This is a genomic window from Kribbella albertanoniae (assembly GCF_004348455.1).
GTDB lineage: Bacteria > Actinomycetota > Actinomycetes > Propionibacteriales > Kribbellaceae > Kribbella > Kribbella albertanoniae.
On record NZ_SMKA01000004.1, the window covers coordinates 56,471 to 113,185 of the forward strand.

Annotated in this window: 50 protein-coding genes and 2 tRNA genes (1 of these 52 running past the window's edge); 30 read left to right on the top strand and 22 right to left on the bottom strand. The window is 67.5% G+C overall.

What is annotated here, in order from left to right; translation table 11 throughout:
- A protein-coding gene (locus tag E1261_RS02275) for a PLP-dependent cysteine synthase family protein (RefSeq protein WP_132400973.1) crosses the window boundary here: on the bottom strand, window positions 1-1,111 show its 5' portion. It extends 71 nt beyond the left edge of the window; only the first 1,111 of its 1,182 coding nucleotides appear in the window; it begins with the start codon at window positions 1,109-1,111; its stop codon lies off the left edge, out of view.
- A 697-nt stretch (window positions 1,112-1,808) separates the two neighbouring features.
- On the opposite strand from E1261_RS02275, the gene E1261_RS02280 reads away from it, so the two are divergent.
- The 3 genes from E1261_RS02280 (at window position 1,809) to E1261_RS02290 (ending at window position 5,659) form a co-directional block, all read left to right on the top strand.
- On the top strand, window positions 1,809-3,320 hold the full coding sequence (locus E1261_RS02280; RefSeq protein WP_132400976.1) for a multicopper oxidase family protein: 1,512 nt from the start codon (window positions 1,809-1,811) through the stop codon (window positions 3,318-3,320).
- A gap of 546 nt (window positions 3,321-3,866) precedes the next feature.
- Window positions 3,867-4,484 carry a DUF305 domain-containing protein gene (locus E1261_RS02285; protein WP_132400979.1) on the top strand — a complete coding sequence of 206 codons (618 nt, stop codon included), beginning with the start codon at window positions 3,867-3,869 and terminating at the stop codon, window positions 4,482-4,484.
- Between the two features lie 137 nt (window positions 4,485-4,621).
- On the top strand, window positions 4,622-5,659 hold the full coding sequence (locus E1261_RS02290; protein ID WP_132400982.1) for a C40 family peptidase: 1,038 nt from the start codon (window positions 4,622-4,624) through the stop codon (window positions 5,657-5,659).
- Between the two features lie 65 nt (window positions 5,660-5,724).
- On the opposite strand, the gene E1261_RS02295 is transcribed toward E1261_RS02290, so the two are convergent.
- From E1261_RS02295 to E1261_RS46795, 3 genes are read right to left on the bottom strand one after another with little or no spacing between them, the layout of a single operon-like run.
- Window positions 5,725-8,025, bottom strand: coding sequence for a heavy metal translocating P-type ATPase (locus E1261_RS02295; protein ID WP_132400985.1), 2,301 nt, complete (start codon window positions 8,023-8,025; stop codon window positions 5,725-5,727).
- Between the two features lie 56 nt (window positions 8,026-8,081).
- The gene (locus tag E1261_RS02300) at window positions 8,082-9,044 is read right to left on the bottom strand and encodes a hypothetical protein (protein ID WP_132400987.1); all 963 of its coding nucleotides are present in this window, start codon (window positions 9,042-9,044) and stop codon (window positions 8,082-8,084) included.
- A gap of 47 nt (window positions 9,045-9,091) precedes the next feature.
- A complete protein-coding gene (locus E1261_RS46795; RefSeq protein ID WP_132400990.1) occupies window positions 9,092-9,385 on the bottom strand; it encodes a heavy-metal-associated domain-containing protein in 294 nt (97 codons plus the stop codon).
- A 267-nt stretch (window positions 9,386-9,652) separates the two neighbouring features.
- Between E1261_RS46795 and E1261_RS02310 the strand changes: the two genes are divergently transcribed.
- Window positions 9,653-11,092 carry an MFS transporter gene (locus E1261_RS02310; protein ID WP_132400993.1) on the top strand — a complete coding sequence of 480 codons (1,440 nt, stop codon included), beginning with the start codon at window positions 9,653-9,655 and terminating at the stop codon, window positions 11,090-11,092.
- Between the two features lie 294 nt (window positions 11,093-11,386).
- On the opposite strand, the gene E1261_RS02315 is transcribed toward E1261_RS02310, so the two are convergent.
- The 7 genes from E1261_RS02315 to tenA all read right to left on the bottom strand — a co-directional run bounded on the left by E1261_RS02315 (window position 11,387) and on the right by tenA (window position 18,550).
- On the bottom strand, window positions 11,387-12,697 hold the full coding sequence (locus tag E1261_RS02315; RefSeq protein ID WP_132400996.1) for a GNAT family N-acetyltransferase: 1,311 nt from the start codon (window positions 12,695-12,697) through the stop codon (window positions 11,387-11,389).
- A gap of 38 nt (window positions 12,698-12,735) precedes the next feature.
- Window positions 12,736-13,125, bottom strand: a complete 390-nt coding sequence (locus E1261_RS02320) for a hypothetical protein (protein ID WP_132400999.1) — start codon at window positions 13,123-13,125, stop codon at window positions 12,736-12,738.
- Entirely contained in the window at window positions 13,122-13,610 is a 489-nt protein-coding gene (locus E1261_RS02325; RefSeq protein WP_132401002.1) for a MarR family winged helix-turn-helix transcriptional regulator, read from the bottom strand. The genes E1261_RS02320 and E1261_RS02325 overlap by 4 nt, the downstream gene beginning before the upstream one ends.
- 941 nt (window positions 13,611-14,551) lie before the next feature.
- Window positions 14,552-15,982 carry a helix-turn-helix domain-containing protein gene (locus E1261_RS46800; RefSeq protein WP_132401005.1) on the bottom strand — a complete coding sequence of 477 codons (1,431 nt, stop codon included), beginning with the start codon at window positions 15,980-15,982 and terminating at the stop codon, window positions 14,552-14,554.
- A 217-nt stretch (window positions 15,983-16,199) separates the two neighbouring features.
- Window positions 16,200-16,272 (bottom strand) — tRNA-Lys (locus E1261_RS02335).
- 70 nt (window positions 16,273-16,342) lie between these two features.
- A complete protein-coding gene (locus E1261_RS02340) occupies window positions 16,343-17,887 on the bottom strand; it encodes a phytoene desaturase family protein (protein ID WP_132401008.1) in 1,545 nt (514 codons plus the stop codon).
- 3 nt (window positions 17,888-17,890) lie between these two features.
- On the bottom strand, window positions 17,891-18,550 hold the full coding sequence (tenA, locus tag E1261_RS02345) for a thiaminase II (protein ID WP_132401011.1): 660 nt from the start codon (window positions 18,548-18,550) through the stop codon (window positions 17,891-17,893).
- 222 nt (window positions 18,551-18,772) lie between these two features.
- On the opposite strand from tenA, the gene E1261_RS02350 reads away from it, so the two are divergent.
- From E1261_RS02350 to E1261_RS02385, 8 genes are all read left to right on the top strand, one after another.
- Complete coding sequence (locus E1261_RS02350; protein ID WP_132401014.1) at window positions 18,773-20,488, top strand: aminotransferase class V-fold PLP-dependent enzyme; 1,716 nt, start codon at window positions 18,773-18,775, stop codon at window positions 20,486-20,488.
- 201 nt (window positions 20,489-20,689) lie between these two features.
- A complete protein-coding gene (locus E1261_RS02355; RefSeq protein WP_132401017.1) occupies window positions 20,690-21,178 on the top strand; it encodes a SigE family RNA polymerase sigma factor in 489 nt (162 codons plus the stop codon).
- A 12-nt stretch (window positions 21,179-21,190) separates the two neighbouring features.
- The gene (locus E1261_RS02360) at window positions 21,191-22,012 is read left to right on the top strand and encodes a hypothetical protein (RefSeq protein ID WP_132401020.1); all 822 of its coding nucleotides are present in this window, start codon (window positions 21,191-21,193) and stop codon (window positions 22,010-22,012) included.
- 32 nt (window positions 22,013-22,044) lie between these two features.
- Window positions 22,045-22,425, top strand: coding sequence for an ArsR/SmtB family transcription factor (locus tag E1261_RS02365; RefSeq protein ID WP_132401023.1), 381 nt, complete (start codon window positions 22,045-22,047; stop codon window positions 22,423-22,425).
- Window positions 22,422-23,141 carry a cation diffusion facilitator family transporter gene (locus E1261_RS02370; protein WP_132401027.1) on the top strand — a complete coding sequence of 240 codons (720 nt, stop codon included), beginning with the start codon at window positions 22,422-22,424 and terminating at the stop codon, window positions 23,139-23,141. The genes E1261_RS02365 and E1261_RS02370 overlap by 4 nt, the downstream gene beginning before the upstream one ends.
- Window positions 23,142-23,222: 81 nt before the next feature.
- The gene (locus E1261_RS02375) at window positions 23,223-23,918 is read left to right on the top strand and encodes a PIG-L deacetylase family protein (protein WP_132401031.1); all 696 of its coding nucleotides are present in this window, start codon (window positions 23,223-23,225) and stop codon (window positions 23,916-23,918) included.
- Entirely contained in the window at window positions 23,915-25,063 is a 1,149-nt protein-coding gene (locus E1261_RS02380; protein WP_132401035.1) for an MGDG synthase family glycosyltransferase, read from the top strand. The genes E1261_RS02375 and E1261_RS02380 overlap by 4 nt, the downstream gene beginning before the upstream one ends.
- Window positions 25,060-26,325, top strand: a complete 1,266-nt coding sequence (locus E1261_RS02385) for a glycoside hydrolase 5 family protein (RefSeq protein ID WP_132401038.1) — start codon at window positions 25,060-25,062, stop codon at window positions 26,323-26,325. The genes E1261_RS02380 and E1261_RS02385 overlap by 4 nt, the downstream gene beginning before the upstream one ends.
- Here E1261_RS02385 and E1261_RS02390 read toward each other — a convergent pair.
- Complete coding sequence (locus E1261_RS02390; protein ID WP_132401041.1) at window positions 26,207-26,827, bottom strand: cupin domain-containing protein; 621 nt, start codon at window positions 26,825-26,827, stop codon at window positions 26,207-26,209. The two genes, E1261_RS02385 and E1261_RS02390, sit on opposite strands and share 119 nt — an antisense overlap.
- Window positions 26,828-26,923: 96 nt before the next feature.
- Between E1261_RS02390 and E1261_RS02395 the strand changes: the two genes are divergently transcribed.
- Genes E1261_RS02395 through E1261_RS02410 form a run of 4 tightly spaced genes read left to right on the top strand, consistent with a single transcriptional unit; the run spans window position 26,924 to window position 30,603 of the window.
- Window positions 26,924-28,120: a sensor histidine kinase gene (locus tag E1261_RS02395; RefSeq protein ID WP_165952324.1), complete on the top strand. Its 1,197-nt coding sequence runs from the start codon at window positions 26,924-26,926 to the stop codon at window positions 28,118-28,120.
- On the top strand, window positions 28,117-28,827 hold the full coding sequence (locus E1261_RS02400; RefSeq protein ID WP_132401047.1) for a response regulator transcription factor: 711 nt from the start codon (window positions 28,117-28,119) through the stop codon (window positions 28,825-28,827). Before E1261_RS02395 ends, E1261_RS02400 begins: the two co-directional genes overlap by 4 nt.
- A 34-nt stretch (window positions 28,828-28,861) precedes the next feature.
- Window positions 28,862-29,764 (top strand): ABC transporter ATP-binding protein, encoded by a 903-nt coding sequence (locus tag E1261_RS02405; protein ID WP_132401050.1) that lies wholly within the window; start codon window positions 28,862-28,864, stop codon window positions 29,762-29,764.
- Window positions 29,761-30,603: an ABC transporter permease subunit gene (locus tag E1261_RS02410; RefSeq protein WP_132401053.1), complete on the top strand. Its 843-nt coding sequence runs from the start codon at window positions 29,761-29,763 to the stop codon at window positions 30,601-30,603. Before E1261_RS02405 ends, E1261_RS02410 begins: the two co-directional genes overlap by 4 nt.
- A gap of 63 nt (window positions 30,604-30,666) precedes the next feature.
- Here E1261_RS02410 and E1261_RS02415 read toward each other — a convergent pair whose 3' ends face one another.
- The 5 genes from E1261_RS02415 to orn all read right to left on the bottom strand — a co-directional run bounded on the left by E1261_RS02415 (window position 30,667) and on the right by orn (window position 34,071).
- Window positions 30,667-31,164, bottom strand: a complete 498-nt coding sequence (locus E1261_RS02415; protein WP_132401056.1) for a DoxX family protein — start codon at window positions 31,162-31,164, stop codon at window positions 30,667-30,669.
- Window positions 31,165-31,279: 115 nt separating this feature from the next.
- Window positions 31,280-31,807, bottom strand: coding sequence for a YceI family protein (locus tag E1261_RS02420; RefSeq protein ID WP_132401059.1), 528 nt, complete (start codon window positions 31,805-31,807; stop codon window positions 31,280-31,282).
- 155 nt (window positions 31,808-31,962) lie between these two features.
- Window positions 31,963-32,862, bottom strand: a complete 900-nt coding sequence (locus E1261_RS02425; RefSeq protein WP_132401062.1) for an arginase family protein — start codon at window positions 32,860-32,862, stop codon at window positions 31,963-31,965.
- Between the two features lie 470 nt (window positions 32,863-33,332).
- Window positions 33,333-33,405: transfer RNA gene (locus E1261_RS02430), tRNA-His, on the bottom strand.
- A gap of 69 nt (window positions 33,406-33,474) precedes the next feature.
- Window positions 33,475-34,071 carry an oligoribonuclease gene (orn, locus tag E1261_RS02435; protein ID WP_132401065.1) on the bottom strand — a complete coding sequence of 199 codons (597 nt, stop codon included), beginning with the start codon at window positions 34,069-34,071 and terminating at the stop codon, window positions 33,475-33,477.
- Between the two features lie 181 nt (window positions 34,072-34,252).
- On the opposite strand from orn, the gene E1261_RS02440 reads away from it, so the two are divergent.
- Genes E1261_RS02440 through E1261_RS02450 form a run of 3 tightly spaced genes read left to right on the top strand, consistent with a single transcriptional unit; the run spans window position 34,253 to window position 38,373 of the window.
- Entirely contained in the window at window positions 34,253-37,456 is a 3,204-nt protein-coding gene (locus E1261_RS02440) for an AfsR/SARP family transcriptional regulator (protein ID WP_238175962.1), read from the top strand.
- Window positions 37,457-37,489: 33 nt separating this feature from the next.
- Window positions 37,490-37,903 carry a M23 family metallopeptidase gene (locus tag E1261_RS02445; RefSeq protein ID WP_132401068.1) on the top strand — a complete coding sequence of 138 codons (414 nt, stop codon included), beginning with the start codon at window positions 37,490-37,492 and terminating at the stop codon, window positions 37,901-37,903.
- Window positions 37,900-38,373, top strand: coding sequence for a GNAT family N-acetyltransferase (locus tag E1261_RS02450; RefSeq protein WP_132401070.1), 474 nt, complete (start codon window positions 37,900-37,902; stop codon window positions 38,371-38,373). Before E1261_RS02445 ends, E1261_RS02450 begins: the two co-directional genes overlap by 4 nt.
- 46 nt (window positions 38,374-38,419) lie before the next feature.
- Here the strand turns inward: E1261_RS02450 and E1261_RS02455 are convergent, their stop codons facing one another.
- Complete coding sequence (locus tag E1261_RS02455) at window positions 38,420-38,623, bottom strand: cold-shock protein (protein ID WP_132164162.1); 204 nt, start codon at window positions 38,621-38,623, stop codon at window positions 38,420-38,422.
- A 267-nt stretch (window positions 38,624-38,890) separates the two neighbouring features.
- Here E1261_RS02455 and E1261_RS02460 point away from each other — a divergent pair, with 267 nt between their 5' ends.
- The 4 genes from E1261_RS02460 (at window position 38,891) to E1261_RS02475 (ending at window position 43,847) form a co-directional block, all read left to right on the top strand.
- Window positions 38,891-39,682 (top strand): hydroxypyruvate isomerase family protein, encoded by a 792-nt coding sequence (locus E1261_RS02460; RefSeq protein WP_132401073.1) that lies wholly within the window; start codon window positions 38,891-38,893, stop codon window positions 39,680-39,682.
- A 39-nt stretch (window positions 39,683-39,721) separates the two neighbouring features.
- Complete coding sequence (gcl, locus tag E1261_RS02465; protein ID WP_132401076.1) at window positions 39,722-41,488, top strand: glyoxylate carboligase; 1,767 nt, start codon at window positions 39,722-39,724, stop codon at window positions 41,486-41,488.
- Window positions 41,489-41,493: 5 nt separating this feature from the next.
- Entirely contained in the window at window positions 41,494-42,510 is a 1,017-nt protein-coding gene (locus E1261_RS02470) for a 2-dehydropantoate 2-reductase (RefSeq protein ID WP_132401079.1), read from the top strand.
- A gap of 359 nt (window positions 42,511-42,869) precedes the next feature.
- Window positions 42,870-43,847, top strand: coding sequence for a LacI family DNA-binding transcriptional regulator (locus tag E1261_RS02475; protein WP_132401082.1), 978 nt, complete (start codon window positions 42,870-42,872; stop codon window positions 43,845-43,847).
- A 124-nt stretch (window positions 43,848-43,971) separates the two neighbouring features.
- On the opposite strand, the gene E1261_RS02480 is transcribed toward E1261_RS02475, so the two are convergent.
- Genes E1261_RS02480 through sucC form a run of 3 tightly spaced genes read right to left on the bottom strand, consistent with a single transcriptional unit; the run spans window position 43,972 to window position 46,893 of the window.
- Entirely contained in the window at window positions 43,972-44,847 is an 876-nt protein-coding gene (locus E1261_RS02480; RefSeq protein ID WP_132401085.1) for a 2-hydroxy-3-oxopropionate reductase, read from the bottom strand.
- A complete protein-coding gene (gene sucD / locus E1261_RS02485; RefSeq protein ID WP_132401088.1) occupies window positions 44,844-45,725 on the bottom strand; it encodes a succinate--CoA ligase subunit alpha in 882 nt (293 codons plus the stop codon). The genes E1261_RS02480 and sucD overlap by 4 nt, the downstream gene beginning before the upstream one ends.
- Before the next feature lie 13 nt (window positions 45,726-45,738).
- The gene (sucC, locus tag E1261_RS02490; protein WP_132401091.1) at window positions 45,739-46,893 is read right to left on the bottom strand and encodes an ADP-forming succinate--CoA ligase subunit beta; all 1,155 of its coding nucleotides are present in this window, start codon (window positions 46,891-46,893) and stop codon (window positions 45,739-45,741) included.
- 155 nt (window positions 46,894-47,048) lie between these two features.
- Here sucC and E1261_RS02495 point away from each other — a divergent pair, with 155 nt between their 5' ends.
- Entirely contained in the window at window positions 47,049-48,422 is a 1,374-nt protein-coding gene (locus tag E1261_RS02495; protein ID WP_132401094.1) for an OFA family MFS transporter, read from the top strand.
- Entirely contained in the window at window positions 48,419-48,982 is a 564-nt protein-coding gene (locus tag E1261_RS02500) for a hypothetical protein (RefSeq protein WP_132401097.1), read from the top strand. The genes E1261_RS02495 and E1261_RS02500 overlap by 4 nt, the downstream gene beginning before the upstream one ends.
- On the opposite strand, the gene E1261_RS02505 is transcribed toward E1261_RS02500, so the two are convergent.
- Window positions 48,943-49,227, bottom strand: coding sequence for a hypothetical protein (locus E1261_RS02505; RefSeq protein ID WP_132401100.1), 285 nt, complete (start codon window positions 49,225-49,227; stop codon window positions 48,943-48,945). The genes E1261_RS02500 and E1261_RS02505 overlap by 40 nt on opposite strands.
- A gap of 121 nt (window positions 49,228-49,348) precedes the next feature.
- Here E1261_RS02505 and E1261_RS02510 point away from each other — a divergent pair, with 121 nt between their 5' ends.
- The 5 genes from E1261_RS02510 (at window position 49,349) to E1261_RS02530 (ending at window position 56,610) form a co-directional block, all read left to right on the top strand.
- Window positions 49,349-51,058 (top strand): thiamine pyrophosphate-binding protein, encoded by a 1,710-nt coding sequence (locus tag E1261_RS02510; RefSeq protein WP_132401103.1) that lies wholly within the window; start codon window positions 49,349-49,351, stop codon window positions 51,056-51,058.
- Between the two features lie 11 nt (window positions 51,059-51,069).
- Window positions 51,070-52,296 carry a formyl-CoA transferase gene (gene frc, locus E1261_RS02515; RefSeq protein WP_132401106.1) on the top strand — a complete coding sequence of 409 codons (1,227 nt, stop codon included), beginning with the start codon at window positions 51,070-51,072 and terminating at the stop codon, window positions 52,294-52,296.
- A gap of 43 nt (window positions 52,297-52,339) precedes the next feature.
- Window positions 52,340-54,484, top strand: a complete 2,145-nt coding sequence (locus tag E1261_RS02520; protein ID WP_132401109.1) for an acetate--CoA ligase family protein — start codon at window positions 52,340-52,342, stop codon at window positions 54,482-54,484.
- Between the two features lie 88 nt (window positions 54,485-54,572).
- Window positions 54,573-56,075, top strand: coding sequence for an Nramp family divalent metal transporter (locus tag E1261_RS02525; protein ID WP_132401112.1), 1,503 nt, complete (start codon window positions 54,573-54,575; stop codon window positions 56,073-56,075).
- A 1-nt stretch (window position 56,076) separates the two neighbouring features.
- Complete coding sequence (locus E1261_RS02530) at window positions 56,077-56,610, top strand: hypothetical protein (protein ID WP_132401115.1); 534 nt, start codon at window positions 56,077-56,079, stop codon at window positions 56,608-56,610.
- Window positions 56,611-56,715 lie beyond the last annotated feature (105 nt).

A 56,715-nucleotide genomic window follows, 5' to 3' on the forward strand; every position in this document is an offset into this window, starting at 1 on the left:
CGACGACCGTGGCGCACCGGGTCCACCGGTGCGGCACCGCGGATGTGGGATGGGCGAGCTCATCGGGATGGAGCGCTGGTACGGCGCCGGTCAGGCTGTGCCGGGTGCAGTAGTCGTCGCTGAAGATGGTGTCCCAGTAGCGTTGTGGCCCGTCGGGGAACACCGCGGCGATCCGGGTCCCGGCCGGTGAGGTGCGGGCGATCCAGTCGGCGACCAGACCGACCGCACCGACGCTCCAGCCGCCGGTGGTGCCGGCGTTCGCCGCGAGCCGGCGGCATGCCCAGACCGCCTCGCTGGGGGCGACCCAATGGATCTCGCTGAAGGTGGAGTAGTCGACGTTGCCGGGGTAGATGCTGCTGCCCAGTCCTCGCATCAATCGGGTGCCCGCGGGCTGCCCGAAGATGGTGGACCGGATCGAGTCGACCCCGATGACCGTCAGGTCCGGGCAGTGGTCGCGCAGGACACGCGACACTCCGGCGGAGTGGCCACCGGTGCCGACGCTGGCGACCAGCACATCGACGCGGCCGACCTGTGCGAGCAGTTCGGTGGCCAGTCCTGCGTAGGCGTCGACGTTGTCGAGGTTGTGGTACTGGTCGGGGCACCACGCTGAGGGGTCGATGGCGAGGAGTTGCTGGACCCGGTCGCGGCGGGCTTGCTGCCAGCCACCTACCGGATCCGGGGCCGCGACCATGTCGACGGTGGCTCCGTGGGCGCGCAGCATGTGGACCACCAGGGGTTCCATGCCGGGATCGGTGACAACGGTGACGGGATGCCCGTAGACGATGCCGGCCAGGGCCAGGCCGAGCCCCAAGGTTCCGCTACTGGACTCGATGATGCGGCCTCCGGGCCGTAGATCACCGCGATCGCGGGCGCAGCGGACCATGTGGAGCGCGGCGCGATCCTTCATCCCGCCGGGATTGTGGCCTTCCAGCTTGGCCCAGTAGCCGTGCTCCCTCCCTGTGTCGTGAAGGACGTCGCCGATCCACAGCGTGGGGGTGTTTCCGACGATCCCGGCCGGGGTACGCCAAGCGATACCGGCTGACACCGCCGCCGTACCGGTGGCTGGTTCTGGGTTTTGGGCGCGCCGAGGCGCCATCGTAGTGCTGTTCATGTCGTGCTGTCCCTTCGAGGCCCCTCGCGTCTGGCGCGGCAGGGGGAAAACACTGACAAAGGTCTCGGTCCGGCAGTAGGGCCGGCGAAGGAACCGCTATATGCGCAGCAGCGAGAACTGTGCGACTGGCGACCGTGGCGGTCGGGAAGCAGACCTGTCACAGGAGATGGGAGATTGTGCGGCGCGGACAGCCAGCCACGGCCGCGGTGTCGATGTGGCCGGCAGCGGTCCGGGAGAATCACCGGACTGGGCGAGGAATGCGTCGTCCGGTCCGGTAGCGGCGCAGTGAGTGCCGGACTCGCCCGATGTGTGGTCGAGGGCCGGCTCTGCCGGCTCGTGGTCCGCCGCGACCGAGTGCGAATGATGGCTGTGATGGTCTGCTTCTGCGTAACACCACAGGCCGCCTCCCAGCATCAGGGCCAGCGCCGCGACAAGGGAGACCGCAAGCCAGTGCCGGATACAGCTCCCCAGGTCGGTCACACGATGCATCCTAGCGAGTTCTTTGAGTAATCAAAGGCTGATGATCAGGACACCAAGGCCGGGGCCGCGAGAATCACCACCTATCTACTATGTTGATTAGTAGTTGGGTGGTGATCTGCGTCAGATCGGGGAGCTCAATCGCGGATGGGAGGGAGGCGGTCGCGTTGCGCCTCCCAGGCCTGTCGCCGCTCTCCACGCCTCTAGAAAGGGTTCGTACGTGAGCAGCATCACCCGCCGGTCCGTTCTGTTTGCCGGACTTGGCATCACCGGGGCCGGCGTACTGGGCGGCTGCAGCCAGCCCAGCAACAACACCTCCACCGCTGCTCCTTCGCTGCTCAGCCCGTCCGGTCCAGAGGTGGAAACGGTCGACGGCGCTCGGGCCAGCTCCGGCAAAGAAAACCACCTCATTCTGACCGCAGCCGCTACCACTGTGGACCTAGGCGCCGGCGTCATCGCCAAGACGTGGGCCTTCGACGGTCGCACGCCGGGCGAGGCGATCCGGATCTCGGCAGGAGACACGCTCGTCGCGGGGTTGTCGAACCGGCTTCCTGACCAAACCGCAACGTCGATCCACTGGCACGGTGTTGCCCTGCGCAACGACATGGATGGTGTCCCGCCGGCCACACAGGCAACGGTGGCAGCCGGTGACTCGTTCACCTATCGATTCATCGCACCAGATCCAGGGACATACTTCTTCCATCCGCACGTCGGTGCGCAACTGGACCGCGGCCTGTACGCACCCCTCGTCATCGAGGATCCGAAAGAGCCCATGTCCTACGACGACGAGTGGATCGTCATCCTGGACGACTGGATCGACGGGGTCACCGGGACACCCGATGAGGTGTTCGCCGAACTCAAGCAAGGCATGGCCGGGATGAGCGGTATGGCGATGCGTTTCATGCTCGGTCGCGCAGACAGTGAACTACTCGGTGGCGATGCCGGCGACGTGAAGTACCCGCACCACCTGGTCAACGGGCGCGTCGCCGCCGATCCGGCCGTCTTCAACGGCAAGCCCGGATCGAGGATCCGGCTGAGAATCATCAACGCGGGCTCGGACACCGCCTACCGGGTCGCGCTGGCAGCACACAAACTGACCATCACACACACCGACGGCTATCCAGTCCAGCACCAGCAGGTCGACGCACTACTGATCGGCATGGGCGAACGCTACGACGTACTGGTCACCCTCGGCGACGGCGTCTTCCCGCTGGTCGCCCTGGCCGAAGGAAAGAACCAGACGGGCCGGGCGTTGGTGCGCACCAGTGCAGGTCGTGCTCCAGTTGCAGGCTTTCGCCCAGCCGAGCTGAACGGCCTGATTCTGACCGCCTCCCGGCTCAACGCCGCCGACCAGGCCCGCCTCGCACCGTCCAGCGTTGACGTCACGCATCAGGTCAAGATCACCGGCGGTATGGACGCCTACGACTGGTCGATCAACGGCAGCCGGTTCGACATGGCCAATCCCACCGCTGCGCCCCTGCTGGTCCGCCACGGACAGCGGGTGCGGCTCGACTTCGTCAACGACACCACCATGTGGCACCCCATGCACCTGCACGGCCATACCTATCAGCTCGGCGATACCGGACCCCGCAAAGACACCGCGATCGTGCTGCCGAAAACGACTCTGACGGTCTTCTTCGACGCAGACAATCCGGGCCAATGGTTGCTGCACTGCCACAACGCCTACCACGCGGAGGCTGGAATGATGGCGCTGGTGGGCTACCAGCAATGACCGGCACCGCCTGCGATGCCATCCGGTCGATCTCGTCGGGGCACTGGACACGATGATTTAGGATTGCGCGCATGTCGAAGGACGTCACACAACCGCCACGGTGCGGCGCCCGCTGGGGCGTTGCCGGTGTGTTGTGTGCCCTGATTCTCGGCATCGTCGGGCTTCTCGGCCTTGAGACGCACTGCTCCGAGCCCGCTGCAGAGAGCGGTTCTCATGCCGTCGCGCACGTGCCTTCCCACGCCGGCATCGATGCACATGCTGCCGCATTCCGAACCGGAAACTGGATCGAGCCGGCAAGTCCCACGAGTGGCGGCGACCTGATCGCCTGTGCGTTGTTCGTGGGCTTGGTCGCGCTGCTCTTCGCGGCGGTCCGTGCCCGGCGGCCGAGTGCTAGTTGGCTGGTACCTGCGGTCCGCGGTCGGCTGGTCCAGCCGTGGCGAGTGTGCTTGTTGTCAATCTCTGTGAGGACGGTTTCGCCGCTGAGGTGCTGAGCGACAGGGCACGTTTCGACGCCCTGCACGCTCAATACACCACTCAGGAGTTTCCATGCGCACCTCGTGCGCGCTGCGCTGTTTCGTTGTTGCCACGACAGCTGCGCTGGCTGTCGTCCTGGCAGGTTGCGCGGACATCGGAGCTGATTCCGGTGAGACTTCACACCTGCCCGTCAACGCTGTCGATATCGCCTTCGCGCAGCGAATGATGGCCCAGCACCGCCAGGCGGTGGACATGTCTGCGCTCGCTACGACCCGCAGCAAGAACAGCGCAGTGATCCAGCTGGCAAGCACAATTGGCCGCACACACGCGGACGCCATCGGCGAACTTGACGGGCTCCTCAAGGCTTGGGGCCCAACAGAACAGCCGACATCACCACCGGCTTCGGATCCTGGCCCGGCCGGCGCTACTCCGCCAGTTGCTGTGTCCGGCGTGATCGTTGAAACCGATCTCGCGCGCCTGCGGGCGTCGTCCGGTGTGGTGTTCGACCAGCTGTTGTTGGGCCTCTTGATCGATCACCACCGCGAAGACGTCTCGACCGCCCGGCTGGAGCAGGAGGCGGGGCAAAACCGCCGGGCCCGTGGCATCGCCGACCGTATCGAAGCTGATCACACTGCGGAGCTCAGCGAAATGCGGAAGCTGCTCAGCTCTCTCGGCACCGTGTCACGCTGAACCACTACTCGCAAAAATCCTCACTTGTACTTGCCCCTGCCTGCGTCTGCGGAAGATCACGCGACCACGGCAGACGTGAACTTTGAGAAGGGACCTGCCAGACCATGTTGAACGGTTGGAGGCGCCGCCCGGTACGGGTGGCATTGCCTCTCATTACTGCTGTCGTCGTCGCGGCTGCTCTGGGGCTTGCCGGGGGTTCGGCCGCGGCAGAACCGAAGCCGACCCTCGCCGAGGCCAGGAAATCAGTCGCGACCCTGCAGCATCAGGCCGAGGAAGCCGGCGAGGCAGCCAACGACCTGACCGGTCAAATCACCGCTGCTCGTCGCAAGGTTGCTGCACTCAACGAAGGCGTCGGCCGCCAGCAACGTGAGGTCCAGCAGATCGGTCGCCGGATCGGCCTCCTGGCGGTGGCGAACTACCAGCGGTCGCAGATGACGACGACCGCCCAGCTCCTCCTTTCGAGCGATCCCGACCAGTTCCTGAAACAGGCTTCGACGGCTCAGGCCTACGCGGGCCAGCAGACGGCAGTCTTGCGCCGGTATCAGAACGCCAGCGGCAAACTTGCCGATCTACAGAGCATCGAGCGGTCGGAGCTGCAAGCTTTGGCGGCGGTGCAGGCCAAGCAGAACGAGCTCAAGGCGAAGATCACCTCGAACCTGGCGGCAGCTGACAAAGTGCTGGCCAAACTGACGGACGCCGAACGTGATCGGCTCGCGGCCGAGGACGCCGCCGAAGTGCAGCGAGAAAAAGACGAGGCCGAGACGGAGCGACGCCGTACCAGCCGCGACGGTGAGCGCACTGCCGGACCCGACGTGCCTGCATCGGGACGGGCGAAGGCCGCGGTCGTCTATGCCTTGGATCAGATCGGTGACCCGTACTTGTGGGCTGCCGCGGGTCCGGACTCGTTCGACTGTTCCGGGTTGACGATGTCGGCCTGGGCCAAGGCAGGGGTCGCGTTGTCGCACTCGTCGAAGGCCCAGTACAACGAAGGACGCCGCGTGAGCCGGGCCGACCTGATGCCCGGGGACTTGTTGTTCTATTTCACTCCCATCTCCCACGTGAGCATGTACATCGGTAACGGGAAGGCGGTCCACGCGAGCCGTCCTGGCAAGCCTGTCCAGATTGACCCGGCATTTGGGCAGATGCCGTACGTCGGCGCTGTGCGCCCTGGCTGAAGCCGCAACCGAGCGTTCCCTCATGGAGGAGGTCCAGGAGGGAACGCGGCGAGCTGATGAGAACCTCAGCGGCGTGGTGCGGCGTGGTCGGTGAGGGGCCGGAACCGACGCAGTCGCAGGCTGTTGCTCACGACGAAGACAGAACTGAACGCCATTGCGGCACCGGCAAGCATGGGGTTCAGCAAGCCGGCTGCAGCTAGCGGTAGAGCGGCGACGTTGTAGGCAAAGGCCCAGAACAGATTGCCCTTGATCGTGCCCAGGGTGCGACGCGACAGCCGGATGGCGTCCGGTGCGGCGCGCAGGTCTCCGCTGACCAGCGTGAGGTCGGCGGCTTCGATGGCGACATCGGTTCCGGTGCCCATGGCCAGGCCGAGATCGGCCTGGGCCAATGCCGGTGCGTCGTTCACGCCGTCGCCGACCATGGCGACGGTTCGCCCTTCATCTTGCAGCCTGCGGACGACATCGACCTTGTCCTTCGGGAGCACCTCCGCGATGACCTCGTCAATGCCCACCTCGGCTGCGACGGTGTGGGCCACTGCAGCGTTGTCGCCCGTGAGCAGCACGGGCGTCAAGCCCAAGGCGCGCAACTGCCGGATTGCCTGCGCTGAGGTCGGTTTCACGGTATCGGCGACGACGATGATGCCGCGCGCGGCGCCGTCCCAACCGACCGCGACTGCGGTGCCCCCGGCTGCTTCTGCCTTCGCCTTCGCGTCCGCCAGTTCGGTAGGAAGGTACTGCGACCATTCCTCCAGCAGCCGCGGGCGCCCGACCAGTACGGCGTGCGAGTTGCCGTCGACCAGGACAACGCCTTGTACGCCGAGGCCCTCGAGGTTGGAGAACCCTTCAACGGCGGGTAATTCGCCGGTCCTCTCAACGGCGGCGGTGGCAATAGCCTGGGCGATCGGGTGCTCGGAAGCGTGCTCCAGAGCTCCTGCCAAACGCAGTACCTGGTCGGCGTCCTCGCCGGTGGCAGGAATGACCTCGGTGAGGGCCATCTTTCCGGTGGTTACCGTGCCGGTCTTGTCCAGTACGACGGTGTCGATCCGGCGGGTGGATTCGAGCACCTCCGGACCTTTGATCAAGATGCCGAGCTGCGCGCCACGGCCGGTACCGACCATGAGGGCTGTCGGGGTCGCCAGTCCGAGGGCGCAGGGGCAGGCGATGATCAGGACCGCGACGGCCGCGGTGAAGGCGGCCGCAAGTCCTGAGCCCGTTCCGATCCAGAATCCAAGGGTGCCGATAGCCAGGGCGATCACGATCGGGACGAACACCCCTGAGACGCGATCGGCGAGCCGCTGCACCTGTGCCTTGCCGGTTTGTGCGGCCTCGACGAGTCTGGCCATCTGGGCGAGTTGGGTGTCAGCCCCGATCCGGGTGGCCCGGACGACGATTCGGCCGCCGGCGTTGATGGTGGCGCCGGTGACGGTGTCGCCAGGGCCGACCTCGACCGGTACTGATTCGCCGGTGAGCATCGATGCGTCGACCGCGGACGAGCCTTCGGCAATCACACCGTCGGTGGCGATCTTCTCTCCCGGACGAACGACGAACAGGTCCCCGGCGGTGAGTTGGTCGGTGGCGATCCGCTGCTCTTGGCCGTTTCGCAGTACGGAGACCTCTTTGGCGCCGAGCTCCAGCAGCGCTCGCAGGGCTGCTCCGGCACGGCGCTTGGAGCGAGCCTCGAAGTACCGCCCGGCCAGGATGAAGGTCGTCACCCCGGCGGCCGCCTCGAGGTAGATGTTGCCCGCGCCGTCGCTACGTCCGATGGAGAGTTCGAACGGGTGCGTCATGCCGGGTTCGCCGGCGGTGCCGAAGAACAGCGCGTACAGGGACCAGCCGAGTGCGGCGAGCGTGCCGACCGAGATCAAGGTGTCCATCGTCGACGCGCCGTGACGCAGGTTGGTGAAGGCGGCCTTGTGGAACGGCCAGGCCCCCCAGGCCACCACGGGCGCAGCGAGCGTTAGCGAGAGCCACTGCCACGAGGTGAACTGCAGCGCAGGGATCATCGCCATAGCGATGACTGGCACGGTCAGCGCGAGCGAGATCAGCAGCCGTTGCCGCAGTGAGCGGGTCGGGTCGACTTCTTCGGGGCTGCCCTCAGCTGGTTCGGTGCCGGCCGGAGCCGGCGGAGTGGCGCTGTAGCCGGTCTTCTCGACCTCGGCTACCAGGTCGGCGACGGCGATGTCGCCGGTGAACCGGACAAGCGCCTTCTCTGTCGCGTAGTTGACCGACGCGGTGACGCCGTCGAGCTTGTTCAGCTTCTTCTCGATCCGCGACGCGCACGAGGCGCAGGTCATGCCGCCGATCGCCAACTCGATCTTCTCCTCGCCGCCAAGCGGCGGGGCCGAGGTGTTACCGACGGAACTCATGATGGAGATCTCCTTATTAGATAGCGAGTCGTGCTCGAGCGGGGGACTGAGGTTGCTCAGCCGTGGCCGCCGCCGTTGTGCCCGTGACTGCTGGCCGAGGCGGTGGGGGTCGGCGTTGTGGTGGATGGATTGGGTGACGTTGTCGCAGTACTGCCGGTCGTGGTGTTGACGGTGAACTCGGCCGTCCGGACTTTGCCGTTGTGCTTGAAGTCCAGGTAGAGCCGGTAGCCTCCGGTGCTCGGGGTGGTGGCGTAGAAGGTGATGTCGGGTCCGGGGTTGGTCTTTCCGTCGCCGGGTGCGCCTGCGGGGTGCACATGGAGGTAGGCGAGGTCGCCATCCCGTAGCGCGACCAGATGGCCATAGGCACCTAGGTACGGCTGCAGATCCGTGATCGGCTTGCCATCCTTGGCGATCGACAGCTTGAGTTCGGATTCGCGGCCGGGTGAGAGACCGCCGGTCAAGGTGACCGTGTAGCCGTCGACCTGGGCGGTGTCGCTCTGCGGCGGGAGCGGCTTGGGCTCGGAGACGCCGGACACTGCGAGGTCGGCGCCGAGGACGAGATTCTCGCCGCCCGCTGGGACGAAGTCGGCGAACACCCGCCACTGCCCGGAGGTCAGTGCCACCGGAACGCTCCAGCTCCCGCTACCGTCCAGTTGAGGATGGAGGTGCTGGAAACCGGAGAGATCGCGGCGCACCGCGATCAGGTGCAAGTCCTTGTCATGGCTGCGGTCGTAGGCGGTCACAGGCCGGCCATCGGGGCCTAGTACAGAGAATCGAAGCTGGGTCGTGGGGCCCGCCGGCAGCTGGTCGTTCGCGAGTGCCAGCGTGAAGCCTTTGTCGGAGATCATCAGTCCTCCAGGGATCTTTTCGGTGCCGGCGGTGGTCGCCGCCGACGATGGGTGGTGCACCTCTGGTTCGGCCGGGCCCACCGGCCCGACGAGGGCGCCGACGCCGACCGCGCCGCCGAAAACTGCGGCCAGGCCGGCGACAAAGGTCGCGATCTTGGTGGGGGTCTTCATTGCTCAGTCCTCGTCAGGTCGGTGGTGGTCGAGATTCCGGCGGCCGGTCAGGCGTCGACGAGCTGGTAGCCCGCCTCTTCGACCGCAGCCCGTACTACGTCGCGGCCGACCGGCCGCTCGCTGGTCACCGTCACCGAGCCGCTCGCCAGGTCGACATCGACGGCGCTGACACCGTCGATCCGGCTGACCTCACTCGTGACGGAGCTGACGCAGTGGCCGCACGTCATCCCGGTCACTGAGAACACGGCGGTCTCCGCGGCGGCAAAGGGGTCGGTCGTGGTCTCGGACGTGGTCTCGGTCGTTGCGGTGTCGGCGGTGCCGCAGCTGCAGGCGTTGCACATGTCAGGGTTCCTCTCGATCGGTTGACGCGATGAAACTTATACCCCCTATGGGTATTGATCAAGTCCCGTCTTCAAGAGGTCTCGCCATCGCGCCGAAGATCTGGAAGCTCAGTCAGAGAACGATGTCTTCCGTGAGGCTGCCTCAGCGCGTGTTGGTTGCACGACGAATCAAAGATACCTATACCCCCTTGCGGTATCAGATCTGGCCTGTTAAGTTCCAGCTCGATCCCGGTACCCCTAGGGGGTATCAGAAAGGAATGGGTTGTCATGAGTACTTCAGCTGGAGTCACCCGCTCGACGCCTCGGCGCTGGTGGGCGCTGGGCCTGATCGCCGCGGCGCAGTTCATGGTCATCATGGACACGTCGATCATCGGAGTCGCGCTACCAGAGATACGGGCTGACCTGGGTTTCACTCCACAGACGCTGTCCTGGGTGTTCAACGCCTACGTGGTCGCCTTCGGCGGCCTGCTGCTCCTCGGCGGACGGCTGTCCGACCTCTTCGGGGCGCGCCGGATCTTCTCGGCCGGCTGGATCGTGCTGCTGGTGGGATCGGTTCTCGCCGGTGCAGCGAACGGCGTCGGCCTGGAGTTAACCGGCCGGGCGGTCCAGGGCGTTGGCGCGGCATTGATCGCCCCATCAGCGCTGACGTTGCTGATGATGCTGTTCGGTTCTGAGCCCAAGGAGCTGACCAAAGCACTGGCCCTCTATGGCGCGGCCGCGCCGGCAGGCGGTACGGCTGGAGTGTTTCTCGGTGGAGTGATCACCGAGTACGCGAGCTGGCCGTGGGTGTTCTACCTGAACGTCCCGATCGCCATCGCCGTCCTGCTGGCCACCCCGGCCTTGATGCCGGCCGCTGCCGCTCGACGTGGAAGTGTTGATCTCGTCGGCGCACTGACTGCCACTGGCGGCATCGGCGCTGCTGTCTACGCGATCGTTCGGGCACCGGAAGCAGGTTGGGCGAGCGCTGAAACGCTGCTGGTCGGACTGGCTGCTATCGCGCTGCTGGTCGCCTTTGTGGTGGTCCAGGCCCGTCGGTCCGAACCTCTGATGCGGCTCGCGATCTTCCGTGCACCGAACCTGGCCGCGGCCAATGTCGCCCAACTGTTGCTGGGGGCGGCCTGGGTGCCGATGTGGTTCTTCCTGAACCTCTACCTGCAACAGGTTCTCGGCCTGAGCGCGTTCCCGAGTGGTTCGGCTTTGTTGCCGATGACGACGTTCATCATGCTCGGCATGATCGTCGCAGCTCCGCGCTTCATCGCCCGCTTCGGTCCCAAGCGGACGCTGGTGACCGGCATGACCGTCCTCACTGCGGGCCTCGCGGCGCTGTCCCTGGTCCGGTCGGACGGATCGTTCTGGGTCGACGTCCTGCCGGCTTCGCTGATCGCCGCCGCCGGAATGTCGCTAGCCTTCATCCCCAGCCTCGGCATCGCCCTGTCCTCGGCGCGGCCGGAAGAAGGAGGCCTGGCCTCGGGAATCGTGAACACCAGCTATCAGATCGGCTCGGCCCTCGGCCTGGCCGCCATGACCGCGGTCGCCGCAGCCGCCGGCGCCGACCAACTCGGCGACGCCGGTGCCCTGACCGGCGGCTACTCGGCCGCCTTCCTCGGAGCCGCCGCCGTCGCCGCAGTCGGCGCGATCCTCGCCGCCGTGACGGTGCGCATCGCCAAGCCCGCCACCACCAAGGAGACCGCAGATGCACTGAAGTGACTCTCACAAATGTGACCCGATAGCAGCACCGCGCCGGCCAGACCCACTCACTCCAGGGTCAGACCGGCGCTTTGCTGTCGCATCGCGCTCACCCACGTCGCGGACATCAAGGTTGCGATTCGGACCTGCCTCGCAGTGAGAAACAGGGGTCGCCGTGACACTGACGGGCTGACGATCGACATCTCGTCACGAGCACTGGCTCTACAAACGCTCGATCGTCAAGGCCGTGCAGTGGCCGCCCGCACGGCAACCTTGGACTCGAGCGTTATTCGGCCGGCCAACTTCGCTCGTTGATCAGTTACAGGGCCAGATTTGAACAGGGACGCGCGGGAATGCCGCGGTCAGGAAGTGTTCGGTGAGGCGGTCGCGGGGCAGGCAGTCCGGCCAGTTTTCCAGTACTTCGGGCAGCGCGCGGTGGCCGAGGGCGAGCTGGAGCAACGCGCTCGGCGGGATGGCGGCGTGGGTGTCTGGGTCGGTGGCCGGACTGATCGCGCCGCGGGTGGCGGTCACTGCCGTGAGTTCTCCGTTCGTGAACTCGAGCCGGGCGGCGCGGCCGTACAGGTCGATGACCATCGTCGATTCGGGCCATCGCAGATCTGCCGCGCGCCAACGGGCCCGCAGTACTGGTTGGAGCCGGGCCAGCAGATCGACCGGGTCGCCGGTTCGGACGTACCACCCTCTGGCGCGCCTCGGTACGCCGGGCGGGCCTAGCCGGACCAGTGGGTGGTCCGGGGTGAGGATGGGACGGATGCCGGTGAACGGCTGCTCGGCCGATGCCTGGTACTGCCAGCCCACTCGGGTCAGGTGAGCTTGCACAGGCGCGGCGGCTCGTGGCCAGTCAGCCGGCTGGCTGCAGGCCGCCGCGAACACCATCAACTCACCGGCGCCTGAAAGCCGAGCACCGTAAACCACGTAGCCGCGTACGTCGGTGCCATGAGCCAGTACTGCGACCACGCGACGGCCGAGGTCGGCCGAGCTGCGCCCGGCAATCTCATGTCGCCACAGCGGCGCACCTCTCGGGCAAGTCAGGGCGGCGCTGTCGGCGACTCGCTGGTCGATGGCGGCGAGGGCATCCGAATCGTCGACAGTCGCGGGCCGGACCGTCAGATCATCGGGGGACTCGATGGCAGGCGGGGCGGCGGCGGGCGCTACCGCGGCGCCGTCGTTGGCCAGGGCGTAGTCGTAGCCGAGCCGCCGATAGAAGTACGGGATGCCCTCAATGATCTGGACGGGCACACCGTCGGCCGCGTGCTGCTCGTGCAGGGCGGCAAACAGTCGTTCAGTAAGGCGGTTCCCGCGGTGCTCCGGCGCCGTTCCGACCAGCTCGATCTGAGCTACCGGCAGTCGCAGTCCCGCCAGGCTCCAGCTCTGCCGCAGACCTACGAGACTGGCCACCGGCCGGCCGGTGGCCGACTCCTCAGCAACCAGGAAGTCGGCGGGGACGACCGAGGGATGACCGACCAGCAGTCCTTCGACCCAGGCCGCGATGCCGGGGTGCGGCTTCCCAGCGGTAATCCCTTGAAGCTGCACCGACGCCTGCAACCGAGCAAGCTCCGTGGCGTCGGAAGCTCTACCAGGCCGGATTGTGTAGTGAGCACTTGCCATGCTTGACGGAACTCCTGAGCCTTCTAGTGACGTGGATATCAGCCGTGGTGACGCGTGTGATCACCGGAGACCGGTGCCGACGGGGACGGGTGAGGCTCCGGTGAGTCGTTCAAAGCGCCTCGTAGTACGGGACCGATCAGGAACGTCGATACGGCGAACATGGCGGCGAAGAGGGCCACCGCGACGCTCGGCGCCCACCAGTTGCCGAAACGGCGTCGCAGCCGGAGCAGCATGGGCAGCATCGCAACCAGGCCGAGGGCGCCGAACAGCACTGTTCCGCCGAGGCCGGCGAGCAGCGCAGTACCGGCAAGCAGGCCGACGTGGTGCAGTAAGTGTGGAGCTAGACCGAGCGCGGCGCCGAGCACCGCCCCGACTCTCCAACGACCGCCACTGCGATGAGTCGGCCCAGCATCGGCGGCGGCGGTCACGCGGTCCCCGCTCGGGGCGTCGACGACTGGCCGGCCTGTTGCTCAGATCCGGCGGCCGCCTCGACCAACGTCGTGAGCGCGTCGATCACCACTGGGCGCTGGTTGGCCGGGATGTTGTGCAGCAGTTCCTCGAAGCGAGCCGCACGGGCCGCGGCCAGTTGACCGGCAGCGCGGCGACCTTCCGGAGTCACCTCCAGCCAAACCAGCCGAGCGTCGCCGTCATGCTCGGCGCGCCGCACCCAGCCCCGACCAATCAACTGGCCCACCAGACGGCTGACGGTGCTCTTCTCCAGCCGCAGCCGCTGGGCCAGCGTGCTCTGCGTCAGCGGCCCGTCGCGGTCCAGTTCGCCGAGCGCGTGAGCCTCCGAAGTCGGAATTGGAGTTCCGCATGGAGTCTGGTCTGGCTGATGTAACCCGAACGCCCGCACGAACGCAGTGATCCGGCCTTGCAGCACCAGGCCCTGGGCAAGATCCTCATCCGGCATGGTTCGACCATACAACTAATTAGTTCGACGATACAACTGATTCAAGATCTTCTGCCGCGTTGCTGAGCATGAGTCGCCGGCGCCGCACGAGTGACCATCCTTGTTTTCGCCCGCCTCCTAAGACCAGTTACCCGCCGACTGCGGAGTTCGTGCGCCTGTACAACCTTCCTCACCCGCCGTACACGAGCACGATCTGCCCAGTGACCGGCGGCCCATGCCCATGAACGTGCCGAGGGCAGCGCGGCCACTGCCCGCCGGGTCTATGCACTGACCTGTCAATGGATCTGTCGATGACCCGGTGTCCGGTCGAACGAGAGTTGCCAGCGATCGAGACGCCTTGGAAGTGCGAGTGCGGACTTGCCGCAGAGGACCGCGTGGGATGCTCGGGTCTGCACGTCAGCGGGTTCGCCAGTCGTTGGTGTGAGCGACGTAATGGCTCCGACGGAGTCATGTATCAAGTCATACCCCTTGAGGGTGCTGAAGGGTTCGATTAGATACACGACTCGGCCACCCGCCGCCCCCAAAAAAGTACACACAAAAGTACACAAAGCGAGAGCTCCCCAGTGACCCCTGACGAACCGACCTGAGCCCCAAATAGTCGGTCGAATCCCAGCTATACAAGGCCTTTCGCCGCCCAGCAGCCTCCTGACCAGGCATTATGTCGCGGATCCTCGAATAATGAGCACGTCGGCAGTTCGATAGTCGGGAATCGTCAGCGCCAGGCTCGGTGCTGAGTCGCCGACTGTCGCGCGAGCACCTCTCAGCGAACTGCAGCACTCCAGACGCCCAGAGGTGGCAGAGCTAACGCCGTCTGGCAGCCGCTAATCCGCCGACGCAGCTCCGAACCACTGTCAATGGCGCTGTCAGTGAACGAGGTCCGCAATCTGCCATTTCAGGCACTCTAGACACCGGGCGTGCGCCCCCAATTACTGTGTATCCGGTTAGGTGAGGTCGAGGTCGCCGAAGGCGTTGTCTAGGGCTTCGGCGGCGGCTGGGTTGGCTACTTTGCGGCCCATGTAGACGTCTTGGGTGATGGAGACTTTGGCTTGGCCTAGTTGGTCGGCTACTTGGCGGGCGGTGTGGCCGGCGTCGTCTAGGGCGGTGGCGGTGGTTTTGCGGAGGGCGTGGGAGCGGATCCAGGAGAGACGGTCGGAGTCGGCGGGTTGGGAGGCGGCTTCGAGTTCGGTGAGTAGGTCTGGGGTGTCTGCCAGGTTGAGGCCGTAGGCCGTGACGAGCTCGTCGAGTAGCTCGGTGGTGGGTTTGATGCGGCCGGTCTCGAGGAGCTCGACTCGGTGCTGTGGCCAGCCGATTGTTGCGGCGACCTGTTGGCGGGTCTGTTTGGTGGTGCGGCGGAGGGCTCGGAGGGTGAGGCCTAGGTTGCGGCGGGCGGTGCTGCCGATGGGGGAGAGGGCGGTTCGGAGGTGGCGGCGGGTGTTGGAGGGGTCGCGGAAGCTGCCGTTGGCGTCGGGGAAGATTGGGGCGTCGAGTCGGAAGCCTGCGGCTTGGCGAGTGCGGAGTACGGCGATCAGCCACTGGGGGAGTGGGAGCGCTCGTTGGCCGGCTGCTGACTTGGTGGTCTTGCGGAGGAGGCCTTCACCGCGGACTCGGACAATCGTGTGAGTGATCTCGACGGTGCCGGCGTCGAGGTCTACCTGGGACCAGGTGACGGCTAGGGATTCGCCGATGCGAACGCCGGTGCCGAGCATGAAGGCGACAAGGTCGGGGAGGTCTGCATCGACGGCGCGTGGGTCGGCGGCGAGGCTGCGACGGAGGAGTGTGACTTCCGCGGCGGTGAGGGCGCGGGGTGGGTTCTTGGGGGCGCTCTCGATGGGTTCGATCTCGCGCATGGGGTTGACCGAGATGGCGCCGTAGCGGACGGCGAGGCTCATCGTGCCGGAGATGATGGCGCGGGCGGTTTTGGCGGTGGAGGCGCCGGCTTTGTCGGTGATCTTGGTGATGACTTTGTCGAGGCGTTGGGTGGTGGCTTCGCCGATGCGGAGTTGGGCGATGGCGGGGCGGATGTGGTTGCGGATGACGCGTTCGTAGGTGTCGTAGGAGGTGGGGGAGCGTTTGCCGATCTCGACGAGCTTCTTGAAGCGTTTCTCCCACAGATCGATCAGGTCGCCGACCTTGTGCATCGCCGTCAGTTCGCCAGTGCCGCCGGTTCTTGCGCGGTCCTTGAGCTTGGAGAGGAGCGCCTGCTCGGCGGCGGACTTGGTCCGGCCGGTGGCGGTGACGTCGCGGACGTGGCCGTCGTGGTCGCGGAAGTTGGCCTTGGCGGTGTGGCCGAGGGGCTTGCCGTTGGCGTCGACCTTGGTGATCGAGGTCGAGATCTTGCCCCAGGATCCGATTTGCAGCGGTGGTCTCGCCATCTCATGCCTCCAGCTCGTCTAGGAGCTGGATCAACGGGGCTGAGGTCGAAGATTTCGAGAAGTCGGCAACGACGCTCACCGATGTGACATGACGCACAGTCACGAACACGTAGACCGTCGGCTTCTGCCGGAGACGGCAAAGAGGTGAGTAAAGGGTGAGTCGGGCAACACGAAGGCCCGGTGCACATTGCGATGTGTGCCCGGGCCTGCATGTTTGTGCGCCGCCAGGGACTCGAACCCCGAACCCGCTGATTAAGAGTCAGCTGCTCTGCCAATTGAGCTAGCGGCGCATGTTCTTTTGTGGTCTTGCTTGCGAACGAAGAGGAGCTTAGCAGGGGATTTGGGGAGATGCGAAATCGGTTATCGGGTCAGGATCGTCATGGCGGCGTTGTGGCCGCCGAGGCCGGAGACGGCGCCGCCGCGGCGGGCGCCGGAGCCGCAGATGAGGAGGTTGGCGGTGTCGGTTTCGGTGCCCCAGCGGCCGATGGTGGTGTCGTCGGTGGACCAGGGCCACTGGAGGTCGCCGTGGAAGATGTGGCCGCCGGGCATGCCGATGGATTCCTCGATGTCGTACGGCGTTTTGGCCTCGATGCACGGGTTGCCGTCGGCGTCGGTGGCGATGCAGCCGGCGAGCGGTTCGGCGAGGTAGGACTCGAGGCCGGCGAGGGTACGGCGGGTGGCTTCGGCGCGGGCGGAATCGTTGTCGGAGGCAAACAAACGGGCGGGGAAGTGGACGCCGAAGACGGTCAGGGTGTGGTGGCCGGAGGCAATCAGCTCGGGGGACAGGATCGACGGGTCGGTCAGCGAGTGGCAGTAGACCTCTGAGGGCGGTACGGCGGGGAGGGTGCCACCGGCTGCGGAGCGGTACGCGGTCTCGAGCTGGGTGTAGTCCTCGTCGATGTGGAAGGTGCCGGCGAAGGCGCGGGTGGGGTCGTCGCCGGAGCGTAGGGCGGGGAGGCGGGAGAGGAGGAGGTTGATCTTGAGCTGGGAACCCTCGGGCTTAACCGAGACCTCACGACCACGCAGCGTGTCCAGAGTGGTCGGTGCGACATTGGCCAGCACGTAGGAGCAGTCCACCGAGCGCTCTCCGTCGCCGCCGAGCCAGGTGACCGAGCCGCGTACGCCGTCGACCTCGACGGAGGTGACCGAGGCGTTGGTGACGAGTGAGGCGCCGGCTCGGCGAGCTGCGGCGGCCAGTGCGTCGGTGACGGCGCCCATGCCGCCGACGGGTACGCGCCACTCGCCGGTGCCGTTGCCGATCAGGTGGTAGAGGAAGCAGCGGTTCTGGATCAGGGACGGGTCGTGCAGTCCGGCGAAGGTGCCGATGACGGAGTCCGTTGCGACTACGCCCCGGACGGTGTCGTCGGTGAAGCGGCGTTCGACGGACTCACCGAAGGGGTGCTCGACCAGCTCGTCCCAGAGTGCGGGGTCGACCCGGGAGCGCAGTGCGGCGGCGGACTGCAGTGGTTCGAGCAGGGTGGGCGCGATGGCCGAGGCCAGTTCGCCGACTGCACCGTAGAAGGCGGTCCAGGCGTCGTACTCGGCGTCGCTGCCGGTGAGCCGCGCGAACGACTCCCGGGTCGCCGCACCCTCCGGGCGCTCCACCATGAGGCCGAGGTCGCGACCGGAACGACGTACTGGTGTGTACGACGCCACTGCGCGTGAGCGGAGGTCCAGGGACAGGCCCAGGTCGGCCACGATCTTGTCGGGGAGCAGGCTGACCAGGTACGAGTAGCGCGACAGGCGCGCGTCGACGCCGGGGAACACCTGCTGGCTGACGGCAGCACCACCGGTGTGGGGCTGCTGCTCGAGCACGAGCGTGGACATGCCCGCTTGCGCCAGGTAGGTGGCGGCGACGAGGCCGTTGTGCCCGCCACCGACGATCACGACGTCGTAGAAGTCCATTGTTCAGACCGGCCAATCGAGCTTGGTGTACGCGGCGTCCCAGAACATCCATTCGTAGCGACACGTGGTCGCGAAGTGCTGGTGACAACGTTCCCGCTCCGACGCTCCTACGTCCAGTACGTCGGTGACTGCCAGAACCGACTCGACCACCGCATCGAACTCGTCCGAGCCGTAGGTCTCGATCCACTGCCGGTAGACCGGGTCCGGTGACGACCGCTTCAGTAGCTCGCGCCCGACGTCCCGGTAGATCCAGTAGCAGGGCAGTACGGCGGCCACGGCCTCGGCGTACGTGCCAGTGGCGCAGACGGCGGTCAGGTAGGACATGTACGCCGTAGTGGTCGGCTTGGATCCGGCAGCCTCGACATCGGCCGTGGTGAGCCCCAAAGAGCCGAGGAGTGAGCTGTGGAGTTCCCGCTCGACCGCGATGGCGTTGGCAGCGTGCAGCGCGAACATGCTGACCGCATCCTCGTCGGTCGCCCGCCCGGCCACCAGGCTGAGCGCCCGTGAGTAGGCGCGCAGGTAGTGACTGTCCTGGATGATGAAGTAGCGGAACGCATCATGATCGAGCGTCCCGTCGGTCAGCCCGGTGATGAACGGGTGCCGCACGATCTCCTCGTACACCCCAGCCCCGCCCCGCGCCCACAACTCCCCGGAAAACGTCATCCCCGCTCCTCACAGTCGACTGTCCCCGACCTTATCCACCCAACCGCGGCAACCGGGCGGCCAACCGCCAGTCGCCGTACCGACGGACGGGTAATGGTCCCGGCCGCGCCACGTCCTCCGGCGTGGAATCGGCCGGGCGAGACTCTCGGGGCCGACCTCTACCCGTTCTTCGGTACGCCCGAGAACCATTGCCTTGTCTTGGTGAGCGTTTACGCTGGCGGCATGACGGTCCAGGGGGAGCGTGTCGAGGTGCCGGTGGAATCGCCGTTGTTGCGGCGGATCCGTGCTTCGGTGATTGGCGACGACCAGGTGATGCCGGGGCCGTATGGGCCGCGGCGGGTGACTTATGCGGACTACACCGCGTCGGGGCGGGCGCTGGGGTTCCTGGAGGACTTCATTCGCGAGGAGGTTCTGCCTCGGTATGCGAACACGCACACGGAGTCGAGTGGGACCGGGTTGCAGACGACCCGGTTGCGGGAGGATGCGCGGCGGATCATTCACGAGGGTGTGGGTGGGGACGCCGAGACTGCGTTGATCTTCTGTGGGTCGGGTGCGACGGGCGCGATCGACAAACTGGTCGGTGTGCTGGGGTTGCGGGTGCCGGCTCAGCTGGATGACGAGCATCATCTGAGCGATCACATTCCGGCTGAGCAGCGGCCGGTGGTCTTCATCGGGCCGTACGAGCATCACTCGAACGAGCTGCCCTGGCGTGAGTCGATCGCCGATGTGGTGACGATCAGTCAGGACGTCGACGGGCACATCGATATTCCGCAGCTCGAGGCGCGGCTGATCGAGTACGCCGATCGCCCGCTGAAGATCGGGTCGTTCTCAGCCGCGAGCAACGTCACCGGCATCGTCAGCAACACGCACCGCGTCTCCGCGCTGCTGCATCGCCACGGGGCCTTGTCGTTCTGGGACTTCGCCGCGGCCGCGCCGTACGTCGAGATCGACATGTACGGCGGCCGCGACGCCGACCCGTTGTCGTACAAGGATGCGATCTTCCTCAGCCCGCACAAGCTGATCGGCGGACCGGGGACCCCGGGCGTGCTGGTCGCCCGGCGGGAGCTCCTGCGGAACCGGGTGCCCGACGTGCCGGGTGGTGGCACGGTCGCGTTCGTGAACCCGACCGGGCACCGCTACCTGGACGACCCGGTCCACCGCGAGGAGGGCGGGACGCCGGACATCATCGGGTCGATCCGGGCCGGGCTCGCGTTCCAGCTCAAGCAGGCGGTCGGGATCGACGTGATCCGCGCGCACGAGGACTCGTACCTGCGGCGTGCGGTCGAGGCGTGGCGGAGCGAGCCGAACATCGAGATCCTCGGGAACCTGGACGCCGAGCGGCTGTCGATCGTGTCGTTCGTGGTCAAGGCGCCGTCCGGGCGCTACCTGCACCACAACTACGTGGTCGCGCTGCTGAACGACCTGTTCGGGATCCAGTCCCGCGGCGGCTGTTCCTGCGCGGGACCGTACGGGCATTCGCTGCTGGGGATCGACCTGGCGCGGTCGGCCGAGTTCGCCGAGGAGATCCTGCACGGCTGCGAGGGCATCAAGCCCGGCTGGGTGCGGGTCAACTTCAACTACTTCATCTCCGAGGCGGTCTTCGAGTACGTCGTGGAGGCGGTCAAGCTGGTGGCGGAGGGCGGCGCGCGGTTGCTGGGCGACTACCGCTTCGCCCCGGCGACCGGCCTGTGGCGGCACCACCGTGGACCGGTGGAGCCGCCGATGCGCCTGTCCGCGGTCGGGTACGACGCCGACGGCAAGCTCCGGTACCCGCGACACGACCACACCGCTCCGGAGTCGGCCCTCCAGGACTACCTGGCCGAGGCCCGCGAGCTGCTCTCCACCAGCCAGGACCGCACCGCCGACACCGAAGGCACCGTCAACTCAGACTTCGACCACCTACGCTGGTTCGACCTGCCGTCCCGCTGCCTGACCTGAGCCGCTACCAAAGCCCCGGATTCAGAACACCAGGCTGAGGACCCACGTGGTGAAGGCAATGAGGCCTACGACGAAGGTGACGGCCACGACCACGGCGTAGGCGAACCAGGAGCTTCCATTCACGAGGCTCATCTTGCCAGGGGTGTGACCTAAATCCGCGATGGGTGCGTCTATGGGGGTAGGCGACCTGCTGGAGGGTGGATGAAGGGGATTGCGGAGTTCGAGGAGTTTGCTCGGGCTCGAGTGGGGCCTTTGTATCGGACGGCTTGGTTGTTGTGCGGGGATCGGCACCATGCCGAGGATCTGGTGCAGGAGACCTTGGCGAACATGCTGAAGACGTGGGGGCGGATCGATACGCCTGAGGCTTATGCGCGGACTGCGTTGGTGCGGACGTTTGTTTCGCAGCGGCGGCGGAAGAGTTGGTCGGAGCGGCCTACCTCGGTGCTGCCGGAGACGGCGGGGCCCGGTGTGGATGTCGAGCTGCGGGTGGCCCTGCAGCGGGCGCTGAGTGAGCTGGCAGCCCTGGATCGGGCTGTCTTGGTGCTGCGGTACTTCGAAGATCGCAGCGTTGAGCAGGTGGCGCTGGATCTTGGGAAGAAGCCGAGTGCGATCACTACGCGGACGGCGCGGGCGCTGGAGCGGTTGCGGGCAGTGCTTGGAGACGACGTCGGGCAGTTGATCGCTCAGTGAAGAGGAGAAGGTGTGAACAAGCTTGATGGTCAGCTGCCCGAGTTGATGGCGCGGGCCACGGACGGGCTGGAGCCGGAGTCGGTCGATCTGGTGGAGCGCAGTCTGGCGCAAGGGGTTCGGTTGCGGCGCCGGCGGAGTACGGCGGCCGGCGTGGCCGCGGGAGGCGCCGTACTGATGACGATGGGGGTGGTGGTCGCCGGTATCCAGCATTTCGATCAGCGCGGGGACACCGGGCCGATGGTGGCCGGTCCGCCGGTGGCGTCCGCCAAGCCGACCAGCACTCCGTCCGGTCTGCCATCGACGGAGACGACGAAGTTCCCGAAGTCGACGACCGCACCTGTCACGGGTGATCACCGGCGAGTCCTGCCGGCGCCTTGGTCGGCGGAGGTCTTCACCAAGATGCCGGATGCCAACAGCTACCTGCCCAAGGCGTACTACGTCGCCAAGGGAACCATCTCGACCGAGAACTGGGCGGTGCTGGTCTACTCCAAGGAGGGCTGCCTGGTCACCGACGAGGGTCCGGCCAACAGCTTCGGCCGCCCGCTGAGCTGCTTCGCCTCACCGTCCAACCCCAAGTACCGGGTGGTCCAGGGCTATGCCAAAGAGAAGAACAGCCCCAAGATCGACGCCACCTTGGTCATGGGTTCGGCCCCGATCGACGCCCGCGCAGTACGGGTAACGGCCGGCGGCAAGACCTACACCGCTCCCGCCGTTGCCACCCCGGCAACCGACACTCTGCGCTTCTTCGCCCTGGTCATCCCCAAGCGCGACCTCAAGATCACCGCGGTGGACCCACTGACCGCCGCCGGAAAGGTGATCCCGGCCGGCAGCTGACCAATCATCGGATCGTGCGCTAACATCGCCGTATGGCGATGAAAGCAGATTCTGTGGATCCAGACCTGGGGCAGATCGACGAGACGGCGGCGCTGACATCTGCGGCGTGTCTTTTCCATGGGTTCAGCGACGCCTCCCGGTTGGCGATCGTGCGGCATCTCGCGCTCGGTGAGCACCGCGTCGTGGATCTGACCGAGCATCTTGCGCTGGCGCAGTCGACGGTCTCCAAACACCTTGCCTGCTTGCGTGACTGCGGCTTGGTCGAGTCGCGGCCGGTCGGCCGGGCGTCGATGTTCAGCCTGACCCACCCGGAGGCGACGCTGCGGTTGCTGTCCGCGGCCGAGGAACTGCTCGGACTCACCGGTGACGCCGTCGCGCTGTGCCCCGTCTACGGCACCGAGGCCACCTCATGAGCGACCAGCACCCTCTGCAGATCCAGATCTCCGCCACCCCGCCGAGCACGTGGACGACCGACCCGGAGCAGCGGCGCAAGCTGAGCCGCCGGGCCCAGTTGCTGGCAGCGACCTCGGTCACCTACAACCTGATCGAGGCGGTCATCGCGATCACCGCCGGCGTGATCGCCGGATCGGTCGCCTTGGTCGGGTTCGGCCTGGACTCCGTGGTCGAGGTGTCCAGCGGCCTGATCATCTTGTGGCAGTTCCGCCACCGGTTGCCCGAAAGCCGCGAACACCTCGCGCTGCGGATGCTCGCGATCTCGTTCTTCGCCCTGGCCGCCTATGTGACGTTCGAGTCGCTGCGCGCCCTGATCGGCGGCGGTAACCCCGATGCCTCTCCGGTCGGCATCGGCCTGGCGATCGCGTCGCTGATCGTCATGCCGTTCCTGTCCTGGGCGCAACGCCGTACCGGCAAGGCGCTCGGCTCGAACGCCGTCGTTGCCGATGGCACCCAGACACTGCTGTGCACCTACCTGTCCGCGGTCCTGCTGGTCGGCCTGGTGCTGAACGCCACCCTCGGCTGGGGCTGGGCCGACCCGATCGCCGGCCTGATCATCGCCGCTGTCGCAGTCCGTGAAGGCATCGAAGCTTGGAAGGGCGAAGGCTGCTGCGCTCCGATCGCAGGCACCACTGCCGAAGGCGCGGCTTGCACTGACGGCTGCTGCAAGGACTGACCTGCATCGGTTGTTTGATGTAGATGCAGACACCGCGTAGGGATGACGCGGTGGGCCGGGCTGGTCCGCGATGGTGTCGGTATGTCTTGGACTCTGGTGGTCTTCCAGGCGCATCCGGACGACGAGATCGTGCTCACGGCGGGAACGATGGCACGCGCCGCGGACCAGGGCCATCGAGTCGTCCTGGTTGTGGCGACCGACGGCGGCCTCGGCCGGACCCGGCTCGAGCTTGGCCCGTACGGCGACCTCGGGCGGCTCCGCTGGTCCGAGCTCACGAAGAGTGCCGGGCTGCTCGGCGTGCATCGGTTGGTCGGGCTCGGATACGCCGACAGCGGAGCCGGCCCCGTCGTACCGGCTGATCCCGCTGACCGGTGCCGGTTCGTCCGGGCGCCGTTGGACGAGGCCGCTGGGCGGCTCGCCGAGATCCTGCGGCAGGAGTGCGCGGACGTCTTGATCATCGATGATCCAGGCGGCGGCTATGGGCATCGTGACCATGTCCGGGCGCACCAGGTCGGTGCCCGGGCGGCAGACCTGGCCGGCACGACTTGCGTGCTCCAGGCAACGATCCCCGTCGTCTACTCCAGTGCCCGCCTGGTGACTCACCGGATCGACGTACGGCGCTATGTCGCGGTCAAGCGGTCGGCGCTGGCCGCGCATGTCAGTCAGTCTTCACGCGCAGTGGGCGGCGACCGCATGCTGGTTCGCTGCCTGGCCTTGCCGCCGCTCGTCTTCGGCTGGCTGTTCGGGTCCGAGTGGTTCATCGGCAGGAAGCGATGACCACAACGACGCTCGGCGCCGTCCATCGCGAGCCGCCGGTGACCACGGCCCGGGCCCTGCTGCTGATCGCGGACACGGGAGGCGGCCACCGGGCTTGTGCCGAGGCGCTCCGCGAAGAACTCGAGTACGGCGACCGAATGACCGGCATCATCGTCGATCCGCTCACCGGGCCTGGCGTTTCGCCACCTGTGCGTTGGCTGTTCCGGCGGTACGGGCCGCTGGTCCGGGTCGCTCCGGCTTTGTGGGCCTTGCTGTTTCACGCGACCAACCACAGTCTCGTGCGGCCCGTGGTGGAGGCGCTGATCACCCGTGCGGTACGGCGGCCACTCGCGGACGCGATCGATCGGCACCGGCCCGAGGTGGTCGTGGTGCTCCATCCGCTCCTCGTCGCGCCGGCCGCCCGGCACCGCCACGGCCGGGTGATCACCGTCATCACCGACATCGGCAATCCGCACCGCACGTGGTGGCACCGGTCGGTGGACGAATACGTGACGCCCCGGCCCGGGCTTCCCCGCCACCTCATGAACCAGCGCGGAACCCGTGAGCACGTCTTCGGTCTCCCGGTACGACGGCAGTTCGTCGCCTCGTCCGCGGTACCCGATCGCTCGCAACTGGGGCTCAGTCCCGAGCGCTTCGTCGTACTGATCAACGGCGGTGGCGAGGGAGTTCGCGGTACCGGCCGCTGGGCTCGTGCACTCGTTCGAGGAAAGGCCGACGTCGACGTGATCGTGATCTGCGGTCGCAACGAGCGCTTGCGCGGCAGGCTGTCGCGGCTCGAGCCACGCCCCGGGCGTCAGTTGCTGGTGACTGGGTTCGTGGACGACATCGCCACGTGGATGCGGACGGCCGACGTACTGGTGGCCAAAGCGGGACCCGGAATCATCGCGGAGGCCGCTGCCCTCGGCCTGCCGCTCCTGCTCGCCGGAAGCCTGCCGGGCCAGGAGGCCGGGAACAGCGAGGCCGTGGTGCGAGGCGGGGCAGGGATCCGGGTCTCGTCCACGCGCGACCTGCTTGCCCGGGTGACCCAGCTGAGCGCACGACCTGACCTGTTGCTGGCACTTCACCTCGCTGCGCTGCGGTCCGGGCGGCCGACCGCCGGCGCGCTGACCGCAGACCTGATCACGAACCCGAAGGAGAACCCATGAAGAGCAGAGCCTTGCGCCGTGCCGTCGCCGGTGCCGGCGCCGGAATCGGCCTGGTCCTCGTGACCGAGTTGCGGCTGGGACCCGCCGGCAGACCACTGACGGAGCGTTGGCGGAGCCAGCGCGTCGAGCCCAGCAAAGGAACTCAGCTGGGTCTGAGCTTCCGCCCCCGGCAGTGTGAGGACCTGTCCCTCGATCCCCAGGAAACCCTCCGGGCCCTGCTGCCGTACCCGTTCGACATCCTCCGCCTCGCCGCGTACTGGGACCGGATCACCCCCACCCCTGGCGTGCTCGACCACAGCGAACTGGATTGGCAGCTCGACGAGGCGGAGCGAGCCGGTAAGAAGGTCATCGTCAACCTCGGTGCGGTGAAGTCGTTCGGCTATCCGGAGTACTTCGTTCCCGCGCACGTCCTGACCCGGCCGCTGCCGGAGGGCACGCTGATCACCCCGGCCACGCACCCGCACCTGCTCAAGGCCGCCTGTCAACACCTCACCGAGCTGGTACGCCGGTATCGCGGCCACCGGTCGATCATCGCCTGGCAGGTGGAGCACGACGCGGTCGATCCGTTGGGGATGGAGCATTCCTGGCGGTTGTCCCGCAGCTTCGTCCGCGACGAGATCCGGGCTGTCCGTGCTGCCGACCCGGACCGCCCGATCCTGCTCAACGGCTTCCTGCCCATGTCCACCGCCGTCACCGCGCACCAGTGGTGGCGAACGCTCGACCAGGGCGACTCGGTGGACATTGCCCTCGAGTACGGCGACATCGTCGGCATCGACTCGTATCCGCGGCATGCGATCGCCGCGCTCGGGTCGCGCGCCCTGTATCTCGACGGCGCGGCGGGCTGGCTACCGAGATTGCGCCGCGGCCGTGTTCTGCGCCGGGTCGCCGACAGCGGGCGCCAGGTCATGGTCACCGAAGGGCAGGCGGAACCATGGGAGGCCGTCACCGTGCCACCGGATCCGCGTGAGCAGGCGGCTGCGAGCTGTCCACCCGAGCGAGTCATCGAGAACTACTCCCGCTGGCAGCGCTGGGCCGCCCAGAGCGGGACGGCTCTGGACGCGTACCTGTTCTGGGGCGCGGAGTACTGGGTTCTGAGGAGCCGCGGCGGCGACGACAGTTACCTCGCGGCGTTCGCCCGGGCGCTCACCGTGTCCGGTCACGCAGACCGCGGTACCGGCGATCGAGGCCCAGTCGCCGGACAAGCCGGAGTACAGGCGACAGGAACGCCCGTACCAGGCTGGCCGGGACGTATGGCGCCCTGACCTCGGCCCAGAACTCGTCCATGAACAACAGCAGGTTCACCGGACGAGGAAGGGGCCTCGCGTCCGCCATGGTGGACGCAGTCCGCAGCAGCGCCTCCATCTCGAGCGCCGGACTGGTCTCGATGACCGCGTAGACCTCGGTATCGCCGACGTTCGCGAAGTGGTGCGGGCGACCGGCCGGAACGCTGATGGATTCGCCCGGACCCACCAGGACCCGGCCGAACACGCCCAGCCGGAACCGGAGGGTGCCGCGCTGGACGTGGAAAGTCTCGGTCTGACCGGGATGCACGTGTCCGCTGGGCACTCGTCCGCCCGGCGCGAGCCAGAGGTCCCAGACGAGGATGTCCCGGTCCTCGCCGGCGTCCTTCGGCCGGATCCGGATCCGTTCGCCACTGGCAGCGTTCACGATCAATCCGTCTGCTCCACTCATGTCACCAGCCTGGAATCCCAGGCCCGGCTGCACATCGGACGCCGAGACGAATGCGGTGAGCGCGGAACTCATCGCCAGGGCGTAGTCGCGAGTACTCCCGCCGGCCGACGCGCATCCCCGAGATCGGCGACAGGATGGCCATCACCCCTCAGTCAGGAGATCAGCCACTTGTCACGACTGCCCGTCCGCCTTCCAGCACGTCAGGCCGACAAGGCCGACGGCTGGAGCGTCGACGTCTTCTTCGTCGTGGTGACCGCAGCGGTCAACCTCGCCGGGGTGCTGAGCATCGCCGGGCACTCCGACACCTGGGGCAGCTTCGATGCACTGGGGTTGTTCCTGCTGCTGGCTGGACCGGTCGCGCTCTGGTGGCGGCGCCGGTGGCCGGCATTCGTCCTGGCCGTCTGCGTCGTGGCCACCTGGAGCTACCTGGCCACCGACAATCCGTCCGGCCCTGTCTACGGTCCCATGATCGTGGCGTTGGTCAGTGCGATCACCAACGGTGCGCGCGCGGCGGCGTACCTGGTGGTGATCGGCACCTTGCTCACAAGCCTGGTCGGGGTGCTGCTTCCGGGTAGCGATGGGCCCTCCCTCGCGAGTACGGCGGGATTGGCCGCCTGGCTCTCGTTCCTGCTCGCGCTCGGCGAACTCCTCCGTCACCGCAGCGCGTTGGCCAAGGAACAGCAGCGGCGCCTGGTGATGGCCGCGGAGGCGCAGACCGGCCAGATCCGTCGCGAGGCGGCCGAGCAGCGGCTGAAGCTGGCGAGGGATCTGCACGACGTCCTTGGCCACCACCTGGCCGTCATCAACGTCCAGGCCACGGCTGGGCTGCAACTTCACACCACGAATCGTCCGGGAGTACCGGATGCGTTGGCCGCGGTCCAAGAGGCGAGCAGGCAGGCACTCGACGACGTACAGGCGTTCCTCGATACCTTGCACGACCCAACCGAGCCGGCGACCCGAACACCCTCGCCGTCCCTGGTCGACCTCGAGACCTTGGTTTCTTCAGCCCGAGCCAGCGGGCTCCAGGTCCAGCTGGAAGTCAGCGGTCCGCCCCGCCGCCTGGCGGCTCCACAAGACCTCGCGGCCAGCCGCGTCGTACTCGAATCACTGACCAACGTCCTGCGGCACGCCGGACCGGCCCGGACCTGGGTCCGCATCCACTACCAGGCAACGCGCCTGACCGTCCGGGTCGACAACGCCCACGCGGCCGTACCGGCCGGACCCAGCCCGTACGGCGGGGGCCGTGGTATCGCGGGTATGCGGGCCCGAGTGGCCGCGCTGGACGGCACTTTCGCGGCCGGACCCGCGGACGGATTCGCGTGGTCCGTCATCGCGACCCTTCCCCTTCCTGAGGAGCTGCCATGATCCGGGTCCTGCTCGTCGATGACCAGTCCCTGGTCCGCAGCGGGTTCGCCTCCATCCTCACCGGGGTCGACGACATCCAGATCGCCGGCACGGCCAGTGACGGCGTCGAGGCGATCGAACAAGCCCGAGCGACCGAGCCCGACGTCATCCTGATGGACATCCGGATGCCGCGGATGAACGGGCTGGAGGCAACCAAACGGCTCACCTCCGACCCGGCGACCGAGAACGCACGAATCGTCATCCTGACCACCTTCGAGCTGGACGAGTACGTCTTCGACGCGCTCCGGTCCGGCGCCTGGGGATTCCTGCTCAAGCACTGCCGCCCCGAAGACCTGATCGAGGCGGTCCGGCTGACCGCCGCCGGCGACGCGATGCTCGCTCCCAGCGTCACTCGCCGGCTGGTCGCGGAGTACGCCCGCAGGGCCCAGAGCCCACCGCAGAACCACCGGTACCGCGAGGACCTGCTCACCGAGCGGGAGCTCGAGGTGGCCACGCTGGTCGCCAAGGGACTGGACAACGACGCCATCGCGGGCCGGCTGTTCCTGAGCGTCGCGACGGTGCGGAGCCATGTCAGCCGGGCGATGACCAAGCTGAACGTCCGCAACCGGGCGCAGCTGGTCATTTTCGCCTACGAAACCGGCCTCGTCGCGCCCGGCTGGGACAACAATGCAGCACCTGACGTAGGGCGGCCGCCCGCACCGGGATGACGACACGTGCCAGCGCCGCTACCAGGCTGGGCCGGTGACCACAGACTCAGTAGTGACCCATCAACTCAGCCGCTCCTTCGGCTCGGTCAAGGCCGTCGACGCGATCGATCTGGAAGTCCGCGCCGGTGAGGTGTACGGCTTCCTCGGCGCCAACGGAGCCGGTAAGACGACGACCCTGCGGATGCTGGTCGGCCTGGCCCGCCCGACCTCGGGGAAGGCCACTGTCCTCGGCCGCCCGCCCGGAGATCCCCGGGCGCTGGCCAGGACCGGCATCCTGATCGAGGAACCCGCCTTGTACCCCTACCTTTCCGGACGCGACAACCTCGCCGTTGTCGGGCGGTACACCGCGGTGGGAGCCCGCCGCGTCGAAGCCGTCCTCGAAACAGTCGGCCTCGCCGAGGCCGCGGCGAAGCGTGTCTCGCGCTACTCGCTGGGGATGCGCCAGCGCCTCGGCGTCGGGATGGCCCTGCTCAAGGATCCCGAACTGCTCGTCCTGGACGAACCGGCCAACGGGCTCGACCCGGCCGGCGTGGTCCAGATGCGTGAACTGCTCGCAGGGCTCGCCTCGGACGGCCGAACGGTCCTGCTGTCCAGCCATGCCCTCAGCGAGGTCGGCCAGATCTGCGACCGGGTCGGGATCCTGGCCGCCGGCCGACTCGTTGCCCAAGGCACCCTTGCCGAGGTGCGCGGGGAAGGCGCCTTGCTGATCACGGCGGAACCGCAGGCCGAGGCGCTCGACCTGCTGCGCAAACGCTTCGGGCCACAAGCCGTTCGCCACCAACCGCCGGCCATCGCCCTGACCGTCTCTCCGGACCAGGCGGCCTCGGTCAACCGGCAGCTCAACGACGCCGGCCTGGACGTGAGCGGGGTGTCCTGGCAGGAGCGTTCGATGGCCGAAGCCTTCTTCGACCTGACTGCCAAGGAGGACGACCGATGAGGCGCAGCCTGTACGCCGAAATGCTCAAGCTGGGCAAGCGGCCGGCCGTCCACACCACGATCGGTGTGTGGCTGGTGCTCTCCTTGTTCTTCGGTTACGTCTTCCCGTACTTCACCTACCGAGGCAGCTCGGCCGCTGCCGCCGAAGAGCGGGCTGCCGCGATCGCCGGCGTACTCGATGCCCTGCCGGCCTCGCTGGCGACCACACCCATCGCAGGTCTTCCGGTCTTCGCCGGCGCCCTGGCGATCCTGTTCGGCGCGCTGGCGACCGGCAGCGAATACGGCTGGCGGACGATGAAGATCGTGCTGTCCCAGGGACCGCCGAGGACCTCGGTGATCGCGGGCAAGCTCGCGGCCCTGGTGCTTCTGCTGGCGAGCATTCTGGTGCTCTCGTTCGCTACCGCCGCGGTGGCGAGCGCGATCGTCGAGGGCGCTACTGAGCTGCCCACCGCGTGGCCATCGGCCGGCGCCGTACTCGCAGGACTCGGTAGCGGCCTGCTGATCGCGGCAATGTGGTGCTCAGCCGGAGTGCTGCTCGCTCACCTGCTCCGCGGGACCGCCATGCCGATCGGCCTCGGCCTGGTGTGGGCGCTCGCCGTCGAGAACCTGTTGCGGACCGGAGCCTCCATTCCCGTCCTCGGCACTCTGCAGCGCTACACCCCTGGCAGCGCCGCCGGTTCGCTGGTGGCCGCACTGGACGCCACCCCGCAGTCGGCCGGAGGCACTCCCGGCGTGTCCACCAACCTGCCCGGCCTGACGGCGGCAGCGGTCCTGCTGGTTTACCTCGCCGTGTTCGTCATCGCGACGGTTCTCGTCGTCCGCCGCCGCGACGTCAACTAATACCGAGGCCCGGCGGCCCAATCCTGCGTGGGCCGCCGGGCTCGATCCGGTCCGCATGCGGGGTCAGGCGGCTTTGACGAGGTCGGATCGGGAGGGCTTGCTGTACTGGGATTCCTCCAGGCCGAAGGCGCGGGAGGCGATCACCAGGGCGGCGGCTGCGAGCACGATGTCCTTGAGGACGTACTGGCCTTCGATCGTGGGTGTTCCGCCGGGGAACAGGTCGGTGAAGAACAGCACGAGCGGGGCCATGATGCCCCCGAGTGACACCGCGAGGACGAGTAGTCCGGTGCGGAGCAGTAGGCCCGTGATCAGGGTGAGTCCGATGAAGGTTTCCAGTCCGGCTGTCATCAGTACGGCGTTGCGTCCGTCGACCAGGCCGAACGTGAGGGCGTCGACGGTGCGGGCGACCAGTGCTTCGGCGGGGCTTGCGCCGGGGAAGAACTTGAGCAGGCCGAAGCCGAGGAAGATCAGGCCGAGGCTGACCCGGAGGATGTCGACGTTGTGGCGGCTGACCCAGTTGCCCGCGGTGCGGACCAGTCGGGTGTCGAGCGAGATGCTCATGGTGGTTTCTCCTGTCGAGGTGGTGTGGGCAACAGCCTGCCGGTGATCGCCTGCCCGCCGCGTCGCCTCGGTGGCTGCACCCGCCGTACCGCCTCTGCGGTACCGGTCAGGGTCATCACCTAGTCGCGGCGGGGTACACGCTGACATCGAGGTGCAACGTCACCGTCGGGCTGACGAACATGCCGGTGGCAACATTCCAGTCCACTCCCCAGTCCATGCGGTTCACTGCGGCGGTCCCGCCGAACCTGAGCCTGCGGTCTTGTTCACCAAACAGCTCGAAGCGCACCTTCACGAGCTTGGTCAGGCCCCGGATCATCAGTACCCCGGTGACGTCGAACCTGTTCTCACCAAGGGCCGCCACCGTGGTCGAGGTGAAGGTGATGACCGGATGATCGGCGCAGGCGAAGAACTTGGTCCTGAGGTGAAGGTCGCGCTGCCGGTTGTGTGTTTCGATGCTGTCGGCCCGGATCGTGACGGCGATCGACGACCTGGCGGGATCCTGGCCGTCGAGGTGGACGTGTCCTTCGACCTTGTCGAACCGGCCGCGAACCCGGGGGCCGACGGTGTGCCTGGCGACGAACCCGAGGTGGGTGTTCGCCTGGTCGATGACGTAGTCACCGGTCAGTCTGGAAGTGGTTGTCATGCGTGAACTCCACGCCTCGGCGGGCCGGAATGCGAGCCCTGCGAGGCGGTTCGCGCCAGAACACCTTGGGAAGCGCAGACGTGCAGACCGGACGTACTCCCACTGCGGTACGACGCGCACCCTCAGCCGCACGACGCGACCTGCTACCCCGAGCGCTACCGCGCCGCGGTGGTTGCCGGGGCGCCATGCCCCACTGTGTCGGCCAGGTAGTCGACGACGGCCTGCGCGTGTGTAGCGGCCGGATCGAGGTCGGGGTTGTAGATCGTGACCGTCATCCCGAGACAGCCAGGTTGCAGCGCGCTCGCGGTGATCTGGCGCAACTCCGCCCAGCCAAGGCCGCCGTCCTGCGGGTAATCCACGGCGGGGAACGCCGCGGTGGACAACACGTCCAGGTCCACATGCAACCACCACGGCAGACGACGGGCGGTGAAGTCGCGCACGACCGCGCTGCTGATCGCCGTCGCCGCATCGCCGGTCAGGGCGTCGTCGCGGTGCAGGGTGACCGCCGGCGGTAGCGGGTCGACGCCGTACCCGGCGAGTTCGTCGGCGTCGCGCGGTCCGAGAGCGACGACGTCACGCGGGTCGAGCTCAGGCAGTTCGGCGACGAAGTCAGCGGGCAGCTCTGTGCGGTGGCGGCCGAGCGCGAACCCGAGTTCACAGTCGGCGGCCTCGCCCGTGGTGCTCTGCCGCGGCGGCCACGCGTCCTCATGCCCATCGACGAACAGCAACGCGGTGCGCCCCGCGACATCCTGCGCGCCGCGCAGTGCCCCGAGCAACACCGGACAGTCACCACCGACCACCAGCGGAAACTGCCCGGCGCCCACACTCTCCCGTACGGCGCCGCGCACGGATCGGGTCATCACGGTAAGCGCCGACTGCGCCACCAGGCGGCTCCCCGCATCGCGCTCCGGCCTCGCACGCCCCACGTCCAGATCCCCACGATCAACAGCCCCAAGCCGCCCAACCAACCCGGCCCGCCGCAACGCAGCCGGCGCCCCGGCACGACCGCCAGTGCTGCCCGCCGAATTGAACGGCACCCCAACAACCTCGAGCATGACGTCTCCACCGCCTTCCCGCGCGCAACGCACCAGCCCGGCCCACGGCACCCAGAAGATGACCTATCCGACACACACATGCCATCCATCAATTCGTAGCACACACACCGCCGGCCCCCGCCCCAGCCGCATCCGCAGGCTGAGAGGTCCCAGCAGGTGTACAAGCCCGCAGGCGCACACAGTCAAGGAATAAGCCAACCCCAGCCAAACGCAGAACCGTACGAGCCAACCCCAACCACAACGCGGAACCGTACAAGCCAACCCCAGCCACAACGCGGAACCGTACGAGCCAACCCCAGCCACAACGCGGAACCGTACAAGCCAACCCAGCCACCGCAGGCCGACGCGAAGCGAGGCCGAAGGGGGTGCGGGTGGCGAAGCCCCCGCCCGCGCCAAGCGAAGCGCAGGCGCACAAAATGCCGAGGCGACCCGGTCTGCGCTTTCCGCAGACACAGGTCGCCATCGCCGAGGGTGAGTGACGGGACTTGAACCCGCGACCACCTGGACCACAACCAGGTGCTCTACCAGCTGAGCTACACCCACCATTGCCGCTCAGTACTGCGGCGGCTGGGTAATCATAGCGATGATGTGCTGGTACTAAAAATCGGGGGTTCAGGACCCCGACACGACGGCTGCGGCAGCCCGCGCCGTGTCCGAATCCGGGCCGGGCTGGGGGACGAAAACGGTCTGCCGGTAGTAGCGGAGTTCGGAGATGCTTTCGCGGATGTCGGCCAGGGCGCGGTGGTTGCCGGTCTTGGCGGGGGTGGCGTAGTAGACGCGCGGATACCAGCGGCGGACGAGCTCCTTGATGGAGCTGACGTCGACGTTGCGGTAGTGCAGGTGGGATTCGACGCGGGGCATGTCGCGGACCAGGAAGGTGCGGTCGGTGCCGACGGAGTTGCCGGCCAGGGCGGCCCGGCGGGGTTCTTTGACGTAGCCGGCGATGAAGTCGAGGACCTGCTGCTCGGCGTCGGCGAGCTCGATGCCTTGGTCGAGCTCGGCGAGCAGGCCGGAGCCTGTGTGCATGTCGCGGACGAAGTCGCCCATCTGCTCGAGGGCAGCGGCCGGTGGCTTGATCACCAGGTCGATTCCGTCACCGAGGACGTTCAGTTCGTAGTCGGTGACGAGCACCGCCACCTCGATCAGGGCGTCTGCCGCCAGGTCGAGGCCGGTCATCTCGCAGTCGATCCATACCAGCCGGTCATTCATGGGCACCCACCTTACGGCTGACCATGGACAGTCTCGTGACCGGCTGGCCGCCGGGCCGCCGTTCCGTTGCCGCGGCGGCAACAATCCGAGACTATTCACCACGGTTCCGTGACAACTTGGTTGCGCTCCGGATGCTGCTGATGCTGTCCTGTTCGGGGACCTGGGGAGAAGGTTGGGGCTGATGGAACCTGGGGCGGGGACGGTGGACCGGCCGAGGCTGGTGGCGTTGCTGGACGAAGGCGTGCAGCGGCGGTTGCTGACCGTGGTGGCCGACGCAGGCTTCGGCAAGTCGACTTTGCTGTCGGCCTGGGCCGCTGGACGCACCTGTGCCTGGCACACCGTGCGAGCCGAGGACGCGTCGCTGGCGGGCATGGTTGCCGGCCTGGTGGCCGCCCTGCGCAGTCAGGTCCCGGCGCTCGCTTCCATCCCGGCTGAGCTGCAGAGCCCCCGTGGGCCGGACGCAGACGCGGAGCAGGAGACTAGAGCCCTCGCGTACGCCGCACTGCTGGCGGACGCCCTTGAGCACAACCTCGACGAGGATCTGGTCCTGGTGCTCGACGATCTGCACGAGCTGGGCCCCGATGCCCCAGCGACCAGGCTGATCGAGGGCCTGGTGCGGATAGCCCCGGCGAAGGTGCACCTGGTTGTTGCCTCGCGCACCTCGATGCCGTTCGGGATCGACCGGTTGCGCGGCCGTGGCCAGGTGCTGGAGATCGACGCGACCGCGCTGGCGTTCACGGTCGCCGAGACGCTCGCCGTACTGGAGAACGTGCTTGGTGAAGGTACGGCGGACCTCGCGGAGCCGTTGCAGGCGGCCGTGCAGGGCTGGCCGGCCGCCGTACGGCTGGCTGTTGAGGCGCTGCGTACCGCGCCTCCAGCTGAGCGGGCTGGTCGGCTGCGGCGGGCGCTGCGGTCCGGCGGTCCGCTCTACGACTACCTGGCTGAGGAGGTCTTCGCCGCAGAGCCTCCATCGGTACGGCGTCTGGTGGCGGGCGTTGCTGTACTGCCCAGGTTCGGATCTGAGTTGTGTCAGGCGATCGGCCTCACCGACAACGCCGACACGCTGCACCAGCTGCGGACCCGGGGCCTACTGGTCTCAGCAGGTGAGGCGGACGGCTACGAACTCAATCCGCTCGTGAAGAACTTCGCCAACGACAGGCTGGTCGTGGATGAGCCGGAGCTTGCCGAGTTGACTCTGAAGGCAGGGAAGTGGTTCGAATCGGTGGGAGAGCACCGTGACGCGCTGGCCTGCTACCAGTCGGTCGACCCTGTCAGAGTGGCCCGCATGCTGGCCGAGACCGGCCACTCCATGGTCGCTGGCGGGTTGGCCGAGGTCGTGGTCGCAGCAGTCGCCGCACTGCCTGCCGACCTGCGCGGTGTGGCCCTGGACCAGCTTGAAGGGGAAGCGCGGCAGGTGCTGGGGGACTGGCAGGGTGCGGTCGACTGTTTCGACCGCATCATCGAGCCGGACGGCGAGATCCCGGTGGGTGTGGCTTGGCGGCTGGGCCTCATCCATCATCTGCGCGGGCAGACCGATGTGGCGATCGCGACGTACCAGCGTGGTCGCATCGACGGACAGCAGCCGTCTGACGAGGCGCTGCTGCAGGCGTGGTGGGCGGGTGCGCACTGGCTGCGTGGTGAGTTCGACGAGTGCCGGGCGCTGGTCACCTCGGCGTACGCGACGGCCAGAGCTTTCGGTGACGATAGGGCACTGGCAATCTCGCACACCGTGCTGGCAATGCTCGCTGCGGTCGACAGTGACCCCAGTGGCAACTCTTCGCACTACCTGCGGGCGCTGGAGCATGCGGAGCGCGCCGGTGATCTCCTGCAGTCGATCCGGATCCGGGTGAACCGCTCGTCGCACCACATCGCCGAGGGCGACTACGAGCTGGGGCTGCAGCAGCTCGACATCGCTCTGGAGCTTGCGGATCGCGCAGGCTTCGCAGTGTTCCGCGCACTGGCCCTGAACAACCGTGGCGAGGCGCTGCTGCGTCTTGGCCGGCTGGATGAGGCGATCGGTGAGCTGGAAGCCTCCCGTGCGCTCTACCAGAAGCTGGAGTCCAAACGGGTCGCCCAACCGCTCTCGGTGCTTGGCGAGGTCTACCGCCAGCGTGGCGACCGTGCGATGGCCAGGGCGTGCTTCGAGGAGGCCATCGCGATCGGCGAGGCGACCAAGGACATGCAGTCCCTGGTCCCGTCCCTGGCCGGTCTGGCGCGAGTGCTGGCAGTAGAGGAGCCGCAGCGCGCAGCTGAGCTGGCAGAGCTGGTCCGGCAGGCCGTTGCTTATGGCCCCGTCCTGGGACTCTCCGGTGCTCTGGTCGCGCTCGGTTGGGTCACACTGCACGCAGGCAACCAGGCTGAGGCTGCGGCCAGTGCGGAGGAGGCTGCTGCGCTCTGCCGCAAGCGGCGCGACCGCGCCGGTCTGGCCGACGCGCTGGAGCTGTACGCCGAAGCTGGTGGCGCATCGGTCCTCCACGAGGTGCTGAACATCCGCAGCGAACTGGGTGACCAGCTGGGCGAGGCCCGCGCCGAGCTGATGCTTGCCAAGCGCACGAGTGGTGTAGAAGGGCGCGGACTCGCCCTGCGAGCTCACCAGCGCTTCCTGGCGGCCGGTGCGACCCGCTATGCGGCCGCAGCGCTGGCCACCAGCGACCAGACCGGTCCTGCTGCGGTGAAGGTGGAGTGTCTGGGCGGCTTCCGGGTGCTGCGGGCCGGCAAGGCGGTCCAGCTGGGGGAGTGGCCGTCCAAGAAGGCCAGAGACCTGCTGAAGATCCTGGTGGCCCGCCGGTGCCGACCGGTCGCGCGGGTGCAGTTGCTGGATCTGCTCTGGCCGGACCAGGACGAGTCGGTGGCGTCCCCGCGGCTGTCGGTCGCTCTGTCGACGGTGCGGTCCGTGCTCGACCCGGAGAAGAAGTACCCGCCGGACCGCTTCATCGGCGCCGACCGGGCGACCATCTGGCTCGACGGTGACCAGACGGCTGTCGACGTGGAGCACTTCCTGCGGGATGCCCGTAATGGACTCAACGCGAGCGATCTGCGGTTGCTGCGGGCAGCCGAGGCGGCGTACAGCGGTGACTTCCTGGAAGAGGACGTGTACGCCGACTGGGCCGCCGGCATGCGTGAAGAGGCCCGAGCGCTCTATGTCCGGGTGGCGCGCGTCCTGGCCGAGCGGGGGCGGCGTGACCCGGACGCCACGGCCGGCTACCTGCTCCGCATCCTCCAGCGGGACCAGTACGACGAGCGCGCGCACCTGGGCCTGGTTTCCGCGTTCCAGGCGAGTGGTGCGCACGGTGAGGCGCGCCGGGCGTACCGGACCTACGTGCAGCGGATGGGTGAGCTGGAGGTCGAGCCGGCCGCGTATCCCGCCGTACCGGCTCGGCTTTAAGACTGGCTGAAGGTCCGTGCGCAGGATCACCTCATGGCAGCGCCGGTGCACAAACCAGTGGTGGTCCGCGAGTTCGAGTCCGCGGAGCACTCAGGTCGTGACTACCACACCCTGCCCGGAGGAACGGTCCGGGCGACTTTGGCTGGTGTGGTGGTGCACGTGGACGGTGACCAGGTCGTGGTCGAGTCGAACGCGATCTGGCACCTCTACCGGCGGCTGTCCGAACCCACGGTCAGCCAGGGGGAGACCGTGGAAACAGGCGAACCGCTCGGGTCCGCCGTGGAGTCCCATCTGCACTACGAGGAGCGGGTGGCGCCGTACCAGGACGGCGACCACCGCAAGCCCCAGTTCGATCTGCACACCAACGCTCGGATGCGGGTGGTGGCGCCGGGTGAGTCGGCCGTGGAGGGAGCCGCCGAGCCGCCCGGCGCTACCGTGACCACGTGATCGCGACCGCCTTCAGCACCTCTCGCCTGACTCTGCTCCCGCTGGCACCTCTGTACGCCGAGGAGATGGCCGGCGTACTGGCCGATCCAGCGCTGTATGCCTTCACCGGCGGTGAGCCACCGACGGTGGACGCGCTCCGGGCTCGGTACGAGCGCCAGCTCGCCGGATCAGGCAGAGCGGACGAGCACTGGCTCAACTGGGTGATCCAGGCCGGCGACGAGCTCATCGGGTTCGTGCAGAGCACGGTGACCGGGAGTACGGCGGAGGTCGCCTGGGTGATCGGCTCCGCCTGGCAGGGCCACGGCTACGCCAAGGAGGCGGCTCTCGGGCTGGTCGACTGGCTGAAGGCTCAGGAGCTGCGGATCGTCTGCCACATCCACCCGGACCACTCCGCCTCGGCTGCCGTCGCAGCGGCCGTTGGGCTCAGCCGCACCGATCAGCTGGACGACGGCGAATACCTCTACACCTAAAGAAAAAGCCCCGGTCACCGAAGTGACCGGGGCTCTTCTAAGTCGTTCAGACCGGGCGAACGTTCTCCGCCTGCGGGCCCTTCTGGCCCTGGGTCAGGTCGAACTCGACCTTCTGGTTCTCGTCGAGGCTACGGAAGCCGTCGGTCGCGATCGCCGAGTAGTGCACGAACACGTCGGCGCCGCCGCCGTCCGGGGAAATGAAGCCGAAGCCCTTTTCGCCGTTGAACCACTTCACTGTACCGCTGGCCATGATGTACCGCTTTCTAAAAAGGTTGTAATGACGTGGTTGCGGTCATCCGGCCCGAGACAGAAAAAACGCCCAGCGGATCACAAATCCGCGGGCGTAAATGAACGATCGAGGAACTGCAAGAACTGCAACCAGTGACGACAGTAGCACACGACGCCGGTCCGCAACCGGCGAACCACGTGAACATCTGTCCTGGAGTGTGATCTTGACCGCACTGCAGCGGCGGCCTACTGTATCCGGTATACAACGCCCTGCGGGAAGGTGGGATCGATGAACACTGCCCGGTTCGCCGTCAACTGTTCGATCCTGTTCACCGAACTGCCGCTGCTGGAGCGCCCGGCGGCGGCCAAGGCGGCCGGGTTCGCGGCGGTCGAGTTCTGGTGGCCGTTCGACACCCACTTGCCCGGCGATGCCGAGGTCGATGCGTTCGAACGCGCGATCACCGACGCCGGTGTGCAGCTGATCGGGCTGAACTTCGCGGCCGGCGACCTGCCGGCCGGTGATCGCGGTCTGCTCTCGTCGCCGGCCACCGCCCGCGAGTTCCGCGACAACATTCCGGTCACCCTCGGGATCGGCGAGCGGCTCGGCTGCCGCGCTTTCAACGCGCTCTACGGCAATCGTGTCGACGGCCTGCGCGCCGAGGAGCAGGATGAGCTCGCCGCCGAGAACCTCGCGCTGGCCGCAACCGCCGCCGGCGCGCTGGGTGGCGTCGTACTGATCGAGCCCGTCAGTGGCGTCGACCGTTACCCGCTCAAGACCGCCGCCGACGCGGTCGCTGTGGTCGATCGGGTCCGGGGGCAGTCCGGCGCGATCGGTCTGCTGCTCGACATCTACCACCTGACCGTCAACGGGGACGACGTGAGTACGGCGATCTCGACGTACGCGGAGTTGATCGCGCACGTCCAGCTCGCCGATGCACCCGGCCGGAACGAACCCGGCACCGGGAAGATCCCGGTCGGCCAGCACCTCGCCGAGCTCGCCACCGCGGGCTACGACGGCTGGATCGCCCTGGAGTACAAGCCGTCCGGCTCGACCGCCGAGAGCTTCGACTGGATCCGCTGAGCCGGATCGCCGTTCGTCTTCCGCTCGATTGGAGCTGGTATGCCCCGAATGACCGCTGCCCGCGCTGCCGTGGAGATCCTCCGCCGCGAAGGCATCACCCACCTGTTCGGCCTGCCCGGAGCGGCCATCAACCCGTTCTACTCCGCCGTCCGCGATCAGGGCGAGTTGCGCCACGTGCTCGCCCGGCACGTCGAGGGCGCATCGCACATGGCGGAGGGCTATACCCGAGCGCGGGCCGGCAACATCGGCGTCTGCGTCGGTACGTCGGGACCGGCCGGAACCGACATGATCACCGGACTGTATTCGGCCAGCGCCGACTCGACCCCGATCCTCTGTATCACCGGGCAGGCACCGGTGGCGAAGCTGCACAAGGAGGACTTCCAGGCCGTCGACATCTCGTCGATCGCTGCCCCGGTGGCGAAGTGGGCGGTCACCGTGATGGAGGCCGCGCAGGTCCCGGGAACGTTCCAGAAAGCCTTCCAGCTCATGCGATCCGGGCGTCCTGGTCCCGTCCTGATCGATCTGCCGCTGGATGTTCAGCTCACCGAGATCGACTTCGATCCGGAGCTGTACACATCGTTGCCGGTGGCAACACCACGGGCAAGTGTCGCGCAGGCCGAGGCTGTGCTGCAGATGCTCGCGCAGGCCGAACGCCCGTTGATCGTGGCCGGTGGCGGGATCGTCAACGCGGACGCCGCCGACCTGCTGGTCGAATTCGCCGAGCTGTCGAACGTTCCCGTCGTACCGACGTTGATGGGCTGGGGGACGATTCCGGACGACCACCGGTTGATGGCGGGGATGGTCGGTCTGCAGACCTCGCATCGCTACGGGAACCAGACGATGGTGGAGGCCGATCTCGTCATCGGGATCGGGAACCGGTGGGCGAATCGGCATACCGGTGGACTCGAGACGTATCGGGCCGGGCGGAAGTTCGTGCACATCGATATCGAGCCCACGCAGATCGGGCGGGTGTTCGCGCCGGATCTGGGCATCGTATCCGACGCCAAGGCTGCGCTGGAGGTGTTGGTGCACGTTGCGCGGCAACAGGCGCCGCTCGACGATCGCTCCGAGTGGGCGGCCGCCTGCCGGGACCGCAAGGCGCGGATGCGACGCCGTACCGACTTCGACAACGTGCCGATCAAGCCGCAGCGCGTGTACCAGGAGATGAACAACGCCTTCGGGCCGGAGACGCGGTACGTGTCGACGATCGGGTTGTCGCAGATCCAGGCCGCGCAGATGCTGCACGTCTATCGGCCGCGGCACTGGATCAACGCCGGCCAGGCCGGTCCGCTGGGGTGGACCGGGCCGGCCGCGCTCGGGGTAGCGGTGGCCGATCCGGACACGCCGGTGGTCGCGCTGTCGGGAGACTACGACTTCCAGTTCCTCATCGAGGAGCTGGCGGTCGGTGCCCAGTTCAACATTCCGTACATCCATGTGGTGGTGAACAATGCCTATCTCGGACTGATCCGGCAGGCGCAGCGCAACTTCGACATGGACTTCTGCGTGCAGCTTGCCTTCGACAACATCAACACACCGGAGCTCGCCGGGTACGGCGTCGACCACGTGAAGGTGGCCGAAGGCCTTGGCTGCAAGGCGGTCCGGGTGTTCGAGCCCGACGGGATCCAGCCCGCGCTGGACGAGGCGAAGAAGCTGCTGGCCGAATACAGGGTGCCGGTGATCGTCGAGGTGATCCTCGAGCGCATCACGAACGTTGCCATGGGCACCGAGATCGACAAGGTGGTCGAGTTCGACGAACTGACCGACGTACGGCACCCGGTGCCGACCGCGTCCGGGCCGAGGGAGTGATGACGATGAAGGTTGCGGTTCTCGGCGCCGGGGCGATCGGTGCGTACGTCGGTGCTGCGTTGCACCGTGGTGGGACCGAGGTGCACCTGATCGCGCGCGGTGCGCATCTGGAGGCGATCCGGCGTGACGGTGTCCGGGTGCTCAGCCCTCGTGGTGACTTCGAGGCGCGGACCCCGGCCACCGACGACCCGGCCGAGGTCGGGCCGGCGGACTACGTCTTCCTGGGACTGAAGGCCAATTCGTATGCGTCGGCCGGACCGCTGATCGAGCCGCTGCTGCACTCCGACACTGTCGTCATCGCGGCCCAGAACGGCATCCCGTGGTGGTACTTCCACGGCCTGAAGGGTCCGTACGAAGGCCGCCGGGTCGAGTCCGTCGACCCGGGTGGTTCGGTCACCCAGGTGCTGGATCTGGATCGAGCCGTCGGGTGCGTCGTCTACTGCTCGACCGAGCTGGAAGGGCCCGGGCTGGTCCGGCACCTGGAGGGCACCCGGTTCTCGATCGGTGAACCGGGCGGGGGAGTGTCCGATCGGTGCACGGCGTTCAGCGACGCGATGATCGCGGGCGGGCTGAAGTGCCCGGTCGAGGACGACATCCGCAAGGACATCTGGATCAAGCTGCTCGGCAACGCGGCCTTCAACCCGATCAGCGCGCTGGCCCGGGCGACGATGGTCGAGATCGCGACCCATCAGGGCACCCGGGCGATGATCCGGCTGATGATGGAGGAGTCGCTGGAGATCGCGGCCGCGGTCGGTTGCCGGCCGGAGATCTCGGTGGACAAGCGGATCGACGGCGCCGAACGGGTCGGCGAACACAAGACGTCGATGCTGCAGGACCTCGAGAAGGACAAGCCGCTCGAACTCGACGTCATCCTCGCCGCCGTGGTCGAGCTCGCCGACCTCACCGGCACGCCGGCCCCGACCCTGCGCGCCGTCCACGCGGTAGCCGACCTCCTCTCCCGCAAGATCGGCACCGGCCCGGCTCTAGCCCACGCCCCCACCGCAGCCCCCGCACCGTCCTGAGCCCAGGTGGGTCCGATCCACAGCGACGATCGGACCCACCTGTTTCCATCCGCTGCGCTCGGAGACGGCCGGGCCCCACGGCACATTTGAGGGGCTACCCGTTCAAGTGGACCCTTCTCTGCTCAATTTTTGAGGGGAGAACCAGCGCATTGAGCGGAGATCCCCTCATTTTCCGGGGAGCAACCACAGCCACTTGCCGAACCCCGCACGTGGGTGACCCGTGCTCAACGTCGTACGGGGGTGTGTCGGCACGAGCTCTGCTACTTTTCACGGGGCTTGTGCGGTCGTAGTGTTCACGTAAACACGGCTGGATGGGGGGAAGTTTGGGTACGACGGGACGACCGCGGCGCGGGCCTTCGATGGCTGATGTCGCTGCCCTGGCGGGGGTTTCCGGGCAGACGGTGTCGCGGGTGGCCAACAACCGGAGCAACGTGGATGCGACCACGCGGGCCCGGGTGCGGGCTGCGATGCGTGAGCTCGGATATCGGCCGAACGGGGCGGCCCGGGCGCTGCGTAACGGGGAGTTCCGGGGGATCGGGGTGATCGTCTTCGAGCTTTCGACCTTCGGTACGACGCGTGTCCTCGACGAGATCGCCACCGCGGCCACCGGGCGCGGCTACGCGGTCAACCTGATGCCGGTGCTCGACATCAACCAGCGCGCGGTCAACGACGCCTTCACCCGGCTGAGCGCTCAGGCCGTCGACGGCGTCATCATCCTGATCGAGGCCTACCTGCTCGACGAAGCGGGTGTCCAGCTACCGCACGGTCTCCCGGTGGTGATCGTCGACTCCAGTGCGCACTACGACTATCCGGTTGTCGACACTGATCAGTTCGATGGTGCGCGGCAGGCGGTGGTTCACCTGCTGGAGCTCGGCCACCGGACTGTGCATCATGTGGGTGGTCCGCGAACGTCGTACCCGGCTGCGCATCGTCGTCGTGGGTGGGAGCAGACTCTGCTCGCCGCTGGGCGCGAGCTGCCTGAGATCCACTTTGGTGATTGGACCGCACAGTCGGGGTACGAGGCCGGCTGTCTGTTGGCCGCGGATCCGTCGGTCACCGCTGTCTTCGCTGCGAACGACCAGATGGCGCTGGGCGTACTGCGAGCGCTCCATGAGCACCAGCGTGAGGTCCCGGCTCAGGTGAGCGTGGTCGGCTTCGACGACATGGAAGAGTCCGCACACTTCTGGCCGCCGCTCACCACCATCCGCCAGTCCTTCGCCGACCTCGGTCGCCACTCGGTGGAGTCCCTCCTCACCATCCTGGCGGCCGGCGAACCTCAGCCCATCGCCGTACCAACCGAACTGGTCGTCCGGTCCAGCACGGCACCTCCCGGCTGAGCCGCTGCGGCGGTGGGGGTGTACCGACGGACGGGTAGAGGTCGGGGCTGGCGGGGTTTGGGAGAGGCGGCACGCCTTGGGGTTCGGCGTTTTCGCCGACCACTACCCGTTCTTCGGTACGCGCTTAGGGAGTGGAGAGGGACTCGATCACCTTGAGGAGGGCTGAGTGGTCGAGGGAGCCGTGGCCCTGCGCGCGGGCTGCGGCTACTAGCTGGGCGACGATGCCGGTGACAGGGAGGGCGACGCCGGCGGCGCGGGCTGAGGCCAGGGCGATGCCCATGTCCTTGTGATGCAGGTCGATGCGGAAGCCGGGCGTGAACTCGCGGGCGAGCATGGTGCCGGCCTTGAGGTCGAGGATGCGGTTGCCAGCCAGGCCGCCGGCGAGAACTTCCAGGCCTCGGGTGCTGTCGACGCCGGAGGCTTCGAGCAGGACGATGGCTTCGGAGACCAGCGAGATGATGCCGGCGACCATCAGCTGGTTGGCGGCCTTCACGGTTTGGCCGGAGCCGTGCGGGCCGACGTGGACGATGGTGCGGCCGAGGGATTCGAAGATCGGCCGGGCCGTTTCGAAGTCGGCCATGTCGCCGCCAACCATGATCGACAGGGACGCCTTGATGGCGCCTTGTTCGCCGCCGCTGACCGGTGCATCCAGGACGTGGACGCCGCGCTCGGCACCGGCCGCGGCAACCGCGATCGACGTCTCCGGGGCGATCGAGCTCATGTCGATCAGCAGTACGCCGGGCTCGATCGCCGACAGCACGCCGGCCGGGCCGAGCACGACCTCCGCAACCTGCGGCGAGTCCGGCAGCATCGTGATCACGACCTCGGCCCCGGCGACGGCCGAGGCGATGTCGGCGGCCGGTTTACCGCCGGCCTGAGCCAGCCGATCGACAGACGCCGGTACGACGTCGTACCCGGTCACCGCATGTCCCGCGCCGATGAGGTTCGCTGCCATGTGCGAACCCATGATCCCTAGGCCGATGAAGCCGATGGCGGTCATACGGCAACCAGGACTGATCGGAGGAGCTCGGCCGTCTCGGTAGGAGTCTTGCCGACGCGAACACCGGCTGACTCCAAGGCTTCCTGCTTGGCGGCCGCCGTACCGGAGGAGCCGGAGACGATCGCACCGGCGTGGCCCATCGTCTTGCCCTCGGGGGCGGTGAAGCCGGCGACGTACCCGACCACCGGCTTGGTGACGTGGGCTGCGATGTACGCCGCCGCCCGCTCCTCGGCGTCACCGCCGATCTCGCCGATCATCACGATCGCATCGGTGTCGGGGTCGTCCTGGAACGCTTGCAGGGCGTCGATGTGGGTGGTTCCGATGATCGGGTCGCCGCCGATACCGATGGCCGTGGAGAAGCCGAAGTCCCGCAGTTCGTACATCATCTGGTAGGTCAGGGTTCCCGACTTCGAGACCAGCCCGATCCGTCCGGGGCCGGCGATGTCGGCCGGGATGATGCCCGCGTTCGCCTGTCCGGGACTGATGATCCCGGGGCAGTTCGGCCCGATCACGCGCACTCCGGCGGCGGTGGCGTGCGCGAAGAACGCGGCCGTGTCGTGGACCGGCACGCCCTCGGTGATCACCACCACCAACGGAATCTCCGCGTCCACCGCCTCAATCACCGCACCCTTGGTGAACCGAGGCGGCACGAACACCACCGACACGTCCGCACCGGTCGCCGCGACCGCGTCCGCGCAGGACCCGTAGACCGGGATCGAGCGCTTCGCGAAGTCGACCGACTGGCCACCCTTGCCAGGCGTCACGCCGCCGACGATTTCGGTGCCGGCGGCAAGCATTCGGCTGGTGTGCTTCTGGCCCTCGGCGCCGGTCATCCCTTGGATGATGACCCTGCTTTTCTCGGTCAGGAAGATTGCCATCAGATAAGTCCCTTCAGTTCGCAGCGGCGGCGAGCTCGGCGGCCCGGGCCGCGGCGCCGTCCATCGTGTCCACCACGGTCACCAGCGGATGGTTGGCCTGGGCAAGGATCTTGCGGCCCTCGGCGACGTTGTTCCCGTCGAGGCGAACCACCAGTGGCTTGTCGGCAGCAGCGCCGAGCAGTTCGAGTGCCTGCACGATCCCGTTCGAGACGGCGTCGCAGGCGGTGATCCCGCCGAAGACGTTGACGAACACGCTGCGCACCTGCGCGTCGCTGAGGATGATCCCGAGCCCGTTCGCCATCACCTCGGCCGAGGCGCCGCCGCCGATATCCAGGAAGTTCGCGGGCTTCACGCCGTACTGCGAACCCGCGTACGCGACCACGTCGAGGGTCGACATGACGAGGCCGGCGCCGTTCCCGATGATGCCGACCGAGCCGTCGAGCTTGACGTAGTTCAGGCCCTTGTCGTGCGCGGCCGCCTCAAGGGGATCCGCCGACGCGTGGTCCTCGAAGGCGGCGTGATCCGGATGCCGGTACGCCGCGCTGTCGTCGAGCGTCACCTTCCCGTCCAGCGCCTCCAGCGATCCGTCGGCCAGCTTCACCAACGGGTTCACCTCGACCAGCGTGGCGTCCTCGGCGACGAACACGTCCCACAATCGCCGTACGACGTCCTCCGCGCCGGCGGGGAATCCAGCCGCGGCCACGATCTCCGCCGCCTTGGCCTCGTCGACGCCAACCGCCGGGTCGATCTCCACCTTGGCAATCGCCGAGGGGTTGGTGTGCGCAACCTCCTCGATCTCCACACCGCCTTCGGTGCTGGCGATACAGAGGTACGAGCGGTTCGCCCGGTCGACGAGGAAGGAGAAGTAGTACTCCTCCGCGATCTCGGCCGCCGGCGCGAGCAGCACCCGGTGCACGGTGTGACCCTTGATCTCCATCCCGAGGATCTCGCCGGCCCGGGCGACGGCTTCGTCGGGGGAGGCGGCGAGTTTGACCCCACCGGCCTTGCCGCGGCCGCCGGTCTTCACCTGGGCCTTCACCACCACCCGGCCACCGAGTTCCGCGGCGGCTGCGGCCGCGTCGGCCGGATCCTCGATCACGCGGCCGAGCGTCACCGGGACGCCGTGCCGTGCGAACAGCTCTTTGGCTTGGTACTCCATCAGGTCCACAGGGGCAGTCCTTCCGATCCGAGCGGTCGTGTGCCGACTGTATGCGGTATGCAATCTGGTCACAAGAGGCAGCTGCAACGCGTCAGGTCTGGACAACGGACAGCGAGGAGAGGTACCACAGATCTCATACGGTATGCAGTAGCCATGGAGGCGACATGAATCACGTGATGCCCACGAGGGATGTTCGTGACGTGTACGGACGGCGCTACCGGGTCGGCGAAGATGCCAAGGACCTGACCGGGCACTCGCGCCGCTGGCAGTTGTGGGCCGCGTGGGCCTGCATGATTGCCATCAGCCCGTTGCAGTACTCGTTCGGTACGGCGGCGCTCGGGCTCGAGTCCGACCGCGGCTGGGGCGCGGTCCAAACCCTGTGGCTGCTGGCGATCTTCGTCGCCTGCCAGGCCCTGGTCGCCATCCCAGCCGGCTGGGTCCAGCGGGTACGGCGGGCCAGCCCGACCCAGCTCGTGGTGCTCGGCGGCCTGCTGTCCGCCGTCGGCCTCGCGACTCTCGCCCATGCGGACAGCTATGCAGTCGTGGTGATCGGCTACGCCCTGCTCGGCGGTACCGGCGCCGGCCTGGTCTACGCCGCATGCATCACGACCTCGGCCCGCTGGTTCCCGGATCGGCGGACGTCCACGATCGGCTTCGTCACCGGCGGGTTCGCGATCGGCGCCGTACCGAGCATCGTGTTGCTGACGCTGGCCGACAGCCCCGGCAGCCGGCGGCTCGTCTTCGACCTGACCGCGATCGTCGCGGTGCTGGCCACTGCCATCGGCGGTGGGTTGCTGAAAGATCCGCCGCGACACTGGTGGCCCGCGGCCATTGACGCGCAGGCCTGGGCGATCGACCGCAAGCTCAACCGGAGCATCCCGCACAACGCACCCGCCGTGCGGCACTACCGCCCGGCCGAAGCGATGCGGACCGGTGCGCTACCGCTGATGTGGCTCATGCTCGCGATCAGCGCCGCCCTGTCGTTGTTCGGCATCGCCTTCGTCGTGAGCTTCGCAGTGTCCACCGGACTCGGTGTTGCGGTGGCGGGCTTCGCGGCCGGATTGCTTGCCGCAGTCAACGGTCTCGGTCGCTCACTCGCCGGCACACTCTCCGACCGATTCGGCCGGCGGCGCGTGCTGGCCGCCGTACTGATGGTCGAGAGTTTCACCCACGTCGGCCTGGTCGTCGCTGGTGAGGCGGGTGTGGGTTGGGCGTTCGTCGTCTGCGCGATGTTCGCCGGCCTCGGTGGCGGCGCGTTCTACGCGATCATGGCCAACCTCGTGCTGGAGTTCTTCGGCGAGAACAGCCTGGTCCAGAACCAGGCGATCCTGTACTCCGCCAAGGCCGTCGGCGGTCTGATCGGAGTCGGCGTGGCCGCTTCGGTGATCGCGGTGGTCGGCTATCGGCCGCTGTTCCTCGGCGCGGGATTGCTCGGCGTACTGGCCGCACTGAGTGTGCGGTTGCTGAAGCAGCCCGGGCGACCTGCGCTACCGGTCCGGCCCCAATTGGGTACGCCGGTCGCCGGGTCGAACGAGTGAGTGAGTACGGGCGCGTCGTGCGGCCTGACCCCTGTGTGATGGAGCTGGTGTCCAAGCTGGCCCGGGAGCCGTGGACGGATCGGCCGTCTTGCGTGCATCCGACTCTGAGTGCGGCGGCCCGGGCCGTCCATGACCACACCAGCTCGGCCGGGCGGCGGGAGCTCCTACCGCTGGCGCCCAAGTTCATCAACACCGCGAGGCCTGGGCTGGAGGTGTCGGCGCGGGTGGTCGCGCTGTGCGTGTCCACTGCGTTGGCCGGCGGTGACATGACCGGGGACGAGGCTCAACGTCTGCACGGCGCGCATCAGACCGCACTGCATCTACTGACCGGACGGACCGAGCCGGAAGGAGCGGCCCGCTGGTGGCTGCCGCTGCTCGGCCGGTTCGGCTGGAGTGAGCCGTTCTACCGGACCTTCGTCGCCACCGAACAGGTCGCGGAAGCAGTCGCGGTCACCGCTCGCCAGGCGAACAGTGACCGCGATCGACGACTCCGGCAGCTACTGAAACAGTGCCTCGCAGCTCATGGCGCTCTGCGTCCAGGAGCTCCGACGCCTTCGTGATCGACATCCCCGGCGCCCCACAACCCATGGTCGCGGTCGTCGTCGGGGATCACCATCAGCTCGCCACGGACCGGTACGTGCACCTGGTCCTCGAGCCGGCGCAGGTCCGACGTACAGCGTTCGAGATCGTCCAGCAGGCGGAGGACGTCGAGATGCTCACCCAGGTGATTCCTCAAGGACATAAGGGACTTCTCGAGTGCCAGCAAGGCCGAACGAGTTCGGTGCAGCTCCTCGTGAATTGTCATCCGAGCCTCCCTCTGGACAACCACCATGGCGTGGGATAAGACTACGACTACCACATACGGTATGCAATCTACATTGACCCCAAAAGCCGAATCCCGGCTCTTTCCGAGGAGATGACTGCAGATGGCGCAGACAGTGTCGGAGAACCAGTCCGTCGCGCAGGTGAAGGAGCCGGAGACGATCTCAGGCGGTCACCTGGTCGCCAAGGCCCTGAAGGCCGAGGGGGTCGAGGTGATCTTCACCCTCTGTGGCGGCCACATCATCGACATCTACGACGGCTGTGTCGACGAGGGCATCGCGGTCGTCGACGTCCGGCACGAGCAGGTCGCCGCGCACGCGGCCGACGGGTACGCGCGGATCACCGGTAAGCCCGGTTGTGCGGTCGTCACGGCCGGGCCCGGTACGACGAACGCCGTGACCGGTGTCGCGAACGCGTTCCGCGCGGAGAGCCCGATGCTGCTGATCGGCGGCCAGGGCGCGCTGAACCAGCACAAGATGGGGTCCCTGCAGGACCTGCCGCACGTCGACATGATGACGCCGATCACGAAGTTCGCCGCGACCGTGCCGCACACCGCGCGTGCTGCCGACATGGTCTCGATGGCGTTCCGCGAGTGCTACAACGGCGCGCTCGGCCCGTCGTTCCTGGAGATCCCGCGGGACATCCTGGACGGCTCGGTGCCGATCGAGTCCGCGACGGTTCCCGAGGCCGGCCACTACCGCGCGTCCACCAAGAGCGTCGGCGATCCGGCAGCCATCGAGGCCCTCGCGGATCTCATCGCGCACGCCGAGAAGCCCGTCGTACTGCTGGGTGGTCAGGTGTGGACCTCGCGCGGCAGCGATGCGGCCACCGACTTCGTCCGGGCGCTCGACGTACCGGCGTTCATGAACGGCGCCGCCCGCGGCACGCTCGCCCCCGGCGACCCGCACCACTTCCACCTGTCCCGGCGGTACGGGTTCAACAACGCCGACCTGATCATCATCGTCGGCACGCCGTTCGACTTCCGGATGGGCTACGGCCGGCGGCTGCCGAAGTCGGCCACCGTCGTACAGATCGACATGGACTACCGCACGGTCGGCAAGAACCGCGACGTCGACCTCGGTCTGGTCGGTGACCCGGGCGCGATCCTGGCCGCCGTCACGCAGGCCTCGACGGGCCGGGTCCGGAAGACGGATCGCCAGGCCTGGTTCAAGGAACTCCGCGCGGAGGAAGAGGCGGCGTACCAGAAGCGGCTGCCCCGCCAGCTGTCCGACGCGAACCCGATCCACCCGCTGCGGCTCGCGCACGAGATCAACGAGTTCCTCACCGAGGACTCGATCTACATCGGCGACGGCGGCGACATCGTCACCTTCTCCGGTGGTGTCGTGCAGCCGAAGTCGCCGGGGCACTGGATGGACCCGGGCCCGCTCGGCACTCTCGGCGTCGGCGTCCCGTTCGTGCTCGCTGCGAAGTACGCGCGGCCCGACAAGGAGGTCGTCGCGCTCTTCGGTGACGGTGCCTTCTCGATGACCGGCTGGGACTTCGAGACGCTGGTCCGCTTCAACCTCCCGTTCGTCGGTGTCATCGGCAACAACTCGTCGATGAACCAGATCCGCTACGGCCAGGAGGCCAAGTACGGCCACGACCGCGGCCGGGTCGGCAACACCCTCGGCGACGTCAAGTACGACGAGTTCGCGCGCAGCCTCGGCGGGTACGGCGAGGAGGTCCGCGACCCCAAGGACATCGGGCCGGCCATGCAGCGCGCCCGCGAGTCCGGCCTGCCGTCGCTGATCAACGTCTGGGTCGACCCGGACGCGTACGCCCCCGGAACCATGAACCAGACGATGTACAAGTAGAGGAGACCGCCATGAGCAAAGCCCTTGACGGCGTCCGCGTACTGGATATGACGCACGTACAGTCCGGACCTTCCTGCACCCAGATTCTCGCCTGGCTCGGCGCCGATGTCGTCAAGCTCGAGGCGCCGACCGGTGACATCACCCGCCAGCAGCTGCGCGACGTACCGGACGTCGACAGCCTCTACTTCACGATGCTGAACTGCAACAAGCGCAGCATCACGCTGAACATGAAATCCGAGCGTGGCAAGGAGATCTTCATCGACCTGGTGAAGAACTCCGACGTCCTGGTGGAGAACTTCGCGCCCGGCGCGATCGACCGGATGGGCTTCACCTGGGAGCGCCTGCAGGAGATCAACCCGGAGCTGGTCTTCGCCTCGATCAAGGGCTTCGGCCCGGGGCGGTACGAGAACTTCAAGGCCTACGAGGTGGTCGCCCAGGCGATGGGCGGCGCGATGAGTACGACGGGCTTCGAAGACGGCCCGCCGACCGCGACCGGTGCTCAGATCGGCGACTCCGGGACCGGGATCCACCTGGTCGCCGGCATCCTCGCCGCGCTCTACCAGCGCACGCACACCGGCAAGGGCCAGCGCGTTTCGGTGGCGATGCAGGAAGCCGTGCTGAACCTGACCCGGGTCAAGCTGCGCGACCAGCAGCGGCTGGCGCACGGTCCGCTGAAGGAGTACCCGAACGACAACTTCAGCTCCGAGGTGCCCCGGTCCGGGAACGCCTCCGGCGGCGGTCAGCCCGGCTGGGCGGTCCGTACGGCGCCTGGCGGGCCGAACGACTACATCTACGTGATCGTCCAGCCGCCCGGCTGGGCCCCGATCGCGAACCTGATCGGCAAGCCCGAGCTGGCCGAGGACCCGGACTGGGCCACGCCCGCCTCCCGCCTCGACAAGCTGGACAAGATGTTCGCGCTGATCGAGCAGTGGACCGAGCAGCACACCAAGTTCGAGGTGATGGACAAGCTCAACGCGCTGAACGTGCCGTGCGGGCCGATCATGTCCACCCGCGAACTGATCGAGGACGAGACGCTGGCCGAGCTCGGCGCCGTCGTCGAGGTCGAGCACCCGCAGCGCGGATCGTTCAAGACCGTCGGCTGCCCGATCAAGCTGTCCGACTCCCCGGTCGACATCGAGACCTCACCCGGTCTCGGCGAACACAACTCGGTCGTCTACGGCTCGCTCGGCATCGACACCGCCGAGCTCTCGGAACTCAAGGCCGCCGGCGTCGTGTGACGCAACCTTCCCGCAACGATCCCGTTGAAACGGAGTGCATGGCATGACCTATGACAAGGCAGCAGTCCAGACCATCCTCGACCAGGCTCTGGCGGACGGCCGCACCTCGCTGAGCGCGCCCGAGGCCAAGCTGGTCGCGGATGCGTACGGGATCCCGACGCCGGGCGAGGGGCTGGCCACGACTGCCGAGGGAGCCGCCGGTCTCGCGGCGGAGATCGGGTTCCCGGTCGTCCTGAAGATCTCCTCACCGGACATCCTGCACAAGACCGATGCCGGCGGTGTCGTGGTCGGCGTCGACAGTCCTGAGGCGGCGCAGGCGGCGTACGAGAAGATCATCGCGAACGCCAAGGCCTACAAGGCGGACGCGCAGATCAGTGGTGTCCAGGTGCAGAAGATGCTGGTCACCGGCGGTGACGTCCAGGAGGTCATCGTCGGCGCGGTGACGGATCAGACCTTCGGGAAGATCGTCGCCTTCGGCCTCGGTGGTGTCCTGGTCGAGGTCCTGAAGGACGTCACCTTCCGGCTCGCGCCGCTGAACGACGCCGAGGCGCGCGCGATGATCGACGGGATCAACGCGCACGAGATGCTCGAAGGTGTTCGCGGCGCCAAGCCGGTGGACAAGGACGCGCTGGGCGAACTGGTCAAGCGGCTGTCCGACCTGGTCACCGACTTCCCGCAGTTCGCCGAGGTTGACCTGAACCCGGTGCTGGCCGGGCCGGACGGCGCCACCGCGGTGGACTTCCGGATCATCGTCGACGCCGAGGCCGGCAAGCCGGTCGAGCGGTACACCCAGGAGCAGATCCTGACGGCGATGACGCGGATCATGAAACCGCGCGCGGTGGCCGTGATCGGGGCGTCCAACGAGGACGGCAAGATCGGCAACTCGGTGATGAAGAACCTGGTCAACGGCGGGTACGCGGGCGACATCTACCCGATCAACCCCAAGGGTGGCGAGGTGCTCGGGCTCAAGGCCTTCCCCAGCATCCTCGACGTACCGGGTGACGTGGACGTGGCGGTGTTCGCCGTACCGGCCAAGTTCGTCGGTGGAGCGCTCGAGCAGTGCGGTGAGAAGGGTGTGGCCGGGGCGATCCTGATCCCGTCCGGCTTCGCCGAGACCGGTGAGCAGGAGCTCCAGGACGAGATCGTGGCGATCGCGCGCAAGCACAACGTCCGGATTCTCGGTCCGAACATCTACGGCTACTACTACCTGCCGGAGAAGCTCTGCGCGACCTTCTGCACACCGTACGACGTACAAGGAAGTGTTGCGTTGTCGTCACAGTCCGGCGGGATCGGGATGGCGATCCTGGGCTTCAGCCGGTCCAGCCGGATGGGTGTCTCCGCGATCGTTGGGGTAGGCAACAAGGCCGACATCGACGAGGATGACCTCCTGACGTTCTTCGAGAACGACGACAACACCAACCTGATCGCCATGCACCTAGAGGATCTGAAGGACGGCCGGGCGTTCGCCGAGACGGCGGCCCGGGTGTCGAAGAAGAAGCCGGTCGTCGTGCTCAAGGCCGGCCGCACCGCCATGGGCGCGAAGGCGGCCAGCTCGCACACCGGAGCCCTGGCGGGCAACGACAAGGTGTACGACGACATCCTGCGGCAGAGCGGGGTGGTCCGGGCCCCTGGGCTGAACGAGATGCTCCAGTACGCCCGCGGGATCCCGCTGCTGCCGACGCCGAAGGGCGAGAACGTCGTCATCATCACCGGCGCGGGTGGCTCCGGTGTCCTGCTTTCGGACGCCTGCGTCGACAACGGCCTGCAGCTGATGACGATTCCCGACGACCTGGACGCGGCGTTCAAGAAGTTCATCCCGCCGTTCGGTGCCGCCGGCAACCCGATCGACATCACCGGTGGTGAGCCACCGGCGACGTACCGGAACACGATCGCGCTCGGGCTGGAAGACGAGCGGATCCATGCGCTGATCCTCGGTTACTGGCACACGATCGTGACACCGCCGATGGTGTTCGCGCAGCTGGTCGCCGAGGTGGTCGAGGAGTACCGGGCCAAGGGCATCGACAAGCCCGTCGTCGCCTCGCTGTCGGGTGACGTCGAGGTCGAGGAAGCCAGCCGGTACCTGTTCGAGCACGGCGTGGTCGCCTATCCGTACACCACCGAGACACCTGTCCAGGTGCTCGGCGCCAAGTACCGCTGGGCCCGCAACGCGGGGCCGCTCGGTTCGTAGCTGCGTAGCAGGGAGGGGTTGCTTCAGCGGGGGCCAACTAATGCGCACTGTTTTTGTCAGTGCCTGGCGTCGATCTAAGGAGTCCGCCTTGGACGTCACAAGCAAGACCTCAGAAGTACCCGACGAGCCCGCAGTGGGGGCCGTCACCGAGAAGGTCTGGAAAGCGGGCCGGCTCGAACCGATGCCGATCCGGAAGCTTCCGGACGCACCACCGTCCATCCACATCCTCGGCCCGACCGTGTTCCTGGTCGCGCTGGGCGTGGGGATGGGGGAGTCGTACATGTGGCCCCGGCTCGTCCTGGTGTTCGGGCCGGACATCCGCTGGTTGTTCATGGTCGGTGTCACGCTGCAGGCGTTCGTCCTGCTGGAGATGGCCCGGTACGCGATGGCGACCGGGGAGAGCATCTTCTTCGGCGCGGCCCGGATCTTCAAACCGCTGATGTGGTTCTTCTACGTCGCGGCGATCCTGATCTACATGTGGCCCGGTCACCTGTCGGCCGGCGCCGCGGCGTTCGAGGAAGTGAGCGGGATCCCCTGGCAGGCGTCGGCGTGCGTGGCTCTGGTGTTCGTCGGCGTCCTGTTCAGCCTGCTCTCGGTGATCTACAACTTCCTCGAGAAACTCCTCGGGCTGCTGATCGGCTTCCTGGTCGTCGGTACGTCGGTGATCGCGGCGCTGGTCGGGAGCTGGGACGATCTGGCCCAGACCCTGACCGGCATGTTCGCCTTCGGCTACTTCCCCGACCAGGCGCTCACCCAGGCCTGGTTCCCGGTGGTGGTGGGATCCATCGCGTTCGCCGGCCCGTCCGGTATGCAGCAGATGTGGTACACGCTGCAGTTGCGGGACAGTGGCGCCGGGATGGGGGCGCACATCCCGAAGATCCGCGGTCTGCGGTCCTCGGGCGAGGCCGAGGCGATGCCGTCGCGGGGCTTCATGTTCGACACCGACGACCCGGCCGAGATGGCGAAGTGGAAGGGCTGGCGCAAGTGGGTCACGTTCGACGCACTGCTGCTCTTCTGGGGTATCACGATGCTGGTGACGATCTCGTTCACCGTACTGGCGATGTCGGCGGCCCGGACGAACCCGGATCTGCCGGCCATCATCCAGCAGGACGACTCGCGGTCCGCGGCACTGCAAGCGATGTCGGACGCGTTCGCCTCCGCGGGTTCACCGGTCCTGGGCTCGCTGTTCTTCGGCTTCATCGCACTGATCGGGCTGAACGCGACCCTGGGTCTGTTCGACTCGTTCTCCCGCGGCCAGGCGGACATGACGTACTACTTCGTGCCGGGCGCCAAGAAGTTCTCGATGTCCCGGATCTACGCCGGGTTCCTGTGGGGCGTGATCGTCTTCGGCATCCTGATCCTGTTGTTCGGTCCGGCCGACGGCCCGGCCGGGATCCTGGACACGCTCGCCTTCCTGTCCACGTTCGCGATGGGCGCCTACTGCATCGTGTTGCTCCTGGTGAACAACAAGTTGCTGCCCAAACCGATCAGACCCGGTCCGGTGCGGAACCTGATCATCGGCTTCGGAGCGGTGTTCTACCTGGGCATGCTGTTCTACTGTCTCTTCCGCTTCGGCGTGGCAGTGGGCTGACATGACCGACCTGAAGGAACTCGCGGAGTTCTCGATGCCGGCCGCGGCGGTGGGTGCCGCGGCCGGGCTGGTCGCCGGCGTCCTCGGCTCGATCGTCGGACAACCGCTCGGCTGGGCGGTCGTCACCGGCCTCGGCCTGGGCCTGCCACTGATGGCCTTCGGTGTCGGGTACGCCGTACTCGTTGCCCTCGGCAAAGTCCCGGCCGGGGTGTTCGCCCCGGCCGCGGTCTACTGGGTGATCGCGTTCCCGCTCGCACTGCTGGTGCACGCGATCGCCACCGAATGGGTGGTCGCCGGCTCGCCCGGCCTGCCCCCCGAACCCTGGAAGTTCCTCGCGTTCCGCGCTTTGCTCAGCATGGGCTTCGCGATCGGCTTCCTCTGGATGCACGAACAGATCGGCCGCCACTGGTGGCCACACATCCTCGAGCGCAACCGCTACGCCCGCCGTACGGTGGAGCAGTTCGTCCACCTGGCCAACGCCATGGAGGCCCGCAAAGCCGCCACCGGCCGAGGCCGCAAGAAGCGCGTCGCCTGAGACGCATCCCCTGCCGACCGCCCGCAGCTCCCACCAGGGGCTGCGGGCGATCGTTTGTGTCAGCTGAGGGTGCGGCGCCGGCGGCGGGGCTCGGGCTCGGGGGTG

Excerpts from the sequence above, each read along its gene's own strand:
- E1261_RS02285 (WP_132400979.1), top strand. The coding sequence starts at position 3,867 with ATGCGCACCTCGTGCGCGCTGCGCTGTTTCGTTGTTGCCACGACAGCT.
- E1261_RS02295 (WP_132400985.1), bottom strand. The coding sequence starts at position 8,025 with ATGAGTTCCGTCGGTAACACCTCGGCCCCGCCGCTTGGCGGCGAGGAG.
- E1261_RS02300 (WP_132400987.1), bottom strand. The coding sequence starts at position 9,044 with ATGAAGACCCCCACCAAGATCGCGACCTTTGTCGCCGGCCTGGCCGCA.
- E1261_RS46795 (WP_132400990.1), bottom strand. The coding sequence starts at position 9,385 with ATGTGCAACGCCTGCAGCTGCGGCACCGCCGACACCGCAACGACCGAG.
- E1261_RS02310 (WP_132400993.1), top strand. The coding sequence starts at position 9,653 with ATGAGTACTTCAGCTGGAGTCACCCGCTCGACGCCTCGGCGCTGGTGG.
- E1261_RS02315 (WP_132400996.1), bottom strand. The coding sequence starts at position 12,697 with ATGGCAAGTGCTCACTACACAATCCGGCCTGGTAGAGCTTCCGACGCC.
- E1261_RS02325 (WP_132401002.1), bottom strand. The coding sequence starts at position 13,610 with ATGCCGGATGAGGATCTTGCCCAGGGCCTGGTGCTGCAAGGCCGGATC.
- E1261_RS46800 (WP_132401005.1), bottom strand. The coding sequence starts at position 15,982 with ATGGCGAGACCACCGCTGCAAATCGGATCCTGGGGCAAGATCTCGACC.
- E1261_RS02340 (WP_132401008.1), bottom strand. The coding sequence starts at position 17,887 with ATGGACTTCTACGACGTCGTGATCGTCGGTGGCGGGCACAACGGCCTC.
- tenA (WP_132401011.1), bottom strand. The coding sequence starts at position 18,550 with ATGACGTTTTCCGGGGAGTTGTGGGCGCGGGGCGGGGCTGGGGTGTAC.
- E1261_RS02350 (WP_132401014.1), top strand. The coding sequence starts at position 18,773 with ATGACGGTCCAGGGGGAGCGTGTCGAGGTGCCGGTGGAATCGCCGTTG.
- E1261_RS02355 (WP_132401017.1), top strand. The coding sequence starts at position 20,690 with ATGAAGGGGATTGCGGAGTTCGAGGAGTTTGCTCGGGCTCGAGTGGGG.
- E1261_RS02365 (WP_132401023.1), top strand. The coding sequence starts at position 22,045 with ATGGCGATGAAAGCAGATTCTGTGGATCCAGACCTGGGGCAGATCGAC.
- E1261_RS02370 (WP_132401027.1), top strand. The coding sequence starts at position 22,422 with ATGAGCGACCAGCACCCTCTGCAGATCCAGATCTCCGCCACCCCGCCG.
- E1261_RS02375 (WP_132401031.1), top strand. The coding sequence starts at position 23,223 with ATGTCTTGGACTCTGGTGGTCTTCCAGGCGCATCCGGACGACGAGATC.
- E1261_RS02380 (WP_132401035.1), top strand. The coding sequence starts at position 23,915 with ATGACCACAACGACGCTCGGCGCCGTCCATCGCGAGCCGCCGGTGACC.
- E1261_RS02385 (WP_132401038.1), top strand. The coding sequence starts at position 25,060 with ATGAAGAGCAGAGCCTTGCGCCGTGCCGTCGCCGGTGCCGGCGCCGGA.
- E1261_RS02390 (WP_132401041.1), bottom strand. The coding sequence starts at position 26,827 with ATGAGTTCCGCGCTCACCGCATTCGTCTCGGCGTCCGATGTGCAGCCG.
- E1261_RS02400 (WP_132401047.1), top strand. The coding sequence starts at position 28,117 with ATGATCCGGGTCCTGCTCGTCGATGACCAGTCCCTGGTCCGCAGCGGG.
- E1261_RS02410 (WP_132401053.1), top strand. The coding sequence starts at position 29,761 with ATGAGGCGCAGCCTGTACGCCGAAATGCTCAAGCTGGGCAAGCGGCCG.
- E1261_RS02415 (WP_132401056.1), bottom strand. The coding sequence starts at position 31,164 with ATGAGCATCTCGCTCGACACCCGACTGGTCCGCACCGCGGGCAACTGG.
- E1261_RS02420 (WP_132401059.1), bottom strand. The coding sequence starts at position 31,807 with ATGACAACCACTTCCAGACTGACCGGTGACTACGTCATCGACCAGGCG.
- E1261_RS02425 (WP_132401062.1), bottom strand. The coding sequence starts at position 32,862 with ATGCTCGAGGTTGTTGGGGTGCCGTTCAATTCGGCGGGCAGCACTGGC.
- orn (WP_132401065.1), bottom strand. The coding sequence starts at position 34,071 with ATGAATGACCGGCTGGTATGGATCGACTGCGAGATGACCGGCCTCGAC.
- E1261_RS02440 (WP_238175962.1), top strand. The coding sequence starts at position 34,253 with ATGGAACCTGGGGCGGGGACGGTGGACCGGCCGAGGCTGGTGGCGTTG.
- E1261_RS02445 (WP_132401068.1), top strand. The coding sequence starts at position 37,490 with ATGGCAGCGCCGGTGCACAAACCAGTGGTGGTCCGCGAGTTCGAGTCC.
- E1261_RS02455 (WP_132164162.1), bottom strand. The coding sequence starts at position 38,623 with ATGGCCAGCGGTACAGTGAAGTGGTTCAACGGCGAAAAGGGCTTCGGC.
- E1261_RS02460 (WP_132401073.1), top strand. The coding sequence starts at position 38,891 with ATGAACACTGCCCGGTTCGCCGTCAACTGTTCGATCCTGTTCACCGAA.
- gcl (WP_132401076.1), top strand. The coding sequence starts at position 39,722 with ATGCCCCGAATGACCGCTGCCCGCGCTGCCGTGGAGATCCTCCGCCGC.
- E1261_RS02470 (WP_132401079.1), top strand. The coding sequence starts at position 41,494 with ATGAAGGTTGCGGTTCTCGGCGCCGGGGCGATCGGTGCGTACGTCGGT.
- E1261_RS02475 (WP_132401082.1), top strand. The coding sequence starts at position 42,870 with ATGGCTGATGTCGCTGCCCTGGCGGGGGTTTCCGGGCAGACGGTGTCG.
- E1261_RS02480 (WP_132401085.1), bottom strand. The coding sequence starts at position 44,847 with ATGACCGCCATCGGCTTCATCGGCCTAGGGATCATGGGTTCGCACATG.
- sucD (WP_132401088.1), bottom strand. The coding sequence starts at position 45,725 with ATGGCAATCTTCCTGACCGAGAAAAGCAGGGTCATCATCCAAGGGATG.
- E1261_RS02495 (WP_132401094.1), top strand. The coding sequence starts at position 47,049 with ATGAATCACGTGATGCCCACGAGGGATGTTCGTGACGTGTACGGACGG.
- E1261_RS02505 (WP_132401100.1), bottom strand. The coding sequence starts at position 49,227 with ATGACAATTCACGAGGAGCTGCACCGAACTCGTTCGGCCTTGCTGGCA.
- E1261_RS02510 (WP_132401103.1), top strand. The coding sequence starts at position 49,349 with ATGGCGCAGACAGTGTCGGAGAACCAGTCCGTCGCGCAGGTGAAGGAG.
- frc (WP_132401106.1), top strand. The coding sequence starts at position 51,070 with ATGAGCAAAGCCCTTGACGGCGTCCGCGTACTGGATATGACGCACGTA.
- E1261_RS02520 (WP_132401109.1), top strand. The coding sequence starts at position 52,340 with ATGACCTATGACAAGGCAGCAGTCCAGACCATCCTCGACCAGGCTCTG.
- E1261_RS02530 (WP_132401115.1), top strand. The coding sequence starts at position 56,077 with ATGACCGACCTGAAGGAACTCGCGGAGTTCTCGATGCCGGCCGCGGCG.